This window comes from Candidatus Hinthialibacter antarcticus (genome assembly GCA_030765645.1).
Taxonomy (GTDB): Bacteria; Hinthialibacterota; Hinthialibacteria; order Hinthialibacterales; family Hinthialibacteraceae; genus Hinthialibacter; species Hinthialibacter antarcticus.
Map to the genome: position 1 here is coordinate 57,672 of JAVCCE010000073.1, position 57,241 is coordinate 114,912.

Annotated in this window: 44 protein-coding genes and 1 tRNA gene (1 of these 45 running past the window's edge); 35 read left to right on the top strand and 10 right to left on the bottom strand. The window is 51.8% G+C overall.

Translation table 11 applies throughout. The features are described from left to right. From smc to P9L94_18705, 14 genes are all read left to right on the top strand, one after another. Positions 1-2,259, top strand: the 3' portion of a protein-coding gene (gene smc / locus P9L94_18640; GenBank protein MDP8246108.1) for a chromosome segregation protein SMC. It extends 1,344 nt beyond the left edge of the window; the window shows 2,259 of its 3,603 coding nt (coding positions 1,345-3,603); its start codon lies off the left edge, out of view; the stop codon is at positions 2,257-2,259. A gap of 235 nt (positions 2,260-2,494) precedes the next feature. Further along, the gene (locus tag P9L94_18645) at positions 2,495-3,532 is read left to right on the top strand and encodes a rod shape-determining protein (GenBank protein ID MDP8246109.1); all 1,038 of its coding nucleotides are present in this window, start codon (positions 2,495-2,497) and stop codon (positions 3,530-3,532) included. 158 nt (positions 3,533-3,690) lie between these two features. Beyond that, positions 3,691-4,584: a rod shape-determining protein MreC gene (mreC, locus tag P9L94_18650; protein ID MDP8246110.1), complete on the top strand. Its 894-nt coding sequence runs from the start codon at positions 3,691-3,693 to the stop codon at positions 4,582-4,584. Beyond that, positions 4,584-5,093: a rod shape-determining protein MreD gene (mreD, locus tag P9L94_18655; protein ID MDP8246111.1), complete on the top strand. Its 510-nt coding sequence runs from the start codon at positions 4,584-4,586 to the stop codon at positions 5,091-5,093. The genes mreC and mreD overlap by 1 nt, the downstream gene beginning before the upstream one ends. Beyond that, positions 5,090-6,907, top strand: coding sequence for a penicillin-binding protein 2 (gene mrdA / locus P9L94_18660; GenBank protein MDP8246112.1), 1,818 nt, complete (start codon positions 5,090-5,092; stop codon positions 6,905-6,907). Before mreD ends, mrdA begins: the two co-directional genes overlap by 4 nt. A gap of 2 nt (positions 6,908-6,909) precedes the next feature. Next, positions 6,910-8,226: an FtsW/RodA/SpoVE family cell cycle protein gene (locus tag P9L94_18665; protein ID MDP8246113.1), complete on the top strand. Its 1,317-nt coding sequence runs from the start codon at positions 6,910-6,912 to the stop codon at positions 8,224-8,226. Between the two features lie 174 nt (positions 8,227-8,400). After that, the gene (gene ppk2 / locus P9L94_18670) at positions 8,401-9,318 is read left to right on the top strand and encodes a polyphosphate kinase 2 (GenBank protein MDP8246114.1); all 918 of its coding nucleotides are present in this window, start codon (positions 8,401-8,403) and stop codon (positions 9,316-9,318) included. A 220-nt stretch (positions 9,319-9,538) separates the two neighbouring features. Further along, positions 9,539-11,902, top strand: a complete 2,364-nt coding sequence (gene purL / locus P9L94_18675) for a phosphoribosylformylglycinamidine synthase subunit PurL (GenBank protein MDP8246115.1) — start codon at positions 9,539-9,541, stop codon at positions 11,900-11,902. 19 nt (positions 11,903-11,921) lie between these two features. Next, a complete protein-coding gene (purQ, locus tag P9L94_18680) occupies positions 11,922-12,764 on the top strand; it encodes a phosphoribosylformylglycinamidine synthase I (protein ID MDP8246116.1) in 843 nt (280 codons plus the stop codon). A 111-nt stretch (positions 12,765-12,875) separates the two neighbouring features. Next, positions 12,876-13,895 carry an HD domain-containing protein gene (locus P9L94_18685; GenBank protein MDP8246117.1) on the top strand — a complete coding sequence of 340 codons (1,020 nt, stop codon included), beginning with the start codon at positions 12,876-12,878 and terminating at the stop codon, positions 13,893-13,895. Between the two features lie 77 nt (positions 13,896-13,972). Next, entirely contained in the window at positions 13,973-14,929 is a 957-nt protein-coding gene (locus P9L94_18690) for a hypothetical protein (GenBank protein ID MDP8246118.1), read from the top strand. A 323-nt stretch (positions 14,930-15,252) separates the two neighbouring features. After that, entirely contained in the window at positions 15,253-15,978 is a 726-nt protein-coding gene (locus P9L94_18695) for a glycerophosphodiester phosphodiesterase family protein (protein ID MDP8246119.1), read from the top strand. 106 nt (positions 15,979-16,084) lie between these two features. Continuing rightward, positions 16,085-17,230 (top strand): trypsin-like peptidase domain-containing protein, encoded by a 1,146-nt coding sequence (locus P9L94_18700; GenBank protein MDP8246120.1) that lies wholly within the window; start codon positions 16,085-16,087, stop codon positions 17,228-17,230. A 6-nt stretch (positions 17,231-17,236) separates the two neighbouring features. After that, positions 17,237-20,500 (top strand): hypothetical protein, encoded by a 3,264-nt coding sequence (locus P9L94_18705; GenBank protein MDP8246121.1) that lies wholly within the window; start codon positions 17,237-17,239, stop codon positions 20,498-20,500. On the opposite strand, the gene P9L94_18710 is transcribed toward P9L94_18705, so the two are convergent. Next, a complete protein-coding gene (locus P9L94_18710; protein ID MDP8246122.1) occupies positions 20,497-21,030 on the bottom strand; it encodes an LOG family protein in 534 nt (177 codons plus the stop codon). The genes P9L94_18705 and P9L94_18710 overlap by 4 nt on opposite strands. Positions 21,031-21,334: 304 nt before the next feature. Here P9L94_18710 and def point away from each other — a divergent pair, with 304 nt between their 5' ends. Genes def through P9L94_18730 form a run of 4 tightly spaced genes read left to right on the top strand, consistent with a single transcriptional unit; the run spans position 21,335 to position 25,846 of the window. Continuing rightward, the gene (gene def, locus P9L94_18715) at positions 21,335-21,835 is read left to right on the top strand and encodes a peptide deformylase (protein ID MDP8246123.1); all 501 of its coding nucleotides are present in this window, start codon (positions 21,335-21,337) and stop codon (positions 21,833-21,835) included. 11 nt (positions 21,836-21,846) lie between these two features. After that, positions 21,847-22,779 (top strand): methionyl-tRNA formyltransferase, encoded by a 933-nt coding sequence (fmt, locus tag P9L94_18720; GenBank protein MDP8246124.1) that lies wholly within the window; start codon positions 21,847-21,849, stop codon positions 22,777-22,779. Between the two features lie 3 nt (positions 22,780-22,782). Further along, entirely contained in the window at positions 22,783-24,336 is a 1,554-nt protein-coding gene (locus P9L94_18725; GenBank protein ID MDP8246125.1) for a hypothetical protein, read from the top strand. A 46-nt stretch (positions 24,337-24,382) separates the two neighbouring features. Next, a complete protein-coding gene (locus P9L94_18730; GenBank protein MDP8246126.1) occupies positions 24,383-25,846 on the top strand; it encodes an SGNH/GDSL hydrolase family protein in 1,464 nt (487 codons plus the stop codon). On the opposite strand, the gene P9L94_18735 is transcribed toward P9L94_18730, so the two are convergent. Then, positions 25,825-26,853, bottom strand: coding sequence for an SDR family NAD(P)-dependent oxidoreductase (locus P9L94_18735; GenBank protein MDP8246127.1), 1,029 nt, complete (start codon positions 26,851-26,853; stop codon positions 25,825-25,827). The two genes, P9L94_18730 and P9L94_18735, sit on opposite strands and share 22 nt — an antisense overlap. 308 nt (positions 26,854-27,161) lie before the next feature. On the opposite strand from P9L94_18735, the gene P9L94_18740 reads away from it, so the two are divergent. From P9L94_18740 to P9L94_18780, 9 genes are all read left to right on the top strand, one after another. Then, positions 27,162-27,244: transfer RNA gene (locus P9L94_18740), tRNA-Tyr, on the top strand. A gap of 36 nt (positions 27,245-27,280) precedes the next feature. Then, a complete protein-coding gene (locus P9L94_18745; protein MDP8246128.1) occupies positions 27,281-28,423 on the top strand; it encodes a tyrosine--tRNA ligase in 1,143 nt (380 codons plus the stop codon). Between the two features lie 23 nt (positions 28,424-28,446). Continuing rightward, positions 28,447-29,073, top strand: coding sequence for an imidazole glycerol phosphate synthase subunit HisH (gene hisH / locus P9L94_18750; protein MDP8246129.1), 627 nt, complete (start codon positions 28,447-28,449; stop codon positions 29,071-29,073). A gap of 12 nt (positions 29,074-29,085) precedes the next feature. Beyond that, positions 29,086-29,862, top strand: a complete 777-nt coding sequence (gene hisF / locus P9L94_18755) for an imidazole glycerol phosphate synthase subunit HisF (protein MDP8246130.1) — start codon at positions 29,086-29,088, stop codon at positions 29,860-29,862. Positions 29,863-29,886: 24 nt separating this feature from the next. Further along, positions 29,887-31,263, top strand: a complete 1,377-nt coding sequence (locus P9L94_18760; protein MDP8246131.1) for a hypothetical protein — start codon at positions 29,887-29,889, stop codon at positions 31,261-31,263. A 29-nt stretch (positions 31,264-31,292) separates the two neighbouring features. Beyond that, positions 31,293-32,306 carry a hypothetical protein gene (locus P9L94_18765; protein ID MDP8246132.1) on the top strand — a complete coding sequence of 338 codons (1,014 nt, stop codon included), beginning with the start codon at positions 31,293-31,295 and terminating at the stop codon, positions 32,304-32,306. A 74-nt stretch (positions 32,307-32,380) separates the two neighbouring features. Next, positions 32,381-32,587, top strand: a complete 207-nt coding sequence (locus P9L94_18770; protein ID MDP8246133.1) for a hypothetical protein — start codon at positions 32,381-32,383, stop codon at positions 32,585-32,587. A 123-nt stretch (positions 32,588-32,710) separates the two neighbouring features. Next, entirely contained in the window at positions 32,711-35,038 is a 2,328-nt protein-coding gene (locus tag P9L94_18775; protein ID MDP8246134.1) for a glycoside hydrolase family 127 protein, read from the top strand. Between the two features lie 145 nt (positions 35,039-35,183). Next, positions 35,184-36,356 (top strand): hypothetical protein, encoded by a 1,173-nt coding sequence (locus P9L94_18780; GenBank protein MDP8246135.1) that lies wholly within the window; start codon positions 35,184-35,186, stop codon positions 36,354-36,356. A 77-nt stretch (positions 36,357-36,433) separates the two neighbouring features. Here the strand turns inward: P9L94_18780 and metG are convergent, their stop codons facing one another. Together metG and P9L94_18790 are read right to left on the bottom strand one after the other, a co-directional pair. Further along, positions 36,434-37,942, bottom strand: coding sequence for a methionine--tRNA ligase (metG, locus tag P9L94_18785; protein ID MDP8246136.1), 1,509 nt, complete (start codon positions 37,940-37,942; stop codon positions 36,434-36,436). 138 nt (positions 37,943-38,080) lie between these two features. Continuing rightward, the gene (locus tag P9L94_18790; GenBank protein MDP8246137.1) at positions 38,081-40,903 is read right to left on the bottom strand and encodes a hypothetical protein; all 2,823 of its coding nucleotides are present in this window, start codon (positions 40,901-40,903) and stop codon (positions 38,081-38,083) included. Between the two features lie 106 nt (positions 40,904-41,009). Between P9L94_18790 and gatB the strand changes: the two genes are divergently transcribed. Further along, complete coding sequence (gatB, locus tag P9L94_18795) at positions 41,010-42,449, top strand: Asp-tRNA(Asn)/Glu-tRNA(Gln) amidotransferase subunit GatB (protein MDP8246138.1); 1,440 nt, start codon at positions 41,010-41,012, stop codon at positions 42,447-42,449. Between the two features lie 434 nt (positions 42,450-42,883). Here gatB and P9L94_18800 read toward each other — a convergent pair whose 3' ends face one another. Then, complete coding sequence (locus P9L94_18800; protein MDP8246139.1) at positions 42,884-43,558, bottom strand: hypothetical protein; 675 nt, start codon at positions 43,556-43,558, stop codon at positions 42,884-42,886. Between the two features lie 313 nt (positions 43,559-43,871). Between P9L94_18800 and P9L94_18805 the strand changes: the two genes are divergently transcribed. The 5 genes from P9L94_18805 (at position 43,872) to P9L94_18825 (ending at position 48,283) form a co-directional block, all read left to right on the top strand. Continuing rightward, positions 43,872-44,507: a hypothetical protein gene (locus tag P9L94_18805; protein MDP8246140.1), complete on the top strand. Its 636-nt coding sequence runs from the start codon at positions 43,872-43,874 to the stop codon at positions 44,505-44,507. Positions 44,508-44,534: 27 nt separating this feature from the next. Beyond that, positions 44,535-46,406, top strand: coding sequence for a succinate dehydrogenase flavoprotein subunit (sdhA, locus tag P9L94_18810; protein ID MDP8246141.1), 1,872 nt, complete (start codon positions 44,535-44,537; stop codon positions 46,404-46,406). Positions 46,407-46,483: 77 nt separating this feature from the next. Then, positions 46,484-47,230 (top strand): succinate dehydrogenase iron-sulfur subunit, encoded by a 747-nt coding sequence (gene sdhB / locus P9L94_18815; protein MDP8246142.1) that lies wholly within the window; start codon positions 46,484-46,486, stop codon positions 47,228-47,230. Between the two features lie 104 nt (positions 47,231-47,334). Continuing rightward, positions 47,335-47,904, top strand: a complete 570-nt coding sequence (locus P9L94_18820) for a Uma2 family endonuclease (protein MDP8246143.1) — start codon at positions 47,335-47,337, stop codon at positions 47,902-47,904. 13 nt (positions 47,905-47,917) lie between these two features. Beyond that, positions 47,918-48,283, top strand: a complete 366-nt coding sequence (locus P9L94_18825) for a hypothetical protein (GenBank protein MDP8246144.1) — start codon at positions 47,918-47,920, stop codon at positions 48,281-48,283. 37 nt (positions 48,284-48,320) lie between these two features. On the opposite strand, the gene P9L94_18830 is transcribed toward P9L94_18825, so the two are convergent. After that, positions 48,321-49,949: a sigma-70 family RNA polymerase sigma factor gene (locus P9L94_18830; protein ID MDP8246145.1), complete on the bottom strand. Its 1,629-nt coding sequence runs from the start codon at positions 49,947-49,949 to the stop codon at positions 48,321-48,323. A gap of 94 nt (positions 49,950-50,043) precedes the next feature. Continuing rightward, positions 50,044-50,547 (bottom strand): Rrf2 family transcriptional regulator, encoded by a 504-nt coding sequence (locus P9L94_18835; protein MDP8246146.1) that lies wholly within the window; start codon positions 50,545-50,547, stop codon positions 50,044-50,046. A 399-nt stretch (positions 50,548-50,946) separates the two neighbouring features. Between P9L94_18835 and P9L94_18840 the strand changes: the two genes are divergently transcribed. Both P9L94_18840 and P9L94_18845 read left to right on the top strand, forming a co-directional pair. After that, positions 50,947-51,720, top strand: coding sequence for a hypothetical protein (locus P9L94_18840; protein ID MDP8246147.1), 774 nt, complete (start codon positions 50,947-50,949; stop codon positions 51,718-51,720). A gap of 42 nt (positions 51,721-51,762) precedes the next feature. Continuing rightward, complete coding sequence (locus P9L94_18845; protein ID MDP8246148.1) at positions 51,763-53,226, top strand: ATP-binding protein; 1,464 nt, start codon at positions 51,763-51,765, stop codon at positions 53,224-53,226. Positions 53,227-53,360: 134 nt separating this feature from the next. On the opposite strand, the gene P9L94_18850 is transcribed toward P9L94_18845, so the two are convergent. The 3 genes from P9L94_18850 to P9L94_18860 form a co-directional block, all read right to left on the bottom strand. Continuing rightward, on the bottom strand, positions 53,361-53,555 hold the full coding sequence (locus P9L94_18850) for a hypothetical protein (protein ID MDP8246149.1): 195 nt from the start codon (positions 53,553-53,555) through the stop codon (positions 53,361-53,363). A gap of 74 nt (positions 53,556-53,629) precedes the next feature. Then, entirely contained in the window at positions 53,630-56,185 is a 2,556-nt protein-coding gene (locus tag P9L94_18855) for a flagellin (protein MDP8246150.1), read from the bottom strand. Positions 56,186-57,049: 864 nt separating this feature from the next. Further along, a partial coding sequence (locus tag P9L94_18860; GenBank protein ID MDP8246151.1) for a hypothetical protein occupies positions 57,050-57,241 on the bottom strand: 192 nt, incomplete at its 5' end.

Here is a 57,241-nt window from a genome sequence, read left to right on the forward strand (position 1 = left end):
GCCAAGCGAACCGAATTGGAAGAACGCTTTGAAGAAAAGCGCGTCCAGGCCGATCAACTGGCGCAAGAAGAAACCGAAGCGCGCAACGAATTGCGTGAATGTGAACGCAGTTGGCAACGCGCCCACTCGCGCTGCGAATCGCTGCAACAGCTGCAAGCGAAACTTGCGGGCTACGACGAAGGCGTACGCTTTATCCTTCAGGGCGAAGAGCAAACCAACTTGCTGGGCGCCTTGGCGGAACGCATGAACGTCGAAGGCGGCTACAACCGCGCCGTCGAAGCGGCGTTGTCGCATAAACTGCAAGCCATCATTACCGAAACCGATGCGGACGCCGCCCAGTCGATTGCGCGGCTGCGCGACAAAAAGAAAGGCCGCGCGGCCTTTCTCTCGAAACAAGCCTTATCAGAACCGCTGCCGGAACTCACATTGAACGGCGCGTTGGCGTCGTTGAAAAACGCTGCGTCCGTCGTGACCTGTCCCGATGAGTGGCGGCCCATCGTCGACCGTTTGCTGTCGCGCGTGTTGTTGGTCGATTCGCTGGACCAGGCGCTTGCATTGCGGACGCAACTGCCGGACGGGGTTCGGCTGGTTTCCAAAGACGGCGACTTGGTTGAACGCGACGGTTCGCTGACCGGCGGTTTTACCGCAGGCTCGCAGATTCTCCAACGGACCGCAGAAATCACCCAGTTGGAAAAAGAAGTCAAAACGCTCGGTCAACAACGCAGCGAACTCGAAGAGAAAGTTCAGCGCTTACATCAAGCCATCGAAACCAGCCGCAGCGAGCGGGATGAAGCCAAGCAACAATTGCATGACCTGAAAAACCAACTGCGGGTCGCGACCGAAGAATTGCAGCGCATCGAACAGCGCTTGCAGCGATTGGCGCAGTCGGACAAAGCGCTTGCATCAGAACGGGAACGCATCGAACAAGGCGCGAATGAAGGCGCCGTGCAGGCCGAAGAACGCAGCAAGCGCCTGCAAGAACGCCAAAGCCAAAAAGATGAACTCGAACTCGAACTTTCACGTTGGACGGAACAACAACAACATGCGCAGGCGCAACTCAAAGCGTTGCAAAACGGGATTTCTGAAAAACGAATGACCTTGCTGGAAATGCGCAAAGACCGCGAGCGCTGGTTGGCCGACGTGGAGACGTTCACGCGGCATCTGGGCGAACTCAAGCGCGGCGTCGAAGAGAAAAAACGCTTAGCGATGCAACAAGATGAGCGTCAAAAAGAAACCGCCGCCGCCATCGAAGAAACGCAAAAAGCCATTGTGCAACAGCGTGAAGACCAGTCTAACGTCTGGAAAGAAGTCAGCGAAAGCGACGAGATTTCACAAGGCATTCGTACCGAAGTGAAAGCCATCGAACAAGAAGAATCCACCCATCAGGAGCAGTACGAACTCTTGCGCAGCGAACGCGAAGAGCAATCGCAAACGCGCATGAAAATGCAAGTCGAACGCGACTATTGGCGCAAGCGGTTGGATGAAGAATTTTCAACGCTGGATAACAAAGACGAATGCGAGCGTGACGAACGCGATGACGATGCGTTAAATGAGAAGGTCGAATTTTACCGCCGCCGCTTGTCGCAACTGGGCGTGGTGAATGAATTGGCGATTGAAGAATACGAAGACGTTCGCGACCGTTGCGACTTTTTGGAAAGCCAGAAAAACGATCTGGAAAAATCCAAAGCCGATTTGCTCGCCACCGCGAAAGAATTGCACGGCGCGTCCGTCGACCAATTCTTAGAGACTTTCGAGCAAGTCAAAGTCAACTTCAACCGGACGTTTCGTCGCATGTTTAACGGCGGGCGGGCGGAGTTGGTGCTGCAAGACGGCGACCCTATGGAAGCCGGCATTGATATTGAAGTGCAGCCGCCGGGCAAGAAATTGCAAACGCTGTCGTTGTTGTCCGGTGGTGAGAAGGCGCTGGTCGCTACGGCGCTGTTGTTTGCGATCTATGAAATCCGGCCCTCGCCGTTCTGTTTCCTGGACGAAATTGACGCGCCGCTGGATGACACAAATGTCGGACGCTTTACCAGTATGTTGCGCGGGTTTTTGGACCATTCGCAATTTATCATGATTACGCACAACAAAAAATCAATGGAAATTTGCGACGCGATTTACGGCGTCACCATGGCGGAAGAAGGGGTTACGTCGATTTATTCGATGAAATTTCAGAAGGCCAACGTACAAACTCTGCCGAATGCGGGGGAGTTACCCGCCGTTTCAGCGGCGGAAACCCCTGAAAAGGCTGCGGTTTGATTCGTTTACAATCGCAAAAAAATCGCAAATGGAAAAAAATCAAAAAAAATTGCAGAGGCGTCTCACTTTTCAGTCACACGCTCTATAATGCGGACAAACGCAACTCGGCTAGATCGCCGGACTTCCACCAAGCAAACGGCGGGCGTTCGCAGGCGGCTAGCCGCGTCGCCGTTATGGAGCGTCGCGATTTTATTTCCCGCTGCATGAACGGTGAACCGCAAGGAGAACGCACGAAATGCTATTTTCTCGCGTAAAAGGTCTTTTTTCACGGGATCTCGGAATTGATCTCGGTACGGCCAACACGCTGGTATATGTTAAGGGTGAGGGCATTGTTTTGTGTGAGCCCTCCGTAGTGGCGATTGTTAAAGGCACCAACCAGGTTCTGGCAGTCGGCAGTGAAGCAAAGAACATGTTGGGCCGTACGCCGGGCAACATTGTTGCCATTCGTCCCATGAAAGACGGCGTCATCGCTGACTTTGAAGTGACGGAAGCGATGTTGCGTTACTTTATCAACAAAGTGCATAATCGTACGCGCATGGTCAACCCGCGCATTATGATTTGCGTGCCGTCGGGAATCACCAGCGTTGAACGCCGCGCCGTCAAAGATTCCGCCATCAGCGCGGGCGCCCGCGAAGTGATGTTGATCGAAGAACCGATGGCCGCCGCGATTGGCGCCGGGCTGCCGGTCGCCGAAGCGTCAGGAAACATGATCGTCGACATCGGCGGCGGGACGACCGAAGTCGCAGTCATTTCGCTTTCGGGTTTAGTGGTTTCACGCTCAATTCGCGTTGCTGGCGATGAGCTGGATGAAGCGATTATTTCTCATATCAAAAAAACCTATAACCTGATGATCGGTGAGCGCACTTCCGAAATGATTAAAATCGGAATCGGTTCCGCGAAATTGGTCGGCGACGATCAAGGCATCGACATCAAAGGCCGCGATTTGATTAACGGCCTGCCCAAGACGGTGAAGATCACCGCAGAGGAAATTCGCGAGTGTTTGCAGGAGCCCATCAGTTCGATTGTCGAAGCAGTCAAAGCAGCGTTAGAAGATACGCCGCCGGAACTCGCCGCCGATATTATGGAACGAGGCATCATGTTGGCGGGCGGAGGTTCGCTGTTACGCGGGCTTGACCAACTGCTGGCGGATGAAACCGGGCTGCCGGTGCATGTCGCCGAAGACCCGCTGACCTGCGTCGCGATGGGTACCGGTAAAGCATTGGACGAAATGGACCGTCTGCGGTCTGTCATTCAAACCACTGAGAATATTTAGTTGATTGTACGCAACGCTGCATTGAAAGAAGTCGATCCGGTTGAAGGAACAGCGAACTTGCCCGTGGGCCGGTTCGCAAGATTTCAGCATACACTACAACACGTGCGCTGTAGGCGACGGGCGGGCGCCGCAGCAAAACCGTAAGGGGTCGTCTACGAATGCTGTTTCGACCAGAAAAACAAAATCCCTATCGCCCTAAAAAGACGAATTGGATCAGTCCGCGCCTCATCGCGGGGACGTTGGTGCTTATTGCGGTTGTGTTGATGCTGCTTTACGCGCCATTGCCCAATCGCACGTCGTCGTCACCCTTCGCGCGCGTGCTGCTTGCGCCGCTTTCTCTCTTACAATCCGCCCGGGGTTTTGCGTTCAATACGGCGCGCCGAATTAGCGACCGCTTTATCTCATTAGAAGAAGTCGAGACGTTACGGGGCGACATTCAGGGCCTGCAAGCGGAAAATACCAAACTGCGTTTTCAGTTGCAGCGGCATGAAGCGTACGTTGATGCGTTGCGGCTGCCCCGTGAAGTCGAATATCAAACGCTTCCCGTGATTGTGTTGTTTCGGGATTTTCGTTTGACGCACGATATCATCATCAATCGCGGCGGCAACGACGGCCTGGCGGTGAACATGCCGGTTTGGACCGGCGAAGGCCTGGTGGGGCGGGTTCGAATGGTGACGAAGAATTTCGCCAAGGTGCTGGTGTTGACCGACCCCGGCAGTTCGATTGGCGTCTATGTTGAAGGTTCGCCGTATGAAGGCGTGTTGCGCGGCAGCAACGGCTCAACACAACTGGTTCTCGAAGATTTGCACATGACCACCCAAGGGGAAGAAATGCACTCGCCGACCCCGGGACAAGAGGTTCGCACCTCCGGCACCGGGTTGGTGTTTCCACGCGGCTTGCTCGCTGGCTATGTTTCGAGCGTGACGTCTGATACCGGCATCGCAGTTGACGCGGCGCTGAATATCAATACCGTCCAATCGGCGCTGGTATTTACGAATACGTCGTACCGCGATGAAGTGTTGTCATTGTTAGACAGCATCGGAGATCAATAGTGGCATCCGCATTGATCGTGGTTTTGGGATTTGGCTTGAATTACGGCCTCCGGGCCTTATTGAGTCTTGACCCGTGGACGCCCGATATCTTGCTGATGGCAGTCGCGTATCTGGCGTTAACCCGCCCGCGGGGCGAAGCATACGTCATGGCGTTTGCCGCCGGGCTGCTTTGGGACCTCGCGCTCTTAGACCACATTGGTTCTCATTCTCTTTTGTATATCGCCGCTGTCGCCGCCGCCGTGAAAATGAAATCAATTCTCTGGGCGCAATACGCCGTGTCCCGTCTTGTGATGGGGTATGTATTGACGGTGTTTGTCCGCTTTGGAGAAGTGATCTTCTGGTTGTCATTTTTGGGCAATGAAATTCCCTTTTCTTATTCGGAGTATTACATTCTCTGGGGGCCGCTTGTGACAGGGGTTTTATTCGCTATCGTCCCATGGCGCGCGACGCCGATTCAACTCTCAGGGCGCACCCCGCAAATGCTGTTTTCGGAGAAGACCTCCTCATGAAGCGCAAAAAATCGCCGCTTCATTCCAAGCCCAATCTGGTCGACCGCCGCTTACAGATTTTTCTGTTGGTCGCCATAGGGGCTTTCTGCATCTTAGTCTTTCGGCTGTGGACCATTCAGATTTATCAAAACGAAAAATACGTCAAATTATCCGAACGCAACTTTTACCGTGAAGTTCCCGTTTTAAGCGAACGGGGACGCATTCTTGACCGCAATGGTTGGGTGTTGGCTTCGGACGAAAATTTCTGGGACGTATGGATACCGATTGCCAAGCGCTCCGGCGGCAAAAACGTGGTTACGCCGAACGTGAAGCGCTCCCTGGAATTGTTGTCGGATATTTTAGATGAATCCTATGCGGTGTTGGAATCAAAATACACCAACGGCAAGCGCAATTATCACTATAAACAAAACCGCGTACGGGTGGCGTCGCGTATTTCATGGCAGTATTACGTTTCGATTCGCGAGCGCACGATTGAGTTTCCCAGCAAGGCGATGGTGTTTACGCAGCCGGTGCCGACGCGGCGTTATTGGTTTGAAGAAAGCGCGTCGCATATTCTGGGGTATACCGGAGAGATCAACAAACGCGAACTCGAATCGCGTGAGCGGCAGGGGTATAAATCAGGCGACCGCATAGGCCGCACTGGCATCGAACGCCAATACGAATTGCTCTTGCGCGGCATCGACGGCGTGAACAAGGTCATCGTCGATAAATATGAAATTCAACAGGGGCAGGCGAAGCCGAAAGAACTCGCAAAGCCGGGCAGCGATGTTGTGCTCAATCTCGACAAAGATTTGCAGCAAGCGGCGGAGATGATCTTGGGCGTATCAGAGGGCATCATCATCGCGTCTGATCCGCGCAACGGCGCCATTTTGGCGATGGCGAATTACCCGAGGTTTAATCCACACCGGCCCGGCGATTACATGAATGACAAAGACCAGCCGTTGTTTCATAAAGCAGTTGCCGGATCGTTCGAGCCCGGCTCTGTTTTTAAGGTATTTGAGACGCTCGCGTTGCTTGAAGCCGATGGGTATTATTTAAACCCGAACGACACCGTTTATTGCCCCGGTGTCTTTACATATCCAGGAGGCGCTTCGAGATGTCATAAACGCGAAGGGCATGGACACCTGAATATGTACGGCGCTGTCGCCAAGTCATGCAACGTATATTTTTATACGAAAATTACGCAGTTAGGTTTTGAGAGGCTTTACCCCTGGATGGCCGAGTTCGGGTTGAATCGTCTCACCAATATTGATCTTCCCAATGAGAGAATTGAGCCATTTCCAACGCCTAAATATTTTGGCGACATGGTGAATATTTCGATTGGGCAAGGCGACCTATTGCTGACGCCGATTCAAGTGGCGACTGCATTGAATGCCATCGCCAACCGCGGCACGGTGTATCAACCGCAATTGGCGCAGAAAATTCTCGCGCCCGACGAGCGGGTGATGCAAGTCTTCGAACCCAAAGTCGCGCACCAGATCGACGCCTCAACCGAAACCTGGGATATCATCCATCAATCCATGTGGGACGTCGTCAACGCGGGCGGCACCGGCCGCCGCATCATCAAAGACGACGATAATTTTGAAATTGCCGCCAAGACGGGCACCGCGCAAACCTCGATCGGCGATTTGACCCACGCCTGGTTTGTTTGTTTCGCTCCATACGACAACCCCGAAATTACGATTACCGTCATTACCGAGCTCGCAGGGCACGGCGGCGAACAGGCCGCGCCCCTAGCCCGCCAGTTGTTAGACGTTTACTTCGGGCGCTTAAACGTCGAAGACTTGATGAGCGAACCGCTCGTGAGGTTGTAGGCATGTTTAAGATCGCCTCACTGACGGAAATCGACTATTTGACGCTGCTGTTGGCTTGCTCGGTATTGGGTCTGGGCCTGGCGTCGATTACGGGCGCAACCTATACCGGAACTGGCAACCAGTGGTTTTCGCAAATGAAATGGGTGTTGCTCGGCTTTCCATTATTAGTCGGCGTTTTATTTATCGACTACAGACAGATGGTTCGTTACGCGCCTATTTTTTATATTCTGGGCATTGTTGGCTTGATGTTGTGTTTTGCCCCGATGATTGGTCACAAAAGTCACGGCGCCAGTTCGTGGCTCAAAGTCGGCCCTCTATCCATGCAGCCGTCCGAGGTCGTCAAATTGACTACGCTGCTTATGTTGGCGCGGTGGTTGGGCGCCCGCAAAGGCCAATGGGAGGGTTTGTTAGATGTATTAAAACCACTCACAATCGGCGTACTGCCGTCGCTGGTGATTTTGGCGCAGCCTGACCTGGGGACGGCGATTGTGTTCGGCCCCATGACGCTGGTGTTGATGTTCGTCGCGGGGCTTCCCATTACTCATTTATGTTTGGTGCTCTCGCCCGTGTTTTGTTTGCTGGGCGCGTTTCATTCGGTTGAAGTCATTTTGTTATGGGTGGCCGGGCTTACGGCGCTATTGCTCGCTTCCATCTGGAACCGCGTTCCCTGGACGTTATGGCTGCCGTTTTTGGCGCTGGCGGGCGCGGCTTACGGCGGCGTGTTCGTCTATGGAGAAACCATTTGGAACAAACTGCCATCTCACCATCAAGCGCGCATCGAGAATTATCTGAACCCGGAAGCCAACATGCGCGACACGGGCTACAACATTATGCAATCAAAAATCGCGCTCGGTTCCGGTGGCTTTAAAGGCAAGGGGATGTTCAACAGCACCCAGGCGGAATATGAATTCTTGCCCGAATACGAGCATGATTTCGCTTTTTCTATTTTGGGTGAACAGATGGGGTTCATTGGCGGCGCCGTCTTGTTGGGGCTGTTTTTATTATTGATTACGCGCGGGGTCGATACCGCGATGGAGTCTCGTTCGCTCGAAGGCGCGTTGATTGCCGCCGGGGTGATTTCGATCTTCTTCGCCCATATTTTCATTAACGTCGGTATGGTGACGGGCGTTTTGCCGGTGACTGGACTGCCGCTGACGTTTGTCTCGTACGGCGGTACATTCATGCTGACCAATATGGTTGGGGTCGGCTTATTATTAAATATTCGGATGCAAGCGCGGCGCGTAGAAGACCCCGAAGCGCGCTTTACCGGACGCCCTCCAATGGCCCTGCCTACCAAAGTTGATGACGACCAGTTTTAACATTTCATTTTGTATTTACCCGTCCGTGAAAATGAGTAAAATTCAAAGTTCACAAATTCCAATTGTAAGGTATGATAAATAGATTGGTTATGAGCGCATCCCACATTGTGCTTTGTTGTGTTATGGGCAGGGTTGAATAGATTTATTGCAAACAACCTTGATTCGGAGAGGATAATGATGGCAAATTCACAAGCCTCAAAAGTAAATCTCGTTCAACCCAAAAAATGGTTCAAAGAGCAGGGAATTGATCCCAAAACGCTGAAGAGGCATTCCGATATCCTTGAACTTTGCTACAAGCGCGGCACATACCCTTATAACAAAAAAATGAAAACGGATGAGTACGAACACCTCAAAAAAGAGTTACAGGTCGAACTGCTCAAAATGCAACGCTGGGTGCGGGAGACTGGACAAAAACTTATCCTCCTGTTTGAAGGTCGTGATGCGGCCGGTAAGGGAGGAACGATAAAGCGTTTCACCGAACACTTGAATCCACGCAGCGCTCGCGTCGTCGCGCTGGAAAAACCCACGGAGCGCGAACGTGGCCAATGGTTTTTTCAACGCTATATCGAGCATTTCCCTACGGCGGGCGAGATCGTGATGTATGACCGTTCGTGGTATAACCGCGCCGGGGTCGAGCGCGTGATGGGGTTCTGTACAGATGGTGAATACCTTGAGTTTATGCGGCAATGCCCTCCGCTTGAGCGGATGTTGGTCAATAGCGGCATCACTCTCGTGAAATATTGGTTTTCCGTCAGTCGGGAAGAGCAATACCGCCGCTTTCAATCCCGCAAAGAAGACCTGCTAAAGCAATGGAAACTAAGCCCCGTCGATTTGGAATCTCTCGATAAATGGGATGAATATACAGAGGCAAAAGAGGCGATGTTTTTTCATACCGATACGGCGGATGCGCCCTGGACGGTGGTGAAATCGGATGACAAAAAAAGAGCGCGCATTAATTGTATGCGGCATCTTTTGAACAAGTTGAATTATGCCGGCAAAGACCCAAAAGTTGCTGTTCCAAACGACCCGCTCATCGTCGGCGATACGTCGAGTATTTATGATTCAGTTGAGCACAGAACGAAAGAAAAATAGCGAGTTGCGCCAAAGGGGCCTCGTTAGGGCGTCCTTTCGTTTTGGCGGGCAATCGGTCAAGAAAATTTCGACAGAGCATCTGAATGACGCCGGGTTTTGATCGCCCGGCGTTTTTTGTGTTTTCTTAGGAATTACGGTTTTTTCTTCTCTATACGTTTCCACTTGGGCGCTTCTCTATTAAAATGATGGAACCCTTTTTTCTGGAAATGATGAACCCACAATGACGTCTTTTATAAACGAAGCCGACTATAACGACCCAAAAAAACTGATCGCTATTCTCAAGCAAAACGCAATTGCGTTGACGCCGGACGAAGCCGTCTCGATCAAAGACCGCATTGGCCGCCTGCCGTCGCGCGCGGAACTGTTCGTTTTCAACATCGAATGGAGCGAACACTGTTCGTACAAAAGCAGCAAGCGCTTGCTGAAAGAATATCTCCCTATTGATGGCCGCTATGTGATTCAAGGCCCCGAAGAAGACGCGGGCATCGTGGAACTGTGCGTCCATAACGGCGAAAAATGGGGCATCGTCTTTGCGCACGAAAGCCATAATCACCCCTCGCAGGTGTTGCCCTTTGAAGGCGCTGCGACCGGCGTCGGCGGCATTGTGCGCGACGTGGACTGTATGGGCGCATCGGTGATCGGCGTGGCGGATTCGTTACGCTTCGGTGATCCCAATGGGAAATTCGGCGAGCGCAGCCAGGCGATTGCCGAGGGCGTCGTTGAAGGCATTTATAGTTATGGCAATGCGCTGGGCGTGCCCAATTTAGGCGGCGATACGGTCTATCACGAGAAATATGACGACAACTGTCTGGTGAACGTGATCGCCATTGGCCTCCTGCGCGAAAGCGAGATCATCCACAGCCGCGTTCCACCTGAAGGCGAAGGCTACGATCTCATATTGATCGGCAAGCCGACGGACCGTTCGGGCTTTGGCGGCGCGGCGTTCGCGTCCGGCGTGTTAGACCAAGATAATGAAGAAGAAAACAAAGGCGCGGTGCAGGTTCCCGACCCGTTTTTGAAAAATGTGTTGCTGCATTACAAAGCGACCCATGCGGTGAAAGAACTGCTCAGGCAAAAAGGCGTCAAAGCGGGCATGAAAGACCTGGGCGCGGGCGGCATCGCGTGTTGCGCGTCGGAAATCGGCGCCAGCGGCGGCTTCGGCGTTGATATTCAATTAGAGAATGTCCATATTTCCGAGCCTGATCTGCCTGCGGAAATTATTCTCTGCGCGGAAACGCAAGAGCGCTACATTTGGGCGGTCCCGCCGGAGATCACCCCGGACGTGTTGCGCATCTATAACGAAGAGTGGGAACTACCCACCATCTGCGCGGGCGCGGGCGCGCGCGTCATCGGCAAGGTCATCAAAGAACAACAAATGCGGGTCACTCATCACGGCGAAGTGGTGGTTGATCTTCCCATTGAGTTTGTGGTGGAAGGCATTCAGTACAAACGCGAATCAAAGCAACCAACGCAGACCTTTGAAGAACCCACGTTGGCGCTTCCTGACGATTGGAACGGCCTACTGTTTGATTTGTTGAAGCAGCCGAATATTTGCTCGAAAGATTTCATCTATCGCCATTACGATACCGAGGTGCAGGGGCGCGGGTATATTCGCCCAGGCGAGGCGGACGCGGCGGTATTTGTCCCGCTGGATGACGCGCCGGTTGGCGCAGCGTTGGCGGTTGACGGCAACCCGTTTTACGGCGAGCTATCGCCCTATTGGGGCGCGGCGACGGCGGTCGCTGAATGTATGCGCAATATCGCCGCCGTGGGCGCGACGCCTCGCGCAATGACTGACAACTTGAATTACGGCAACCCCGAAAAGCCCGAAGATTTCTGGGCATTGGAAGAAGGCGTTAAAGGTTTGGCGGACGCGGCGAGAAATTTATATGACCCCAACCGCGAGCCGGAAGCGGTTCCGTTTGTGTCGGGCAACGTCTCGTTATACAACCATTCCACCACCGGGCTTTCGATTCCGCCCTCGCCGATTGTGGCGTGCATTGGCGTGATTGAACACGCGGGCAAAGCGTTGACGCTTGATTTGAAACAAGCGGGCAACCTCTTGGTTCTGGTCGGCGAGCGCTACGACGAATTGGGCGGCTCAGCGTATTACCAAACGCGTAAAGCCGGGCTGGGCGCCAACGTCCCTCAAGTGCGCTTCGAGCAGGAGCGTGGAATCATCTATGGAACCATCGCTGCGATTGACCAGGAACTGGCGGCGTCCGCGCATGACATTTCGAACGGCGGTTTGGCGTTGAGCGCGGTCGAGATGATGTTGGCTTGTCATCAGTCCGCTAATTTTGGCGTCGAATTAAAACTAAGCAGCCTGGGTTCCGACTTGCGGGATGATACGCTGCTGTTTTCCGAATCAGGCGGCATGGTTCTCGAAGTCGATCCCGCGAAGTTAGACGCCGTGAAAGCGTTATACAAAGACTATGGACATACGCCGGTTGTAATCGGCAAGGTGACCGACCAAGCGAAATTTGTTGTTCTTGATAAACAAGAGAAAATCATCATTGATGCGCCGCGCGCTGATTTACAAATTGCATGGCGCGGCGACTACAGCCTGACCCTAGCTACATAAGAGATTGAAGGATGAAGGCATGACGGATACGCCTATTATTGCGGTGCTGCAGTTTCCCGGCAGCAATTGTGAATCAGAAACAGCCCGCGCATTGCGTTGGGTGGGCTTACAGGCTGAAGTGTTTCGCTGGAACCGGCCTGCGGCGCAACTCGCCCATTTTGACGGCTACATTGTTCCTGGCGGGTTTTCGTATGAAGACCGCGTTCGCGCGGGCGTGATCGCCGCCAAAGAGCCGCTTCTCGATCAGCTCGCAACCGAAGCCGAACAGGGAAAGCCCATTCTCGGCATCTGCAACGGCGCCCAAATTTTATTAGAAACCGGGCTGGTTCCCGGGTTGCATCCAGGCAAAGTTGAGATGGCGCTGGCCCGAAATTATATGACCCATCAGGGCCATGTCGTCCGGCGCGGCCACCATTGCAGTTGGGTGAACCTGCGCTGTGAAGTCGCAGCGGAGCGTACGCCATTCACTGGCGGATTAAACGCAGGCGTGGTTTCGCCGATGACGGTTTCACACGGCGAGGGGCGCTTTACGACGAACAATACCGAGTTATTGCAAGAGCTCGAACGCAATAACCAGATCGTTTGGCGCTACTGCAATGATGCCACCGAGACGCCCGAAGGACTTCCTACAAACCCGAACGGATCATTGTCGAATATCGCGGGGTTGTGCAATCCTAAGGGCAATGTGACCGCCTTGATGCCGCACCCGGAGCGGTCCTTCTTTTTACGCCAGACGCCGCCGATCTGGGCGGGCGCATGGGGCGACAAGCGCCGCGCCGCTGCTGGCAAAGCAGAACAGTGGGATGAACCCGGCCCTGGCTATAGCGTGTTTTCTTCGTTGAAGCAATATTTTAGTCAATAAGACAAGTATGAAATAGACACTTACACTATTTTTGTCGATCCGATACAATCTACAAGTATGCAGTAGTGGAATTGAATAGTCTCAATGTATGTTTGAAAGTGAGATGTATTGGTGATTGACTCGCCTTCAACGCCTCTTCCTGACGCAACAAAAGAAGAGGAGTTTTTTCCGCTTGACGCAAATGAACTGCTGGGCAAAGAAGCGTCAAGATTTCCCATCTATATTTATAATGAAGAACGAAAGCGGTTTGTCCTGTTTAAATTGGCGGATGAATCGATCCCCCATGAACGGTTAAGCGCATTAACGAAAGACGGCAAGCGCCCGGTCTTTGTTCCACGCAGCCACGGGACCGAACTCAGCATGATGTTGTCCGACAATTTGGCGGGCATCGTCAATGACGCTTCACTGCCAAGCGAAATCAAGACTTCGCGCATTCACTCGTTGTCTGTCGCGGTCATGCAGAATTTGTTTGAAGCGAACGCCGACTCTGAGGTTTTTATCGGGGCTTCGAAGAACGTCAGCAATTCTGTCGCCGATTTAATGTTAAATGAACCTGACGCGGTTTCTCAACTCACGACGTTAAGGAACTATGACTACTATACATTCAGCCACAGCCTCAATGTCTGCGTTTTGGCCTTGGGGTTGTATCAGTTTATGAACCCCAACGAGTCGGCGAACAGCATTCGCGATCTCTCGCGCGGGATGTTATTGCATGACATTGGCAAATGCGACGTGCCGACGGATTTAACCAATAAAAAAGGCTCATTATCGGACGATGAATGGGACGTAATGAAAAGCCACACCGTCAAAGGCTATGAACGATTGGCGATTGACATTGATTTGAGCGGAGACTCCCGCACGGTGTCGTTGTTGCACCACGAAGCCTGCGATGGCTCGGGATACCCGCATGGCAAGCCAATGCAGAACATTCCCTTTACGTCGCGTTTGTGCAAAGTCGTTGACGTGTATGATGCGCTGACGTCGCGGCGGTCATATAAGCCTTCTCTCAAACCGTTTGAAGCCTTACAAATGATGGCGACGGAAATGAAACAGCAAGTCGATCAGGAAATTTTGAAACAATTTATTTTATTTTTAGACCAGGTCAGCAAAAGCAATGTTCGCACTGGTTGATTTGTTGGAGCCTCGCTTTTTTCTTTTCACGAAATTATATTTACCTCGATCCTCAGAGGTAAAAGCGGGCCAACGCAATGCCGAACGATAACCAAAAAGAGCTCGCCGGGCAGTTTCAAAAAGAAATGACGCGGCAAAAAGCGCAAGAACTTGGCGTATCGCCCGATACGCTGACGACCCGTGTGAAAAATGGAAAACGAATTTGGATCCAAAAAGCGCAACTTCACGCAGAACTTGAGAAACAGCGCCAAGTGGGTTCCAAACAAATCATCCGCTCGATTCGTGGCGGTAATAACAGTTTGTATAGTTGTATTATTTTTGAAGCCAAACGAGTGATGAAACTGGTCAATGAGGAAGAGTCTTTAAACGCGCTTGACCGTCGGGATTATGTTGTCGCGGTCGAAAAAATTCATTCCAGCGCCGTCACTTGGGCGGAAGAAATCTCGAGTTATGAAGACCAGATCGACCAAGCGAAAAAAAATGACCCAGTTTTTGGACAGGGCGAACGAGTCATGCATGAAATGCTCTCGGCGCAAAAAGACGGAAATCCCGAGCGCGTGATTGAATTAAAGAACGCGTATTCCGATCTGCTGAAAAAATATGAACGCCGTCGAAAATCGATCCTTCCATATATCGAGTCGGCGCGGACCTGCCGATTGTCGCTGCAAAAAGAATATTGGAAAATACTACAAACGGGATGGAAAGTGCGTGAAGAATCCATTCAACAAATTTTTAAACAATTCAACAATGCCGCTCGTGAGGCGCAAACGCAAGAACTGAAAATGGATTTCAAGTCAGCGCGCGAAATTTCTCAATCGCTGAACGATATTGCCAGCGGGTTGAGAAATCGTAACCCCGGCAGCGCCAGCGACTCTGCCGCATGGGACCCGGTGCTCAATGAACTGAAAGCGCTGGTTGATCGCCAGATGGATTTATGGATTCAGATTCAATTTCTGGCAAACCAAATTCAATCAATTGAAAGTAAAACCCGTACGGGAATGGCGTTTCAAAACCAAAAAAAAGACAAGAAATAGGGTTCATCCGGTAAGTGAGTACTTGCATAAATGGATAGCCATGATTTTGATTACGAAAACGTATCCCGGCGGATCAATAATTGACAAACCAATTCAGGCATGGGTGCAACTCTGGGAGCGCCTGTGCATAAGGGCCTGAAAGCCCGCACTGAAGCGAGCAGAATTGTACCCATGCCTGACGCAGTGAAATCTCAATTCAATGTATTAAAAAGTATCCAATTTACGGAAGAACCAGAAATAGCCAAATGGAGGTAGTCAAAATGAAGCGGATTATGCAACGTTGGATTTTCAGTGGGTGCGTATTGATGATAGGGTTGAGCGCTATGGCAGAGACGAACATCATTGCTCACCGGGGAAACAGCAGCGTTGCGCCGGAGAACACGCTGGCTTCTGTACGGGCTGCCGTGAATTTGACGCCGCAACCTGCCTACATCGAAATCGACTTGCATCGCTCTAGCGACGGCGTGTTGGTTGTATCGCACGATGAAGACACGCTGCGGACGACGGGCGTCGCGGGTATGATTCGCGAGCAAAAATTCTCCGTGCTGCGGAAACTGGATGCGGGATACTCCAAACAGTTCGGCGACAAGTTCAAAGGCGAACGCTTGCCCCGCTTGGAAGAAGTGCTCGATTTGGTCAAAGATACGCCGATTGGCATTATGATTGAATCAAAGCAGCTGTTGCTCGAAGACGATGTGGTTGCGCTCTTAAATAAACGCGGTGAAATCGAAAAGCACGTTTTCGCGAGTTTTGATGAACTCTCGGTGTTTCGCGCAAAAGAATTGGCGCCAAAACTTCGCACCTTGTTTCTGGCGGGTGAACTTTCGCAGGGTTCATTATTGCGCGGCAAAGACGTGAAGGCCGATATCATGGGCGTGAGTAGCAAGACCAGCGAAACAATGATTCGTCAGGCCCGGCAAAAAGGGTTTCAGGTCTGGGTGTGGACGGTGGATGATGAAAAAGACATGAAGAATTTTTTCCAGGTTCCTGTAGACGGCCTCATCAGCAATCGCCCCGAGCAAGCGCTGAAATTGCTGAATTCTCAATAAAACACACTCTTTCCAGGTTGATGAGAGAGAATCCACTTAAAAAACCGTTGGAAGCGTTTCAAAATGGCCTCGGCGGACGTTAATATCACGTCGAGGGAGTCATGCCATGAAATCTGCGCCTGTTTTATTGATGCGTTTTATCGCATTTTTATTATTGTTGTCTCTTCTTATCACGCTCCTCAATATGTTGGGAGTTCCAAACCCGTTTTATAACCCATTTTCGCGTCCAGCGGCGCTTCCACGGGGAGTGACGCCGCCTACTGGCGCTTTGGGCGGCGACGAACAAAACACCATCGAAGTATTCAGCCAGATATCCCCGTCGGTGTGTTATATTACTAATACCGAACTGCGGCGCGGCGGGTTTTTGAATCTGGATGTGTTCGAGGTTCCGTCGGGTTCCGGCTCGGGATTTATCTGGGACCACGATGGCCACATTGTAACCAATTTTCATGTTGTCTATCGCGCGAGTACAATCACGGTGGTGTTGAACGACCAGTCATCGTGGCGCGCAAAAATTATTGGGAGCGATCCCGATTTTGATTTGGCGGTATTAAAAATTGGTGCGCCCAAAGACCAGTTGCCGCCTGTCTTAATCGGTGAATCTTCGTCCCTGCGCGTGGGACAAAAAGTCTTGGCGATTGGCAACCCGTTTGGGTTGGATTCTACTTTGACGGTAGGGATCGTCAGCGCGTTGGGGCGTTCGATCCGCGCGATGAGCGGCCGGACGATTTCTGACGTGATTCAGACGGACGCGGCGATTAATCCAGGAAATTCCGGTGGGCCTTTGTTGGATTCGTTTGGACGATTGATTGGCGTCAATACGGCGATTATCAGCCCCAGCGGTTCTAGCGCGGGCATTGGTTTCGCGGTGCCGGTTGATACGGTCAACCGGGTGGTCCCTCAGCTAATTTCAAAAGGTGAAGTGGATAAACCCTGGATGGGCATTGATATCATGCCGACGTCGATTTTATCGCGGCTAGGCCTGAAGGATTTGAAGGGCGTAATGGTTCGCCGCGTAATCGAAGACAGCCCTGCTGAAGCCGCCGGTTTAAGAGGCGCACGGCAAGACGACGCCGGTAAACTATTATTAGGCGATGTGATTATCGCGATCAATACGGTGGATGTTTTAAACCAAGATGATTTATTCCGTGCGTTGGATTCAACCGCTCCCGGCGACGAGATTACGATGCGGTTTGTGCGGGACGGGAACATATATGAACAGACATTGCGTTTAGGCGTTCGGCGGGATTAAGCCAATATGCCCGAAGATAAAAAAATACACCGGCCCGCGCGGCGTTGGGCGCGACGGCTGGTTCGTTGCGTCGTCTGGACGGCAATACTCGGAGTCGTGTTGCTGGCGGGAGGGTTGTGGCTTTTGCAGCAGCCATTTTGCCGCGAATGGATCCAGCAGCGCCTCAACGAGCAGGTTGATGGAAACATTACGTTTGAATCCGTCGGCCTGTCTTGGAACGGCGCCCTCAAACTCAACGGTATTGAATATTCGCTCGACGCCAATGGCGCCACCTACCAACTGTCCGCTCAATCGTTGCAGTTAGATGATGTATTGTTTGGACGAGCGTATTTATCTCTTCGAAATGTAGGAACTCGATTCGGCGACGCGCAAGTTTGGTCGGCTTCGAGGGGCGTGGTTGCGTGGCCGGAGCCGATCAGCGGAGAGCCGTTTGCGATTACGTTTCATCAAGCGAGTTTAGACCTTCCCGCCGTCATTCATTCATTCAGCAGCGACGTTTCTGCATCCACGTCGTCGTCTACTTCAATTGCATCGCCGACGATGCGAGTTGAAATCTTGAATTCAAGCGTCCGCCTGCCCTGGAAAACACCGGCCTATGAATGGAGCGCGTCATTTGATTTGGCGGAAAACGTCAAGCGCGTTTCCGGCTTATTGCATGTGTCGCCTCCTGGAAGAACCACGTCAAATCGCGTGAGCGTCTCTGTCGATGCGGCGCCGCTAACGGCGAAAGTAAATGCGATTCATCTTCAGTCAGAATCGTTCCCTTTTTCATTGTTTGAACCAGTGATTGTCGAGGGCGTGATCGGCGGCGATATGCGCTTTGAACCGCTTGCGGCAGGCGGCTACCGCGCGTTCGGCCAGGTCGTCGCTGATAAAGCGTTTGTCGAGGCGCCGAGCGCTGCATCATTCTTGACGGACAATGCGAGCGCGACGCTCCAAGCGCAATTGAGCGCGACCTATGCGCTCCGTTCAATGGAGACCAAGTTGCAACATGCGCCGATCACGATCGACCTCGCTTCATCGGATGTTTTGTTGATGCCGACCGGGCAGGCGACGCTGTCCGTCACTCGAGCGAATACAAAAAATCCCACAGTGAACTTGAATTGGGTTTCTAAGGAGATTGGTGAACTCTCGTCTCTCAGCCATGAATGGCCGCCTGCCGCGACGGGCCAATATGCGCTCCAGTTTTCGCTACCGTCAAAGTCGGTTGATATGGTCCGCGGTTATCTTCCCGGGTGGATCAATGAATGGGTACCGGATGTGAAGGGAACGATTTCATTGAGCGGGAAGGGGATTCTCGATCAGCAAACCGTCGCGAACCTGGATATTCAAGCGGAACTGTTGCAAGCGCAGTATGAAGTTGCTGGCGTCAACATTGAAGCGGAGCGCTTGAGCGGGCCGGTGAAGATGGACGCGGCGAAGGCGACCGCCAAAATCGGGGGGAAGGGTAGTATACGCTATCCGTTATCCGCAACGCAAATCATCGAATTGCCTGTTGCTCCAAAAGTGATGGATTTTCAGTATGATCGAAAGAGCGGTGACTGGACGTTTCGCGTTCCGGCGTTTGACGCGCCGCCGCTGCACGATTTAACAATAGAAGCGAAAACCGACGGCCAATGGACGGCCTCGGCGCGCATGGATGTAACGGAGGCATTGCTAGCGCTGCTCCCCATGTTGGCGCCGGATGCGACCCGCGCACTCGAAGGCATGGGCGGTTTGGTGTTGCTCGCCAGCGGCGACGCGACCCGCGCATCGGTGCGCGCGACCAGCCCTGATCTTGCGCTCTTCTCGTTTGATGGAGAGCCTGCTTTGGGCGTCCAGTTGAGAGATGTGGATTTGCGTTACCAGTGGGAAAGTAATGATAGCGGCGGCGCTTCTCATGTTGTCCTAAGGGCGGCGACTCCGTATTTTTCGTTTTCGGGTAACGATATCGAATGGCCGGGGCAAAGTATTACGCTTGAATGGGGCAAGCCGTCCGCCTCTTGGGATGAATGGGAGGTGAGTTTCTTTCCGCCCGGCGGTGGGATTGCGCGCTTTGATCATTTGGCGGACGGGACTTGCCGCGCGATTGCTGAAACGCTCAATTTAGAAGCGTTTGTTGTCCCGCTTTTCAATCGCCTCTTCATGGAAGAATCAGGCGATGAAACGCCGTTGATCTCCGCCAAAGGCTCCATCAATGGAGATTGGCGCTTTGAATCGCTCAGCCCGCTGGTGATGTCGGGATTGCTTTCACTCCGTGAAGCGGAGCTCGATTTGAATATGCACCCCGCTTTTCATATTGAAGGCGCTTCGATTTCTGCGCCGATTGTTTACCCCATCGACTATGACCGGCTGCCGGACCATGAGATTCATTTTGAAGCGGCGAAAGTTGCAATCAACGAGGCTTCATTTCAACAAGTTGCCGCAGTCATTCCAATCATGCCGTCAAAAATTTCCGTGCTGGATTCAGTCATGATGCCTATGTACGGAGGTCGTACTGCATTGAATGATCTACAAATATTTGATTGGCAGACGAACACGCCGCTTATTTCAGGCGGCATCCAGTTTGATGATTTACGATTGGAGCAAGCAAGTAAAGCGTTTCCGTTTTTGCCCAGCCAAGGCCGACTGAATGGGCGCCTCAATTCGATCCGGCTGTCGGGTGAAGTGCTCGAAGCGACCGGCGTCTTAGAGGCGAAAGTCTTTGGCGGAACCATGACAATGAATGACTTTTCGCTGGGCCGAACTTCGATACGTACGCCGCTGTGGAAGATGGACGTTGAATTCAAAAAACTCGATTTAGCAAAAATCACCCAATATTTTGATTATGGGAAAATGACGGGACAGATATCGGGGTCATTCGCTGATTTTGAATTGATGCTGCCCGAACAAGCAGGGCAATGGCCGTATCCCCGGCGTTTTGATATCTCGATACGGGATGACATGAGAGGGATGGGGATGGTGTCGAAAGACACATTGCAAAAAATTATAAATTTGGGCGAGTCGTCCGGGTTGAAAAAATTAGTGGCGGACCGGGATATGTATCTATTTTCAAAATTGGGATTACACGCAAAATTAGACGGGAACGACCTGAGGTTATACGGGACATTAAGAGATAATTTATTTCTGGAAACCAATGAGGTTAATGTTGCGGTCCGACGTCTGTTTAATCCAAGCGAATGGTTTGCGATTCCAGTGAATATTAACCTCGCGAAGCCGGAGGACGTTATTCCCTTTGATCGGCTCTGGCAACGGCTGATGTCGCAAATTGAAGGTGAACCCGCGCCTTAACAGCCAAAGCGGGCGCGAAGACGTTTGACGGCGTCGTCGACATCCGGCGAAAATTCGATGTATTTCATTTGGCGTTCATCAATTTCGGTGTGTTCTTGCAGCGCCAACACTGCCCGCCGCATGGATTCGCCTACCACGATGATGGATTTGTCCCACCCCATGTATACGAGGTTCCAGGCGAGAAACAACTCCGCGAATGTACCGATGGCGCCGTCGAGAATGACATAGGCGTCGGAGATGTTCATCAACGTGACGATGCGTTCATTCAAATCTTTCGTTGAAATTTCTTCGGTGAGATGGGTGTTTGGCGAACGGTCTTTGAACATTTCGCAGGTGACGCCAATGACCTCGCCGCCCGCGTTACGCGCGCCCCGGCTGCACGCTGCCATCACGCCCATGTAGCCGCCGTTGCTGACGCGAAAGCCCACCGACGCGAGTTGATAGCCTATGCGCTCGGCTTGCGCACAGATGTCGCTGTCTTGTAAAACGGCTGAACTTCCATAAACGGCGATGGTTTTAGGAGATGTCATTTTACAGCCTCACGTTTGGTTTGATCGAATGACTGCGCCTCGTCTGAAAGCGCATGATAAACGGCTACGCGCTTTCATGCTTGCTTGAAGCTTACCACGAAGGTACGATATTTATAGTGATTGTCAGAATAACGCGCGGAATGAGTTACCGAAACCGGTATCTATCGCTGAGCCCTACGGGCGCGCTTAACGTACACCATTTTGACAAACGCTATAAAATCACATCCAATCACAGGTTGTGATTTTAATTACAACGCAGTCGATTTCTCCAGCGGCAATATTATATCATGGAGTAGGCCGGACCATGGCGATTCGAAATATTTGCATATATGGAAACGAAGTTCTTCGAAAGAAAACGAAGTTTATTAAAACCTTTGATCAACGCCTGCAAAAACTCGTCGAAGAGATGTTTGAGACAATGTATCTTTCAAATGGAATCGGCTTGGCTGCGCCGCAGGTCGGGTTGCTGAAAAAGCTGTTGGTTGTCGACACGCTGGAACCCGGCGGAAAAATCGCGTTGGCGAACCCCAAAATATTGTGGGAAAGCGAAGAAACCTGGGAGATGAATGAAGGGTGTTTGTCGATTCCCGGTTTAGAAGGCGAAGTCGAACGCTCCGAGAAAATTCGCGTCAAAGCCAACGATCCATTCACGGGCGACGAAATTGAATTTGAAGCGGAAGGCCTGTTTGCCCGCGTGATCTTGCATGAAAACGATCACTTAAACGGCGTGTTGTTCGTCGATCACCTGACTCCCGCTGAACGGGCCGCTCTGGAGCGCAAGCTGCAAGAACTGGCCGCAGCGTAATCGGCGAAACTATGCGCGCTGTTTTTTTTGGAACTCCCAATTTTGCTCTGCCGACATTGCGCGCGATGCACGAATGCGCCTCGATAGACATTGTCGGCGTATTGACCCAACCAGACCGTCCCGCCGGGCGAGGAAAAAAACTGCGCCCGTCTCCCGTCAAAGAACTCGCGCTTGAATTTGGCTGCGACGTTCTTTCGCCGGAAAAACTCAAAGACCCCGAAGTGATGCCCTGGCTGGAAAAACGCAACCCCGATGTGATTGTGGTTGTCGCCTACGGCGGCTTTGTCTCAAAGCCCGTGCGCGAGTTGACGCGTTTTGGCTGCGTGAATTTGCACCCGTCGCTCTTGCCGAAATACCGGGGCGCGGCGCCCATGCAATGGGCGCTGATGAACGGCGACGCCGTGACCGGCAATTCGACCATGTATCTGTCCGCCGGATGGGACGACGGCGATGTGATTTATCAAGAAGAAGAACCCATTCGCCCCGATGACGACTACGGAACTTTGTCGGAGCGCTTGTCCGAATCGGGTGCGCAGTTGATTGTGAAAACCCTCATTGATGTTGAAGCGGGAACGGCGCCGCGTGCGTCGCAGCCCGAAGAAGGCGTCATCATGGCGCCGATGATCGGTAATGAAGACGCGCAAGTCAAATGGGACCGTCCGGCCCAGGAAATTTATAATCACATTCGCGGGCTATCACCCATTCCAAGCGCCTTTACGATGTATGAAGGCGCCCGCTGGAAATTGTTTCGCTCTGAAGTGATTCCCGAAGCGCCGGGCGCGGCGCCGGGCACAATTGTCTCGACTGATTTCAATACCGTTCGGATTGCTGCTCAAGACGCGATCATCGAAATTCTTGAGTTGCAGCCGTCCGGCAAACGGCGTATGACTGCGGCTGATTTTTTGCGCGGGCATCCGCTTGATGCGGGCGGTCGCTGCGACTAAATCATGCCTCAACTCGCTCCCCTGCAAACAGATTTACTCATTCACGCCATTTGTTTTCTTGCGCAGGCGGGCGTGTTGCTCTCGACGGGAATTGCCCAACAAGGCACGACGCCTCCCTGGATGTTTCCGATTTATTTTATCCTCTCCGCGTTGACGCTGATGCGCATCCATGAGCGCGTTCCACAGTTTGGGACGCGCCTGGTTTATGTTCCCGCCGCGATGGCGGCGTTGATGATCGGGCTATGTTTGTTGATTGACATGCCGCGCGCGTTTTGGGGATTTATGATTCCGCGCCATCTGCCCATTGGCTTACGGGCGTTGTGGATGCAGCTGACGCTTCTCTTGTTGCACCCCGATGTATTCGCCAAGATGAGCGCCTGCTTTTCGCGATGGCATGAGTGGTTGCAAACGAATGGATACTACGGGTGCAAAATTTGGATTTTGGCCGTGATTGCGGTCTTCGTGTTGTGGTTAGCGCGTAGTCAAAATATCTCTCTGGATGGGTTCGATTGGTTGCGGTTTACCGTGCCGCCGAAGCACTGGGTGTTGTATTTGCGGGAACCCTTGGGCTTGTTGATTTTTCGCGCGGCTGCCTATTGGGGCATTAAACTGCCGCATTGGGACCCGTATTGCAGCATCACCCTGGTGACCATCCTCTGCGGCGTTGTCACGACTTTTTTGCTTGGGCGCGTTTCTGGTTGGGTTGCGCCCAAGCCGTTCGCTGCGCCGCTGGTATTGTTACTCGTCTCTTGTTGCGGTTATACCCAAGTGTTTGCGGGCAACATCGAAATCTATGCGGTGTTGCATGTGGGGCTGGCGCTGTTTTTATATGCCGCGATGAAATACGTCCGGGACGATTGGCCCGCCTGGGCGCCGGGCTTGGCGTTTGGAATTTTATTTTGCATCCATCTTTCCGCTGGTTGGTGGATCCCCGCATTTCTCTTGCTGCCTTTGCTGAAATATTACAAACGAGGCGCGGCGGAAAAACCGTTTTACGATGTGAGTTTGTTGTATACGTCAGCGTTGCTTTTCATCGGCGTATTTTGGATGTTTCTATTGCAGCATGGATACAACGGAAACGTAGAGCGTATGGTTGCGCATTTCTTTAGCGATCAGGTGATGTACGTTGGTACCGACGCCGCCATGTTTCGCCCAATACAGGATTATCTCACACCAGACTATTACTTAACCATGGCGAATGAGTTTTTCTATCTTGCGCCTGCAGCGGTCGTTTTATTGCCTGTCATCTTTTTGGGATTTCGGCGTTGGGGAACGGTTGATCCGGTATTGGCGTGGATTGGCTGCTTAGCGTTTTTCTATTTTGCCTACAGCATTACCTGGCGGCCTGACCGCTTGTTTCCAATTGATTGGGATTTGTTTTCCGGGCTGACGGTCCCGGCGGTTTTATTGTTTGGCGGATTTGTCGCAAGGATGAAGGTTTCTAAAGACGCCGCGTTGTATCTGCTCTATCAAGCGACGGCGTTTTCGTTTTTATACTTACTGCTGCAACTGACAAGAAACCATTTCAAAGTCACAGCCTGGCCGATGTATTTGTGAAATGAGTCGAATTGTCCTGAGAATAAAAAAAAGTATGGATCGCTCAATGTCGCGCCGCAACCTTTCTCCTTTTATCATTGCATTGCTTCTATTGGCGGGGCTTCTTGCCGCGATGTTGTGCGTCAAAAGTGACGTTGCATGGCATGCGTTGCGTAACTATGCGCTGATTGCCGGGCGATATTCGGTACCCTATGGTTTGTTTTTTCTGGCGATTGCATCGTTGAGCGTGATCATCTGTTTGGCGTTTGCGCATCCTGCATCAAAATCGGGCCGGGTGTGGAAATTGGTTTCCGTTTATTTTGGCATCGCGCTCTATTGCCTATTCGCGACCTTGGCCGCGTTTGAATTTATCCTACAGCGCAACCCGATGTGGGTGGTGACGCCGCAAACCAGCATGGACCCAATGCAGATCGTGTTGTTTTCACTCGACCAATGGCGCGCAGACGACGAAGCCGGGGTGCTGGGGCGTCCCGGGGTTTCGGCGAAACTGCAAGGCCCCTTTGCGCTGTATTCGCTCTATGATCCGTCCGCATGGAAAGACGAAGCGCGACCGCAGATTGTGTTCAAGACCGACGCGCAGGGCTTTCGCAATGATGGTGAAATCGAATCGCCTGATATGGTTGTGATTGGCGATTCGTTTACGCACGGCGCCTTTGTGGATCGCGATGAAATATGGTCTTCGCAACTCGCCGAACGATTGAATAAGACGGAGCAAAACTTCGGCCTGTCGGCTTTTTCACCGCAACAATCGAACAATATTTTGCAGCGTTTTGGTTTGCCTCAGTCGCCAAAGATCGTGGTCTATCAACTTTTTTTTGGAAATGATTTTGATGATGCCGCGCAATTTCACCGATGGAAACAATCGGGCAAGGCATACCTGCCATTTCTACGTGAGCAATTAGGCGAGATGCCCCAATTGGCGATGACCTGGCAATGGTTTCGCGACCGGTTTCTTCATCAAGAAAAACAAACGCAATCAGGCTGGCGCCCCATCGAATGCCGGGTTGGGAGCAACACGTATGCGATGGGTTTTGGGCCGCCGGGCGGCGTTCTCTATCAAGAAAAAGAACAGATTCTGGCGTACCCCGGTTTTGCGATGACGATTGAAACCATTGAAGCGATGGCGCGTGAATGCCGCGACGCGGGCGCTCATTTTTTGGTGTGTGCGGTTCCAGCCAAAGCCAGCGTGTATATGGATTGCATTGTTGACCGGGAGAACCAGGAGCGCTTTTTGAGACAACAGGGATTGAGCAACCAAATTGCGTTTGAGGATGCGCGTAGTTTGATTGACAATTTACCGGCTTTGTTTGAAGAAGAAATGAAGCAGAGGGGAATTGACTTCGTTGACTTGACGCTGCCGCTGCGCGGAGATGCAGTAGAAAAAAGCGCGTTGTTGTATTATCCCTTCGATACCCATTGGAACCCGGGCGGGCACGCCGCTGCTGCGCAAATTCTGACAGAGGAAATTCGCCAGTTAGGGTGGATCAATCAAGACTCAAATAGAGATTGATTGTCCATGACCCATTTGGCGATGCGCTCCACGCCTTCTTCGGCGCTGACCGCCGGCGCCCAATTGAGCCGTTTTTTGGCGTTCGCAATGTTCATGATGCAGACTTTCTGGTCGCCGGGCCGCCAGTCTGAGAACGTGACGGGAATCTCTTTGCCCAAGGCGCGTTGTAACATCGGGCCGAATTCGGTCCAGATGCTAATGCTGAACTGGCGCCCGCCGCCAATGTTGAGAACCTCGCCCTTGAGCGCGTCAATGTTATGGACGGCTTTGATGTAGGCGTCAACAAGGTCGTCCACCCACAACACGTCGCGCACCTGCTTGCCGTCGCCGTAGATGGTGATGGGGCGCCCCTGCGAAGCCGCGATGGTAAACCATGCGACCCATCCCTGGTCTTCGACGCCGAATTGGCGGGTCCCAAAAATCGCCGACTGACGGAACACCACCGAACGCAAACCATAAATGCGCGAATAGTCGCGAATGTATTGGTCGGCGCAGCCTTTTGAGCATCCATAAGGCGAGTGGAAGTCTAACGGGCAGGTTTCGTCGATCCCCTCGGGAAAGTTCGCGTATTCATAGCGCGTATCGGTTTCCTGAATGCCGATGTGTTCCATACCGCCGTACACTTTGTTGGTTGAGGCGTATAAAAATACCGGGTCGAAGCGGGAATGGCGGACTGCTTCGAGCAGGTTAAAGGTTCCCAGGGCGTTAATTTCAAAATCCAACTGCGGGTCTGTGACCGAGGTGGTCACGGCGACTTGCGCCGCGAGGTGAACAACGACATCGACGGATTTCGCCTCTTGAAATACCGCGTCAATTTCTTCGCGCTTGCGAATGTCACACGGGCGAAAATGGATCGCCGGATGATTTTGTTGAAGCCATGCGAGGTTTAGTTTTGAGCCATCGCGGGAAAGGTTATCCACAATGGTGACGGTTTCGCCGTCGGTTGCCAAACGGTCCGCCAAGTTTGATCCGATGAATCCCGCGCCGCCAAAAATCAAATAATTCATATTGAGTTGTTTTAAGTCCTCAGATGAGAATAAGTTAGAGTAATCGTTTGTCTAAAATCAATTATTAAAGACAGCGCCAATTCTAGCGAGATTTTAAACCGCTAGAAGCAAACGCTAGCATTATGTCGGCGGTTGCCAAACGATTCAAGTTGCAGCGTTCGGTGAAAATTTCTCTAACTCTACGAGTCGCGCCTTGACAATCTTCTAACGCAAAGCAGAATGTTAAGCCGGAACGAGATTACATAGCAAAGCGCAAAGCGTGATGCGGCTCGGTACGAAAATCATAACACCATATTGGCTGAATCGATCCAGGGGTGCCCGAGTGGCTAAAGGGAGCAGGCTGTAAACCTGCCGTCGTAAGGCTTCGTAGGTTCGAATCCTACCCCCTGGACGTTTTCATTCTCAGCCCACGGCTTATACTTCTTCCATGAATGTCGACCAACGTCTTTCTCTAATCACTCACAACCTTCAAGAAACCCTGACAGAAGACCGTCTGCGCGATTATTTGCAAAAAGACATTGCGTTGAAGCACTACATCGGTTTTGAAATCTCCGGCGAAATTCACCTGGGCACTGGCATTCAGTGCATGGCGAAGGTTGCCGATTTTCAACGCGCCGGGGTGGAATGTACGCTGTTTCTCGCGGACTGGCATAGTTGGATCAATGACAAACTCGGCGGCGACATCGACCTGATCCGCTCGTTTGCCTATGACTATTTCGCCGAGGGCCTCAAATGCTGCCTGAAAGTGTGCGGCGGCGACCCGGATAAAGTCAACATCGTCTTAGGCTCCGATCTCTATCGCAACACGCCCGACTATTGGACGGCGTTTATTGACGTTTGCAAGAACACCACCCTGAAGCGCATTATGCGTTCGATCACCATTTTGGGGCGCGCGGAAGGCGACGCGGTCGATTTCGCCAAACTGGCGTATCCACCGATGCAAGTCGCTGATATTTTTGCCCTGGGCGCCCATATCGCCCACGCAGGCCAAGACCAACGCAAGGCGCACGTGATTGCGCTGGACGTGGCCAACCAACTCAAGACGCTGCCGATGTTAGACAACGAAGGCAATCGCATCGCGCCGATCGCGGTCCATCACCATCTGTTGATGGGGCTGGGCAAACCGCCGATGTGGCCGATTGATCCTGAACGCAAACAGGACGTGTGGGCGGCGTTGAAGATGAGCAAATCCAAACCCGATACCGCTGTCTTTATTACCGATGAGCCGGACGACATTCGCCGCAAGATCAAGAAGGCGTTTTGCCCCGAAGGCGAGACGGAATTTAACCCCGTCTTGAATTGGGCGCAGCATATTATTTATGCGCTGGGACGCGGCCCGGTAGAAATTAAGCGCAAAGAAGAATGGGGCGGCAACGTCTCGTATGAGACGTATGAAGACCTCTGCGCCGCGATTGCCGACAAGCAACTGCACCCAATGGACTTAAAAGCGTCAGTGGCGGAAAGCATCATTGAGTTGCTGGCGCCTGTACGCGAATATTTTGCCCAACCTAAGCCCAAAGCAGCGTTGGAAAAGTTACGCGACGTAATGAAAAAAGTCAAACTGCGTTAATTCGGCCTACAGAGGATCAACACGTGATTGCGATTATTGACTACGAAGGCGGCAACCTCACCAGCGTGAAACGCGCGGTCAATTTTCTGGGTTTCGATGCAGAAATCACCCAGGATTTCAACGTGATTGACAAGTCAGACCGGATCATATTTCCCGGCGTCGGCGCGGCGGGCGCTTCGATGGATGTGCTGCGAAAAACCGGGTTGGATAAAATTGTCAAAGACCAAGTCGTCAATCAAAAGAAGCCTTTCCTTGCGATTTGCATCGGTATCCAAATTTTATTTGATTATAGCGAAGAAGATAAAACCGAATGCCTGGGAATTTTAAAAGGCATTGTTCGACGCTTTCCTGAAACGAAAGACGCTGAAGCGCTCAAGATTCCTCAAATTGGCTGGAACCAAGTGCATCAGACGCGCTCCCATCCAATTTTTGAAACCGTTCCCAACCCAGCGGATTTATATTTTGTGAATTCGTTTTATTGCCAACCGGTTGAGCCGGACGTCGTGATTGGCGAGACCGAGTACGGCGTACGGTTTTCCTCGGCGGTCGCGCGGGAAAACATCGTCGCGACCCAGTTTCACCTCGAAAAAAGCGGGCCGGTCGGTTTGCGTATGTTGAAGAATTTTTGCCGCAATGAAGACTGGTCGTAAGGACGCAATCGTATGTTAACCAAGCGCATCATCCCTTGTTTAGACGTCCGTGACGGCAAAGTCACCAAAGGGATCGAATTTAAAAATAATATTGATCTGGGCGATCCCGTCGAGATGGCGAAGAAGTATTATGAAGACGGCGCCGACGAGATCGTCTTTTATGACATCACTGCCAGCAATGAAGCCCGCAACATTATGATCGAAGTGGTGAGCCGTACGGCGGAAGAGATTTTTATTCCGTATTCGGTCGGCGGTGGGTTGCGTACGATGGAAGACATGCGCAACGTCTTGATGGCTGGCGCGGAAAAAATCAGTTTGAATTCTTCCGCCGTGCTGAATCCTGAGATTCTTACGCAGGGCGCTCATGCGTTCGGCAGCCAGTGCATCGTTTTGAGCATGGACGTAAAGCAGGTTGATAAAAGCGACGCCATTCCGTCCGGCTACGAAATTTTTATCAACGGCGGACGCAAGCCAATGGGCATCGACGCGATTGAGTGGTGTAAGCGCGGCGAAGAAATGGGCGCGGGTGAATTAGTAGTCAACAGTATTGACGCCGACGGCACCAAACAGGGCTATGAAATCGAACTGACGCGCGCTTGCGCCGAAGCGGTCGGCATCCCTGTCATCGCCAGCGGCGGCGGCGGTACGCCTGAGCATCTCTATAAAGTCTTCACCGAAGGCAAGGCGGATGCGGCGATCATTGCGTCGATGATTCACTACGGGGCGTATACCATCGGCGAAGTCAAGCAATTTCTCGAGAAGCGCGGCGTTGTGATCCGAAAAACATAAACCAGCGGGAGGCTCATATCAATCATGAATGGGCCGTCGTTATCGACTCAGTGCCGCCAGGCGTTGCTTGAATCTCTCCAATCGAAGTTTGGTCGTGTTTCAGAACTTCGCAATCAAATTCACGCTAAAAATTCTCAAACCCTACATCAAATTTCAGAATGGCTCGATCAAGAGGCGGGCGCCTTGTTGCGTCCGATTCTCAGAGACCAAGAAGTTGATGGGCAGTTTTTTGAGCGCATCAAACAAACCGTGATCGAAGAACTCTATAGCGAACGGTTGCACCCAACCTTGCGTATTTCTCATATTCCTATCGCGCCTCCTGTTTGCGACACAGTGCATTGTTTATTGTTTGAGCAACTCCCCAATGCGTATAACGAACTGTTTCCCTTAATGCTGGATTCTTATATCTCTGATCTCGAACGCTATGGTGAAGCGCGCCGCCTGGTGATCGCTGCGCATGTCGATTGGCTCGATGGTGATAACTGCATCGCTCGCGGGGCATTTTATTCAATTGAACAAGATGAGTTAATCGAAGCGCCGCTTGAATGCGTGTTGCGTTTTGACAGCGTTCATTACTTGTGTATTTCACCGAAAGGGCATGAGGCGGCGTCTCGGCGATTGAGGACGTTGAATCTTAAAGAAGTAAATCCATTTCCCGTTTCTTCGATCATGGATGATAAGTATGAATGCTGTTTGAAATGGCTGGGGCGCGGCGTTTTAACGCCCCGCGCGGCGTTGATCAAACGGGGACAGCATTCCAGCGATGATATCCAGCAGGCGCTGCGCTATCTTTGGGACGGTCTTCCTCCCGAAAATGCTTTGCTGGTGGCTCAGCCCAACCGGGGGACGGAAGGTCGCGGCGTGAAGGCGTTTCGACTGCCAGACAATCAGGGCGAATTATTTGAACATGTTCAGCTCATTATAAAAAAAGATGATGTTTTATTGCGCTGTGGAATTGAAGGCGCTTATCTTGTCCACAAAGAAACCTATGAGAAGGCATTGTTTGATATACGCGTTAATGTGATATACGGAGTTGCTGAAAGCGGGTATATTCAAGTTGCCGAAAAAAACGCCGTGATTGCCTCTCCAACTCAAGGCGGGCATATTGTAGAATGGAAGTCGCTGGGCCAGTATTTCGTCGAAGGCGTTGGCGGAAACGCGGCGATTGGTTCTGATTTGCTTAAAAATATTCAATTCGCCGCCGTGCAGGCTGCCCGCGCGTTTGGCGATCAGATAACGGCAGGCGTTGACCTTCGCCTCAGTCTAGCGGAGGATCAAATTTTCGAGGCGTGGGTATTGGACGTGAATCCACGCCCGGCCGGGTTGGGGCGCTCGTGTTTTTGGAACAGCGAGCCTGGGGTGACCAACCAATTGTGGTTTCAGTTGCCGTCAATCGAGTAAGGGATCGAATAGAATGCGGGAGGGAAGCAATGCCGGACATGATTGAAACCTATGCTTATGCGCGCGCCGGACTCATCGGGAACCCGTCCGACGGTTATTTTGGAAAAACGATATCAATTTCCGTTCGGAATTTTCGCGCTCGAGTTTTGTGTTACCCGTCGGCGAACCTCGAAATTCGAGAGAGTTCGATAGACGCGCCGGTATGGTCGTCGATTGACGACTTGCGCGAAGGCGTCAAACTCTACGGCTATTACGGCGGCATTCGCCTGATCCGTTCGATCATTAAATGTTTCGCTGAATATTGTGCTGAAAACAATATCAAACTCCCGTTGCGCAATTTTACGATTGAGTATGAATCCAATATTCCCGCGCGAGTGGGCCTGGCGGGTTCGAGCGCCATTATTACCGCCACGCTGCGCGCCATGATGTGTTTTTTTCATGTGGATATCCCAAAAGAAATTCAACCAAACATCATCTTACGCGCCGAACGCGATGAACTGGGCATCGGCGCCGGATTGCAAGACCGGGTGATTCAGGTTTATGAAAAGATGGTGTATATGGACTTTGACCGGGCGCGGATGGAAGCGACCGGAAGCGGTATTTATGAGCCGCTAGACCCCGCGTCGTTACCGCCTCTCTTTATCGCGTATGACACCCGTTTGGGCGAAGGCTCTGAGGTGTTTCATAACAATATCCGCGAGCGGTTTGACCGGGGCGACCCTGAAATTATTGACGCGATGAAGAAATTCGCCCAATTCGCTGAAGACGCCAAAGACGCATTGAAAAACGGCGAAAAAGATAAACTGGGCGAATTGATGGACCAGAACTTCGACTTGCGCTCTTCGCTGTACCGCTTGCGTGAAAGTGATACGAATCTGGTGAAGTACGCCCGGCTGGTGGGCGCTTCGGCGAAATTCGCCGGCTCGGGCGGCGCGGTGATTGGCGTCTATGATGACAAGGCGATGTTAGACCGGCTGCGCGAAGTCTATGAAAAAATCGGGGCGGAAGTCATTGTTCCGCAAATTGCAGCGCCGTCCGCCTGAGATTCAATGTAAAACTGGTTACAATAGAGCGCGTCAGCCCGTTGGTTAATGAAATGAAAACATGAGGAATTGAGATGCGTTTTTTATTGTTGATGATATTGGCCGCGACGCTTAGTCTGGGCGGATGCGCGACGGGTTCCCATTCGTCATATCAGGCGGACTTGGTTCCCGGCCTAGACCCTGAGATTCCGTCGGACTGGTCTACCTTTGATATAGAACCGGGTTTATTGACCGCAAAACGCTGGTCGGAGCCTATCAACGATATGGCTGATTTTTGGTAGATTTTGTTCTTTTTAGGTAAGTGATTTTTTCTGCTTTTTTCCCGCCGTCATTTTTGCTCCATCACATTCTAGCAATGGGTGCGTGTGCTCATTGTGCATCTTGTATTTCAGGAGAGCCGACCGATGAAACGCCAAACCCGCTTCGTGTGTATGATTGCGATTCTTACGGTTTCTGCGCTGATTGCTGAATCCGCTGAATTTCGTGTTCAAAAGAATTTTACGATACGCGCTCAGCCTTTCTCTGTTGAAAACGTACAGCTATTAGACGGCCCGTTTCTTCACGCCCGTGATTTAGACGCAGCGTATCTGCTGCGCCTGGAACCAGATCGCTTGTTAGCGGGTTTTCGTGAGAATGCGGGCCTGCCCGCCAGGGCGAAGAAATACGGCGGCTGGGAGTCGATGGGCGTGGCAGGGCACACGCTGGGCCATTTCTTGACCGCTGCGTCGCGACTTTACGCTGCGGGCGACGAGCGCTTTTTAGAACGCATCAATTACATTGTCGATGAACTGAACGCGTGTCAGTCAGAGTCGGGTTTTCTGGCGGCGTTCCCTGAGGGGAAACAGGTGTTTGAAGAAGTCGCCAAGGGGGACGTTCGCTCGGCGGGTTTTGATCTGAATGGTTCGTGGGTGCCGTGGTATACCTTTCATAAACAATTCGCGGGGCTGATTGACGCCTACCGCTATTGCGACAATCAGACAGCGTTAGAGGTTGCAAAAAAAATGGGCGATTGGTCGATTGATGTGACCTCCGGCCTGAACGATGAGCAATTTCAGAAAATGCTGGCTTGCGAACACGGCGGCATGAACGAGTCGATGCTTGAATTATACGCCGTCACAGGCGACGAGCGCTATTTGGAATTATCCAAGCGCTTTCATCATCAGGCGGTGCTTGGTCCGCTAGCGGGAGGCGAGGCTAAGTTGCCGGGGCTACATTCCAATACGCAAATTCCCAAGATCATCGGCGTTGCCCATCGCTATGAATATACCTTAGATCAATCCGACCGCGATATTGCGGAATTTTTCTGGGACCGCGTGGTCCATCATCACACCTACGCCAACGGCGGCAACAGCAACCACGAACACTTCGGCCCCGCCGACCAGTTAGCGCATCGCCTGAGCGCAAGTTCGTCTGAATCCTGCAACACATACAACATGCTCAAACTCACCCGCCATCTGTTTAGTTGGACGGCGGACGCGGGGTATGCCGATTATTACGAACAGGCGCTGTATAACCACATTCTCGCGGCGCAGAACCCGGACGACGGTATGATGTGTTATTTTATCCCCATGCAGGTCGGCGGCGCCAAGACTTACTCGACGCCGTTTGAGTCGTTTTGGTGCTGCGTCGGGTCGGGAATTGAAAATCCTGCGCGATATACCGAAGGGATCTATTTTCATGGCAAAGATGAATTGTTCGTGAATTTGTTTATTCCATCGGTGTTGAATTGGGAAGAGCAGGGCGTCGAGTTACGTCAGGAAACCACCTTCCCTGAGGCTGAACAAACCACATTCAAAATCACGAAGACGAATGAAAAACCGTGGACGTTGCGCGTTCGCGTTCCCCGCTGGTGTGAGTCGGGCTACAAGGTTGAAGTGAACGGCAGGCCGACTTCGTATGAGAGTTCGCTCGAAGGTTACGCCTCGATTACGCGAACCTGGAAAGTGGGCGATGAGGTCGTTGTGACCATTCCGATGTCGCTTCATACCTTGCCCACGCCGGATGTTGATACTCGAGTCGCGCTGTTCTATGGCCCGCTTTTGCTGGCGGGCGATCTCGGGCCGGACTCCGGGCCTGAGCCTGGATTGACGCCGGTCATCGCTGCGCAAGGGCGCTCAATCAATGAGTGGGTCAAAAAAGTTTCTGGCAAGACGCTGACGTTTCAAACCAACGGCGCCGGGCGCCCTGACGATTTGACGCTGGTTCCGTTCTACAAAATGCACCATCGCCGCTATGGCGTGTATTGGGACCTGTTTACTGATGATGAATGGCAGGCGCACGAAGCCGACTATCGCGCTGAACAAGACCGCTTACGCGAGTTAGAAGCGCGTACGGTGGACGTGATGCGCATTGGCGAAATGCAGCCGGAGCGCAACCACAATCTCCAGAGCGAACATTCCAGCGCGGGCGAAGCCTTCGGGCGCAAGTGGCGCCATGCCGATAACGGCGGTTGGTTCTCGTTTGAATTTAAAACGGCGAACGAACCTTGCGAATTGGTGTGCACCTATTGGGGCGACGACGCAGGCAACCGCACGTTTGATATTCTGATTGATGGAACCAAAATCGCCGAGCAGACGTTGGCGCGAAATAAGCCGGACGAGTTTTTCGACGTAGCGTATCCGGTTCCTGATGAATTACGCAAAGAAAAAGAAAAAATCACCGTGAAGTTCCAAGCGCATCCTGGCAATTTTGCAGGCGGCTTGTTCGGCTGCCGTCTGGTGAAGACGAAATAGGAAATGTGAACTTTCCCCGCATTGCTGAATCGTCAGTTCAGGGCGGGGCGAAGCGACGGAACCACGATTGAGATCATGGTAATTTTTACCAATGGTTGCTATCTTGTTTTGAAAATAAAATAGATTAATTTAACAGGATGAATCAATGCGATATCCCATTCAGTCAATCATACTCTTGCTACTCGTTTTTATATTTTCTTTGACCGCGCCCGACCAAGCACAATGCGCATCAGACGCAAACGATAACGTCCGGGAATTCCTTGGGATTCCCAAAGAGGGAAAACTAAGTGCGGCGTCGAAGCGCGCAATCGAAAGAAATTATGCGCAAGGCCCCGAATGGTATTGTGAATTCACCACTCACGACTTAAAAGGCGACTTTGCCTATGAAGAAGGCGTCACCCGACGCGACCCCAGCGCCGTGATTGTAGTCGACGGCGTCTATTATGTGTATTACACAAAATCAACGGGCGAGACAGCGGGTTTTGGCACAGGCGATCCTGAGAACAAAGTGTTTCCCTGGGACAAAAGCGAAGTCTGGTATGCGTCTTCAAAAGACGGGTGGGACTGGACGGAACAAGGCCAGGCTGTAGGGCTTGGCCCCAAAGGCGCCTATGACGACCGCTCGGTGTTTACTCCAGAAATCATGGTTTATGAGGGTCGCTATTATCTGGTCTACCAAACCGTCAAAGCGCCCTATGCAAACCGCGTCAAAAACCAAATTGGAATGGCAATCGCCGGGTCTCCCGCCGGGCCGTTTAAACGTCTCGACGCTCCGATTCTTTCTCCTGCGGATAACGGCGAATGGCTTGGCGAAGAAGACACGCGCTTCAACGTAAAGACGCAAGGCGACTTCGACAGCCACAAGGTCCACGACCCGACGCTTCTTCATTACAACAACCAGTTCTACCTCTATTACAAGGGAGAGCGAATGGGTGAACGAAAAACATTTGGCGGGCGTGAAATTAAATGGGGCGTTGCGATTGCTGAGAAACCTGAAGGCCCTTACATCAAATCAGAGTACAACCCGATCACCAATAGCGGACATGAACTGTGCATCTGGCCTTATAAAGAAGGAGTCGCCGCTTTAATCATTACCGACGGGCCGGAACGAAATACCATCCAGTGGGCGCCGGACGGCATTAACTTTGAAATCATGTCGCACATTAAATTCGGCCCCCCGGCGGCGGGGCTGGTGCGTTCATTCGATACAGATAAAAGCCCGCTGGAAGGCCTGAAATGGGGGCTGTGCCATCAGTATGTATCATACAATTGGCAGTATATCCGGCGGTTTGAAATCCGCTTGCCCGTCAGTCCATAATTGAGAACATAAAAAAGGGCATAGCGCCTGCCATGCCCTTATAATATTTTGCGTGCGTAATTCAGATTGATAACGGGTTATTCTTTTTCCAAACGGGGGAAGAGCACCGCGCCGGGGACGACGGTCTTGCCCGCGACGGAACCGCCGTCTAAATCCGAAAGCGCGGGCGTTCCCTCAATCGGGCAGCTCAGGCTGGCGAGCATTTCCGCCGACTTCTCCGGCATGAACGGAAACACCATCAGCGCCACATAGCGCAGCGACTCGGCAAGGTTATAGAGAACCGCGTCGAGTTTTGCGGCCTTGGTTTCGTCTTTGGCGAGCGTCCAGGGCTCGTTCTCGACGACGTACTTATTGCCTTCAGAAATGACCTTCCAGATTGCGGCAAGCCCCTGATGCAGCATGAAGCCGTCCATCGCCGCGCAGTATTCCCCGCGGGCCGACTTCGCCAAAGCAAACAAGCCCTCATCGTCGGCGTCGGCGCTGGGAACAACGCAGTCGCGGTATTTTTTAATCATCGACAACACCCGCGAAAACAGGTTGCCCAGGTCATTCGCCAAGTCGGCGTTGTAACGGTTAAACAGCGATTCTTCTGAATAGTCGCCGTCTTTGCCGAAGGCGATTTCGCGCAGCAAAAAATAGCGCATCGGGTCGCGTCCGTAACCGTCGACCAGTTCCATCGGATCAACCACGTTGCCGATTGACTTCGACATCTTTTCGCCTTTGTGAAAAATGAAGCCGTGTACGAAAACCTGCTTGGGGACTTCGACCCCGGCTGACATTAACATCGCGGGCCAGAAGACCGAGTGGAAGCGGTTGATGTCTTTGCCGATGATGTGTGCGTCGGCGGGCCAGAATTTATCAAAGTCGCTGCCGCCGTTGGGGTAGCCGATCCCGGTCAGGTAATTGGTCAGCGCGTCGAACCAGACGTAGGCGACGTGCTTTTCGTCCCATGGCAGCGGTACGCCCCAAGTGGTGGTGGCGCGTGAGATGCTGATGTCTTGCAGGCCGCGGTCGAGCAGCGCCAGCATTTCGTTTCGGTAAATGTCGGGCTGGACGAACTGCGGGTTCGCCTGGAAAAACTCTTTGAGTTTTTCGGTATAGGCGCTGAGTTTAAAGAAATAGTTCTCTTCTTCGATCCACTCAATGTTCTGTCGTTTGTCCGGCTCGGGGAGGTCGCTCTCGGCGACGTAGGCTTCGGCGGTCAAATCATACCAGCCCGCATAGGAGCCTTTATAGATATCGCCGTTGTCATACGAGCGCTGCAGCATCTCTTTGACGGCTGCGTGGTGGCGCGGTTCGCTGGTACGAATAAATCCGTCCAGTTGCGTCCCTAATTTATTGTGGACGTTCTGGAACACGTCCGACATCTGGTCGCAATATTCGCGCGGCGGCAGCCCCTGCGCAGCGGCGGCTTTTTCGACTTTGGCGCTGTGTTCGTCGACGCCGGAGAGAAAGAACACGTCCATGCCCTGCATGCGTTTGTAGCGCGCAATCGCGTCTGACGCGATGAATTCGTAGGCGTGTCCGATGTGGGGTTTGGCGTTGACGTATGAGATCGCCGTGGTGATGTAAAAAGCCTGGCTCATTCGATTCTCCAACTGTTATCGTTGTATCTGGTGGGTTAAGAACCCACCCTACTCGCTGAGTGGATAATAAATTCTCATTAAACACATTCTCTTTATCTTACCCACCCCGCCGTGAACAGACAACGAACGCGCGCGGCATTATTGCAGGACAAACTCACGGGATGAGCCGTCCGCATAATCCAACACGCATTTCATGCGCAACGGCATGGGAATCGGCCCTTCGTAAATGTTATGCACAAACAACAGCAGGCGTTGGTTTCGTGACGGCGGCAGTTTCAATGCGCCGTCATCTTGTTCGCAACGCTGCCCCAGCATATCCAACACGCCAATGGTCATCTGGTGGGGATGTTTGGTTGAAAAGCGCATGTCCGGTTTCTCAGCGCCGGTTTCATCCAGCCCGATTAGATTTAGAGATTTGATCGCGGGTTGTCCGGGTTCCTGGGTGAATTTCAGCATGAAAATCATATCCGTCTTGCCGTCGGGATGATCGCCCAGCGTCCCAACGTGATCGACGTAATTTCCCATGAAGCGCAGCGATTGCGCAAACGGCTGAGCGCCGGGTTGAAGCATCAATCCAATCGGCGCCAGCGCAGCGATAAACAAGACGCCTGACGCAGTATGATGAATAACATTTGCGAATTTGTGAGATAGGGCGGGTATTGAAACCAGCGTCCGGTACAGCGGCGCGACTAACAACAGCAACGCCGTCAACACAAAACAAACGCCGCTGAACGCCAGCGCCGCCGTATCAAACCATTGCGCTTGATATCGCAACTCAAACACGCCGTCACTCGCGGGGAACCCGATGAACTTCCAGGCTTCTTCCGGCTCGCCCCAACGCGCAGGCAACAGTAAATCAATCGGCCCGCTGTTGAGCGTCCCCTGCCATTTGCGGTAGCCCGAGATTCCCAGCCGGAAAAATGAGGTTTCGTTGGTCTCATCAAAACGAAAGCGTAAGGCTCCGTCTTCATCCGGCAAACGCTCAACGGTCCCCGAACCGCTTAAAATCCACGGATGCGCGATGCCCGGCGTACGTTTGTAGACCTTCAGTTTTTCGTTTTCATACCAGGGCTGCATATTTGGTTTCTGATTGATCGCCGGGTCGGGCGCGTCTTTGTCTTCGATAAAGTAATTCACGCCTGCCAGATCAAGAGTCCATTCGTCGGCATACAGAGGCCGCGTACCAAGGACGTTCGCAGGGAGATAGCCTGTCACAAACAAACTGATTGGCGATTTCGCCGCGATGGACGGCATACGCCAGGCGATGTGCGTCAATGCGCGCCCTGGTGGAAATGGACCATCCAGCAACGCGCCCGGCTGATAGGGCGCCTGTTCAGCAAGATGTGTTTTGAATTCCTCAAATGGCTGCCAGAAGCCGTCGCCGGGGATCGAATAGATGCGTTTCAACGAGGGGCGCACTTCCCAAAAGAGGGTCGCTTGCGCCAGATTGCCCGTGAACAAACACGCTGGCATCAGCACCAGAAACAGCCCGACGACAACGCCCGCATCGGTGAACGCTTTTGTTGCATAGTTCTTCCAACCCGTTTGGTGCATCGAAGGCCAAATCCACTCGCTTAAGCCGCGCCATAAACGTTGGATGTGCGCGGATACGATCAATTGCTTCCATAAAGCGGCAACCATGCAAGCCATTAGCAATAAGCAGCCGATTTTTGCGACAGCGAACAAGCGTTCGGTTTGCATGTGAATGAAAAAATCACTGTAAGCATGGAATGAAAATAAATAGCGAGCCGGCTCGGTTCCCAAAAATAAATTCAACAAGATGAAAACCGAGAAGCAAACGATCCACAATTTACGCGATGCGAATCCCCAAGCCAGCGCGGCCAATCCAAACAGCGACAAGTACGGCGCCGCCTCGCGAAAGAACGCCGCTTCGAGCATCAGGCGCCCCGGTTCGGGCATGAAGCGCCCCCAATAACCGTAGGAGAAAATCCAATCGCGGCTCAGCGCAAACGGCAGCCACCAGAACGCCGCCATGCCGTATCCCAGGCAGAAGAACGCCATGCGTTGCAGTGGATTCGCGATACGAGATGGGTCGCGCCAGCCTCGCCCCGCCCAGAGGGCCCAGACAAAAACGATCAGCCACAGTCCGTTGAGAAACACATAAAAGGGATGCAACAGAATGCTGGCAGTGATGCAAATGATGAACTCAAACGCCTGCCATCGCGACTTAGGAAAACGCGGACTGACAAACAACGCGAACGCGTTTACGCACAGCCCCAGCCCGAGTTGCATCGCCCACAAGCCGCCGTCGAGTGCGCTGGGCCAGCTGAAATACCAGTCGCCGCGATCTAAAAACAACAGCGCCAACAGCGCCGCGCCCGCAAGACGACCAAAGTGCATTCGGGCCGCTTTGTACATCAGCAATGCAAAACCGAGATATCCTAAAAAAACAGTGGTTGAATAAACTCGCTCCAATGAAGCCAAACCAAGCGTGAGTATATGCAGCCCGATCACCAGCAGGTTGCCGCCGGGCGGGTAGAGGTCATTGAGTGGGAACCCCATGCCCAGCGCCGAACTCCAACCGCGCAGGCTGCCGTGGTTCCACAGGTTTTGTTCGGTGAGCGCCGCCAGGGTGTAATGAAGCAGGTTGTCGCCCGACGTGCGGATGCCGTCCCATAGCGGGTCGATATCCACCGCAATCATTAAGATGATATAGGACGCGACAATAACGCATTCCAACGCGCAAAACATTCGCTGTTGGGTTTTCGCGCCCGCCTTCGTCATCACGGCAATGGCGGCGATCAAGAGCAGTAGCAACGACGCCGTCGAACGAAACATGACCAAGCCCGCCGCGCCGAACAATGGGTTCGCCGTGGGTTGATTGAGCGCATAGGTCAGTCCGCCCCAAGCGAGCGCAAGCAAACACAACACCGCTCCGAAACGAAACGAGGGCCAGCGGCGCGGCGACGGCGCAAAATTTTGAGGCTGCAGTTCATTCATGGTTTATGAGCGCATTGCGTCAATCGGCGCTCCTACCTTCGGCGTCTTAGTCCGTATTGCTACAATCGGGCTATTCTAAACGAAATTTTTCCTAGAGGAACGCGTCATGAAGTATGAGCCCGTAATCGGCTTTGAAACTCACGTCGAACTTGAAAGCAAAGCGAAAGTATTTAGCGCCGCCCGGCAAGCATTCGGCGGCGAGCCCAATGAATACGTCAACCCCGTCTGTCTGGGCCTTCCAGGGACGTTGCCTGTGCTCAATAAAACGTCGATGGAACTCTCGCTCAAAGTTGCGCTGGCGATGGGCTGTACGATTCCTGAGATTACCGTGTTCGACCGCAAACACTATTACTACCCCGACTTGCCGAAGAACTACCAAATCTCGCAAGAATACGAGCCGCTGGCGCGTGACGGTCAAATCAATATCACCATGCCGGACGGCGTGGAGAAAACCATCCGCATCCACAACATTCACCTCGAAGAAGATGCAGGAAAACTCATCCACGAAAAACGCGGCGGGCGCTGGGTGTCGTTGGTCGACTTGAACCGCGCCGGTTCCAGTCTGCTCGAAATTGTCAGCCAACCCGATATCCGCAGCCGCGAAGAATCCGAAGTGTTTATGGAAACCATGCGCAGCCTGCTGCGCTATCTCGAAGTCAGCGATTGCAAGATGCAGGAAGGTTCGCTGCGTTTTGAATTGAACATCTCGCTGCGTCCCGAAGGGAGGGAAGAGTTCGGTACAAAGGTTGAGATCAAAAACGTCGGTTCGATCAAATCCGTTCTGCGGGCGTTTGATTATGAAGTCGAACGTCAGACCGAAATTCTCGAAGACGGCGGGCGCGTCATTCAAGAAACCCGCCTGTGGGATGACGACCGCAACGAAACCCGCTCCATGCGCGTTAAAGAAGGCGCGAAAGACTACCGCTATTTTCCTGAGCCTGACCTACCGCCGGTTGCGTTAGACCGGGCGTATCTCGACGAATTGCAAACACATCTGCCCGAGCTGCGCGACGCCAAGCGCAAGCGCTTTTTGGTGGATTATAGCCTGCCCGAATATGACGCGGGCGTACTCGCCGCCGACAAGAACGTCGCCAATTATTTTGAAGAATGCTGCAAAGCCCACAACGCCCCCAAGGCGTTCAGCAACTGGATCATGACCTACCTGCTGGCGGAGTTGAAAGACGAAGACAGCGACATCAATGACCTCGCCGTAAAACCAGAACATCTAGCGGAACTCGTCAAACTAATTGAAGACGGAAAGATCAACCAGAACATCGCCAAAAAAGTGTTCCGCGACATGCTCGAAACCGGCAAGACGCCGGGCGCCATCGTCAAAGAAAAAGGCCTCGAAGTCGTCAGTGACAGCGGCGCCCTCGAAGGCTTCATCGAAGAAGTCATCGCGGAGAACCCCGGCCCGGCGGGCGAGTATAAAGAGGGCAAAGACAAAGCGCTCAATTTCCTGCTGGGGCAGGTCATGCGCAAAAGCAAGGGACAAGCCGCCCCCGAACAAGTGCGTGAAATATTTGACAAGAAGTTACGCAGTTAATGGCCTCGCCATTTTTTGTGTTGCACCTTGTAGCGCCGCGAGCCTTAATCCATCACTGAATCTATCGCTGAACCCCTGCCTGCGGCAGGCAGGTTGCCGTAGGCATAGGCAGGTTCGTTCCATTCCGCCTTGGCTCGCCACCCAGGCACTACTTTTCCTGCATGCTTGAAATCTGCTTTTGATAATCCATAATCTCTGTAGGGTGGGATGAATGGGAATGAATCCCACCATTGGGTTTTGTTTCGTTTTTTATGTCTATCTCGATATCATTTTATTGGTGGGTTTCGCTGTGCTCAACGCCACCCTACTTGAAATGTGGATCATTTAGCGGTGGGCTGCTTCGCCTGCCGCAGGCAGGTTTCGCGAGGCCGCCACAAAAAAAGCCCCATGCCTATATCAAGCATGGGGCTTTCGTATTCTAAAGAACTTATCGCTTAGCTGGCGTTGTCGGGAACGACGCCTTCGTCAGCCATGGCTTGTAAGAATTCGTCAGGCTTTTCGTTGAATGCGTCGACGCACGCCGCGCAACACATATAGACTTTCTTGCCTTTAGCGGTTGCTGAAACTTCCTTTGAAATCGCGTGACCTGAAATCGGGCATAAGGTTTGGTCGAGAGTAAGAATGACCGGGGCCGCTTTGCTTTCATTCAATTTGGTTTTGACGGTTTTGATATCTTCGGCAACGGCTTTCTTGCAACCTGCGCAGCACAGGGTGACCAACATATTGTCTTTGATGCCATACATGCCTTCTACAACGGCTTTGCCAGACATGGGGCAATTTTTCTGCACATGATAGCCTTCAGCCAGCGCCGGGTTTTGGCCTTTGGCGCGAAGGGCCTTAATGGCGGACAGCGGGTCTTTTTTGACGCCAGCCGCGCAATCGTCACAGCAAGTGCGGATGTTATAACCCATGAATACATAACCGCTTGTTTCGTTGACCGCGTTGCCGCTCAATGGGCAAACGGTCTGGGTTTCCAGTTTTTCTATTTTCGCCAATGCGGCTTTGATTGAAGCGCTATTATCCGACACCGCTTTTTCTGAGGCGTACGACGGAGCAAACATCACGGCGCAGAGGCCGACTGCCAATACCAACATCAATGCTTTTTTCATTTCAACTTCTCCCTTTATTTGTTTGATTCCCCGCTTTGTGTACTGTACCAAAGATCGTGAGCCAATACAAATTTTATCTATTAAGTAAACTATTATCTTTCTATAGTGCGCTCAAAGCAAGTATTTTTTATCTTTTATCTTTCCGCTGAAAAAAAACTCTTAGAAAACTGACTAATTTAGCCGGATTAACACTTTAGCCGGACTTGAAGGCAAGATACAATGCAAAAACGAATCAAAGTTGACTACGTCACGCAATTTCGCCGCCTTGCTAAAATAAGAGCGGCTAACTGATAGAGGTGTTTGAGGAACAGATATGTCTGAACCCAATCCCGCCCCGTTTTTTCTTAGACGATTCCAATCCTTACTCGGCATCATTCCCGTCGGCGCGTTCTTTGTTGAGCACGGCTTGACCAACGGCCTTGCCTTTTTTCAGGGAATGGAGCATTGGGACGAAGCCGTCGTCTTCATCAACAGTTTGCCGCTGCTTCTGTTCATGGAGATTTTTTTGATCGGCGTACCGATTTTGCTTCACGCGCTGCTTGGTTTCTATATCTGGATTTTCTGTGAACCGAATGTGCAACACTACGGCTACTGGCGCAACTGGCTCTACACCCTGCAGCGATGGACGGGCATCATCGCCATCGTGTTCATCGGCTACCACGTCTACAAGTTGCGTATCGAATGGAAATTCACCACCGATATGCACATTATTGAATCCGGCTATGTAGCGGAATATTTTCAAAAAGAACTCTGGCATGTGATCTTTTACTTTATCGGGATCAGTGCAACCGCGTTTCACTTTGCGAACGGCTTGTGGAACTTCGGCATTAAGTGGGGGCTGACGGTGGGCGAACGCGCTCAAACCGTTTCGGCCTATGTTTGCGCCGCGATTGGCGTGGGCATTTTCTCGTTCTTTATGGCTTCGCTATACGCCTTTTCAACCGCGTAATCTACAAACAAAGGGAGCGTTGCGATCATGGCTCAGTCGCGTTTCATCGTTGTCGGCGGCGGACTCGCTGGTTTGATGACGGTTATTAAATTGGCGGAAGCCGGACACAAGGTCGATCTATTTTCGATTGTCCCCGTGAAACGGTCGCACTCCGTCTGCGCCCAGGGCGGCATCAACGGCGCCGTTAACACCAAGGGCGAAGGCGATTCGCCGGACATTCATTTCTACGATACCGTCAAAGGCGGCGACTTCATCGCCCATCAGGCGTTCTGTAAGGATATGTGCTACAACGCGCCTGCGGTGATTTACCTGATGGACCGCATGGGCGTGACCTTCAACCGCACCGCCGAAGGCATGTTAGATTTTCGCCGATTTGGCGGGACGCTGCATCACCGCACCGCATTCAGCGGCGCGACGACGGGCCAACAATTGTTATACGCCCTCGATGAACAAGTGCGGCGGTATGAAGTCGAAGGCTTAGTCAAAAAATACGAAGGCTTTGAATACCTCGGCATGGTCAAAGATTCAGACGGCTCATGCTGCGGCATCGTCGCCGTTGATATGAACACGCTAGAGATCAAATCGTTCAAAGGCGATGCGGTCTCGCTAGCGACCGGCGGCCCCGGCATGGTGTTTGGGCGTTCGACCAACTCGACCATTAACACTGGCAGCGCGGTCTCATCCGCCTATCAAGAAGGCGTGAAATACGCCAACGGCGAATTTGTCCAGATTCACCCCACGGCGATTCCCGGCACCGACAAACTGCGGCTGATGTCAGAATCCGCGCGCGGCGAAGGCGGTCGGGTGTGGGTTCCCAAGAAAAAAGACGATACCCGCAGCGCCAGTGAGATTCCCGATAGCGAACGCTGGTATTTTCTCGAAGAAAAATATCCGCGCTTCGGCAATTTAGTTCCGCGTGACATTGCTGCGCAGGAAATCTATAACATCTGCGTCAACGAAGGCTACGGCGTTGGCGGCGGCAATATGGTCTTTCTCGACCTGACCCATATCCCCCGTGAAGAGCTCGACCGCAAATTATTCGGCATCATGGAAATCTACGAGAAGTTTGTCGGCGACGATCCGCGCGATCTTCCGATGAAGATTTTCCCGGCGGTGCATTACAGCATGGGCGGCTTGTGGGTCGATTACGAGCGCACCGATGACGGCATGTTAGACCGCAAAAGCCCACGGGTTCACATGACCAACGTCCCTGGTTTGTACGCGATGGGCGAATGTGAATATCAGTACCACGGCGCCAACCGCCTGGGGGCGAACGCGCTGTTGTCTTGCATCTTCTCCGGCATGGTCGGCGGACCGGCTATGGTAGAATACAGCAAGAACCTTAACGGCTCGGCGGACGATAAGCCCAGTTCGATTTATGCGGAGGCCGAACAGAAATGGCGCGACCGTTTCGCTTCTATTTTGAAAATGGAAGGCGAAGAGAATCCGTTTAAGTTGCACCAGGAAATGGGCGAGACGATGATTCGCCGCTGTACCATTGTTCGTGAAAACAAAGACCTCGAAGAAAATGTTCAGTACCTAAACGATTGCAGCGACCGTTGGAAGCAGTGCAGCGTTTTGGATTCCGGTCAGACGCGCAACCAGTCGGCGTTGTTCGTAAACCAATTGTGGAACATGATCGAACTCGCCAAGGTGGTCAACAAGGGCGCGTTGTTGCGTGATGAGTGCCGAGGCAGCCACCTGAAACCTGAATTTAAACTTGAGCAGCCCAAAGACCAAAATTCGCCTGAATATCAAGAATACATGACCAAGTGGAACAAGCAGAATGACGAATGGTTGAAGACGACCATTGCAGAACATTCACCAGATGGGCCGCAGATTTCGTACGAAGCGATAGATACAAGCATCATCAAGCCTGTGCCCCGGCGTTACGACTGATTTTCGCCGAAAGTTATTAGACGCAGCTGCGCCAGCGCGGCTACACTTATTGAGAGAGAACTATCGGAGGTTGTTACATGTCGTCGACAGTTGAAGTCCATGTCAAGCGGCAAGACGGGGCAGGCAAGGAACCGTACTGGCAAAAGTTCCATGTCCCGTATCAATACGGCATGAACGTCATTACCATTTTGCAGGAAATCCAGCGCAACCCGACCGATGCGGACGGGCGCAAAACCACGCCGGTTTCGTGGGACTGCAGCTGCCTCGAAGAGGTGTGCGGCGCATGTACAATGGTAATCAACGGTCATGTTCGGCAATCATGCAGCGCACTTGTTGATAAATTAGAACAACCCATTATTTTAGAGCCGATGCGCAAATTTCCTGTTGTGCGCGACTTGGTGGTTGATCGCGCCCGCATGTTTGAAGCCATGAAGCGCGTCAAAGCCTGGGTGACGGTAGATGGTACTTACAACCTTGGCCCGGCGGAAAAACAACCGCCCAAACAACAACAAGAGCTCTACGAATTTTCCCGTTGCATGACGTGCGGTTGCTGCGTGGATGCGTGCCCGCAATACACCAGCGAAAACACGTTTGTTGGGCCTGCCGCCATCGGACAAACGTTTTTGTTCAACCGTAACAAGGCCGGTAAATTTGAAGAAGAAGACCGTCTCAACACGTTGATGGAAGAAGGCGGCATTCATGAATGCGGCAACGCGCAAAATTGCGTCCGGGTTTGTCCGAAAGATATTCCGCTAACGCGTTCGATTGCGGCGTTGAATAAGGACACATTAAAGCAAGCGCTGAAAAATATGTTTTTGAAATAGAACTAATTTTTCTTTCAATTCTGAATACAACAGAAAAAAACGGCTTGCCAAAGGGCAGGCCGTTTCTGCTATAATGAGAAATAACTTTTGTGTAGGAAAAGCCGATGACAGAGCACGCCGTCAAAGAAGAACTGAAATATACCTACCAGGATTACTGCCTGTTTCCTGAAGATAAGCGCTATGAAATCATCAATGGAGACGCATACATGGTACCTGCGCCCCTGACCCGCCACCAGAAGATTATTGGAAAACTTTATGTGCTAATGGTTGATTATCTTAAGAAATCACCCATTGGAGAAGCGTGGATCGCTCCTGTTGATGTTGTGTTGTCAGAACACGACATTGTTCAGCCCGACCTTTTATTTATTACAAACGAACGAAAATCAATTGTTACCGAAGCCAATGTTCAAGGCGCGCCAGATTGGGTTTGTGAAATACTATCTCCTTCATCCATTGAAAGAGACCGCGATCTGAAATTAAAACTCTACTCGCGACATGGCGTGAAAGAATATTGGATTATCGACCCCGAAGCCCGGAGTATCGAAGTCTATTGCTTTGAAGATAATGTATTGACTCTTAAACAGACTTCACTTTCCGGCTCAGCAGTTAGCTATTTGTTGCCCTTGTTTGAGGCGAGGGTTGATGAAGTGTTTGCAAAAATCGCTTCATCATGATGGACCACGTACAATGACGAATGGCTGCCCGTTTGAACCATCAAAAATCCAACAACTGATCCGCCTGTGGGCCATACGCCTGGGTCTCTTGTTCTTTCTCCTATTCTGGCCGGCGATGTGGTTCATGCGCGTTGCGGGGATTGCTGGCTGGCTGGATGCAGAAACATCAGGCGGCGCGTTGGCGCGGTTTTGTTATTCCATCGTCCATTTTCCACTCACGCTTCCGCCTTATTCATTGACGCCGATGGCGGGCGCGGTGAAGTATCTATTTTTGGGGTTTTTGCTTGGGCTTGTAATTGATTGGGTGCGTTCAAAATGTCAAACGGCGCCTGAAGGTCGTGATGAAGTGAGCGATATAAAAGAAAACGGGGCCGAATAATCAGCCCCGTTTTTGTTTTGTCTATGCAGATTTGATGTTATCCCGCCAAGCCGTCGAGAAAACCTTTCAACCGTTGTGCGCGTAAGGGGTGGCGCAACTTACGGATCGCTTTGGTTTCAATCTGGCGGACGCGTTCGCGGGTGATGCCGAAGCGGTTGCCCACTTCTTCCAACTTGCGGGGTTGCCCGTCATCTAGACCATAGCGAAGACGAAGTACCGCTTCTTCACGCTCGGTGAGTGTTTCCAGCGCTTGTTCAATCTCGCCTTCAAGCGAGGCATGGCTGGCTTCATCAACCGGAGAACTGATCGACCCGTCTTCAATGAAGTCGCCGAGAAAACTATCTTCGCTTTCATTAATCGGCGTTTCTAACGAGACGGCGCGTTGAACGACGCGGGCGAGTTTCATGTATTTCTTTACCGGGATGTCGACGCGGTTTGAAATTTCTTCCGGCGTGGCTTCGCGGCCCAACTCTTGTTGTAATTCTTCCGACGCCTTAATGATGCGGTGCCATGTGCCCTGCAGCCCGACCGGGATGCGGATGTCGTGGGCCTGGCTGGCGCAGGCGCGGGAAATCGCCTGGCGAATCCACCAAGTGGCGTAGGTGCTGAACTTAAAGCCGAGCAGGTGGTCGAATTTCTCCGCCGCGCGCATCAGGCCGATGTTGCCCTCTTGGATCAAGTCGAGCAGGTGGACGCCGCGATGGCGAAAGCCTTTGGCGACCGAAACCACCAAACGTAAGTTGGCGCGCACCAAATCCATCTTGGCGCGTTGTGCTTCTTTTTCGCCCTTGCGGATAATCTTGACCGCGCGGAACAAACGATAAGGATCGTCGTTTGCGTCAAAAAGCGATTGCAAAATGTCTTTCGAGTCCGTCAGTTTTTTGATCTCTTTGTGCACGTCTTCTTTTTTTAAATGAGAAACCATGCACAACTGGCGGATCGATTTGTCGGTGTGTTTATCTTTTGACGCCAAACGGTCCGACTGTTTCGGCGTGAGTTTAAACAGGTTTTCGATACGCTCGCACTCTTTGATGGCGCGGTCGGCGCGAAAGGCGCGGCGCTTGAGGTCGTCGGCGGATTCCTGAACGGTTTCGGGAGCGAAGGCGATTTTATAGAGGTCTTCGCCCGCTTTCTCAAAGAGTTCTCTCGATTCGTCAGGATTTTTGGTCATGATTTCGATGGCTTTAAGCGTCTTCGTGTGTACGCGGTCCAGTTTACGCTTTAAGCCGCCGATGAAGCGATTGACTTCGCGCTCGGTTTTGGCGTTTTCCGGCACGGAGTTCATTACAACGTCGAGGCGGCGCTTGCCTTTTTTGATGCCTTCAACGATTGCTTGCAGAAATTCGACAGCCTGTACGCTACGGACAACGCCGATGCAGATTTTTTTGCGGCCATCTTGCATGCGTTGAGAAATTTCTTGTTCGTCTTCTTTTGTGAGAAGAGGGATACTGCCGATTTCACGAAGATAGAGACGCAAACTGTTATGGGCGGCTCGCCGGGAATTGCGAAGCGCCTTGCTATCCAATTCACCTTCAACCGGACGGGCGATAGACGGGAGAAAAAGTTGTTCTTCTTCCTCGTCAACTTCTAGGGTGAAATTGATTGATTCGTCATCTAAGAAATCTTCGTCTTTGTACAGGCTGGTGCTCGCTAGACTAAACGTCATTGCAGCCTTCTCCTTCTTGAAACATGGATTCAGAAAATTCGTTCTCGTTCGCTTCGTTTCCCTCAACCAAACTAACGAATGGAACTGAAATTGATTACGCTACGACTGAGTTGGCGGCAGGCCTGCAAGATGGCTGGAGCACGTTGAGTCCATCGTCTTTTGGCGCCAGCCATTTCGAGCTACCATGCGACCCGCTTGAGTCATTCGCAATATCTGCGATGGTCATTCGCCGCAATACATCTAACATGCTCTGTTGCGCTTCATGAAACAGGTTCACGAGTGAGCAACCGTCTTGCATCTCGCAACCGCGTTCTTCCCAAAGGCAGGTATATTGCGCGGCGTCGGTGTCTATCGCCATTACGATGTCGGCGATGGTGATTTCTCCGGGAGGACGTTTAAAGACGAAACCGCCTTTTTTGCCTCGGATCGACTTTAGAATTCCTGACTTGGTTAGCCAGTGCATCACACGCGCTAAATAGGTTTCCGACGCATGAACGCTTTTGGCTAAGTCTTTTATTTGTATGGGTTGCTGATTGTCGTTGCGCGCCATATACCATAGGGCGTGCAGAGCCATATCAACACTTTGTGTAAACCTCATCGAACTATTCCTAATTTAAGATGACAATGGTTGTCTGGTTTTTAGACGCCATCCTAGATGAAAATACGCTTGGAGACAACTTGATGGCTGGCAAAGATGAGGGAATAATCCGTATGTGGCCTCAATTTCTTGTTGAATTGATGCAACCATATAAAAATATATCAGATATTCGCTAATGTGTAACCCTTTATCTTAGATTTTTTACATAATTTATTTAGTGGATGTTTTGTGATTATAAGTTTAATTCTTTGAACAAGTTAAGTTTTTTTTGATTCGGTGAATTCAACAGAGTCGATGAAAAAAAAGTTCGATTGAATCGTAAAATCTGTGCATAGGCAAAAAATGGACGAAAAGTCATACAAATTTGATCGCATGCAATTATTCCTGACTCGGCTGTCTGTGAGCATATATATATTTGTCGGTGTTGCCGCTGTTTCTGCGCAAGAACTCGATCAGTGGTTGTTGTTACGGTGGCCGCTTCGTGAGGCGACAAGCATCGGAGAAGAAATCGCTACCGCTGATTTTGAAAACGCTTGGCACGAAAACCGCATCTATCGCCATGTTCAAAAACCTCTGCATATCATTGAGCCATCCAGCGATTCGTTAGCCGAATATCTTGACCAACTACGAGATTTTCAGCCCCAATGCGTCGAGGCGGATTGGGAATTTGCCCAAGCCCATCTCAATTCGGCGGATGTTATGTATGTTCCGGTGCTCCGATTTCGCCGACCGTTTCAGATACAAGCCGAATTGATCCGGGAACTGTCCGGTTCTCCCGCAACAAATTTACTCGGCGTCGTTTCTCCTGATTTTTCGATAGGCGGCGGCATCCAAATTGCCCGGATGCAAGAACAAGGCGGCCCTGACATCCAATGGCATTCGTTCGCGTCGCCGCGAGAAACGTTACGACAACTTTTTGTTGGCGCGATCCACGCTGCAGCAGTCCCGGAGGGGTATTATGATCTGCTACTTCGGGAGATGGGGCGGACGGACCTGACCGACCGGTTTGAGCGAGAACGGTTCCCGGCTGAAACGCTTCGCGTGTATTGGCTTCGTGAAGATGTATATCGAGACCTGTTTTTGAGAACAATTATCACGGAGACGTGGTTGAGAGACCGCTTTGCGAGTCGGCTCGAACGCTTTGCGAATGATTCAGTCCGCGCCTCCGATTAAATCGGTTACAATATTTTATCTCTATTATTGATTGCGACGCCCATGATGATGGAAACAAACCTAGCATCCACCCAATCGCACAACCCCATTTTGATCATTGATATCGAAGGGCGAATTGTCGATGGCAACCCCGCGACCCGCTCGTTTGTGGGAACCGAACAAACAACCATTCAGTCATTGACCACGAACGCCGATTCGTTATTTGCGGCGATTCAAGAATCAAGCCAATCCAAACAGCCGGTTTCGGCGCATGTGAAATTTCATGAACAAGAATATGAAACCTTTGTTCGGATCGTTCCCCTGTCATTCGGAGCGCAGCCAGGCGTCGAACACTTTCTGCTTGAAATAGAGTCGGAACACGGTGACTTGCAACGCCTCGAAGAAGCCGCCCGCAGCAACGACCAGCGCGTATTAAAGCTGAGTGAGCAACTGGCGTTTGTGACCCGCGAACTCTTAGATAAAACCACCCAACTCGCCGAACAAAAAAGCAAAACCGAAGCCATTATTAATGGTATGGATGAAGGCCTGTTGGGATGCGACGAAACCGGCGCCATCGTGCAATTCAATGATGTTGCGGGGCGCTTGTTGCAACTGAGCCGGGCGTCGGTCTTGCGTAAGTTGCTACATGAAGTTTGCCCGGTGGTGTCAACGGCGGTGGGGTATTCTCCTGATGAGCCGTCATCGGTTAAAAAACGCAACATCAATTTGACCATCGCCGGGAGGGACGTTCGTATATTCTCTTCGCCGATTGTGGAAGATGAGCGCTTCGTCGGGTTTGTCTTGATCCTACTCGATCGTACCAAACAAGCGGAACTCGACCGCTTGAAAGCCGACTTGATTTCAATCGTTTCTCACGAGATGCGCTCGCCGCTGACTTCGATCAAAGGGTATATTGATTTGATCCTTGGCGGCGATTTGGGCGACGCGCCGGATCCATTAAAAAATTATCTGACCATTGTTTCACAAAACGCCAACCGCTTAGCGTCGCTCATTGACGACATGCTTGATCTGTCCCGGCTTGAATCCGGCAAACTCAGCATGACGTTCGGCAAAGTGGATGTGAACTTTTTATGCGAATATGTGTTTTTGTCGCATAAGCCCCAAGCCGATCAGAAGAAGATCGCTCTCGTTCGCGAAACCGATGAGAATTTATTTATTTCCGGCGATAATGACCGCTTGCAACAGGCGCTGACGAATTTGGTCTCGAATGCGATCAAGTACACGCCGGACGGCGGCGCCGTGGAGATTCGCGCCTCCCGTGAAGGAGAGGGCGTTGTGGTTCGGGTCGTCGATAACGGATTTGGAATTAGCCAGGCCGACCAGCAACGGCTGTTTCAAAAGTTCTTCCGCGTGAAGAATGCGCAAACGCGCCATATCGGCGGGACGGGGCTTGGCCTATGTATCACCCGGACGATTATTGAAGCGCATCACGGACATATCTCGCTTGACTCAGATGAAGGGAAGGGTTCGACCTTCTCCATGCACTTTCCCGCGTATCATGCTTAGAGCGTTTGTCAAAATTACTTAATCGTTTGCTGCGTATGGCATGAGTACATCATAGCGTTCCACCTATACATACAAAAACGCGAGGCTTTCGCCCCGCGTGCGGGAGTGTTGAAACCAACCGCCATACTATACTCTCAGGCCGTCAGGTCGATTTTGTCGCTTCCCTTGGGAGCATTTTGAGCGCTCTGTTGGGGCTGCGGCGTAGAGGCTTCGGCCTTGGCGACCGGTTGAACCGCTCCTTCGGCGACTTTGACGCCGTTGGCGCGTGAGCCAATTGAGAAAACCAACTGTGATACGGCTTGTGTTCCGGAAACGCCATCCTGAGACATAATACTCTCCTTCCACTGCGATAAGACCGACGAGCGGAACGGTTAGGCTCCGCTCATCGGCCTCGCTCACCTCTCTAGCCGAGAAGTTGTAGGAATCCCTGACTTTGAAAATTCGCCTGCGCGAGGACGGATACGCCCGCCTGTAACAGGACCTGGTTCTGAGTGAATCGGGTTGTTTCCGCCGCGATATCTGCGTCGCGAATTCGTGATTCAGACGCCGTCAAGTTTTCGGATGCAACAGTCAAATTCGAGACGGTTGATTCGAGACGGTTGGTCGCCGCGCCGAGAATTGAACGCGTACGGTTTACTTGGTCGAGCGCTTCGTCAATGATGCGAATTGCTTCGTTGGCGCCAGTTAAGTTGGTGATGTCGATGTTAGACACCGTTCGTCCACTGTCGCGGCCAAAGCCCAAGTTGTCTGAGCGAAGATCGCCCAGAGAGAACTTGATGTTTTGGTCTGCGCCGGAACCGATCTGGAAATTCAAGCCTTTGTTGACGGTTGAGATCAAGACCGTAAAGCCCGGGTCGCTGCCCGTAAACGTACTGGTGACATCGATGACGTCATCGAAGTCGAAGGTAACAAATTTAGCCGCCTCGCCGCCTGTGGTTTGCGACAAGAAGACGACGTCTTGGTCGCCCGCCTGGAAGGTCACTTCCGGCCCGCCGTTGAGTTTACCTGCATATAAGTCGCGTTGGTTCTCAAAATTGTCGACGCCGGTTGTGAAACCACTGCCGACGCGAAGCGTAACTTGAGGCGACGGTACGCCCTCTGCGGTTGATTCTTCACCAAACAGAGTAACCACGTCGCCCGCTTGTGCGCGTATGGCTTCACCGCCATCAATACGGAACGTGGCGGATTCAGCAAATCCTTCTTTGATCAGATTGCCGTCATCTTGGATGGTGGAATTGCTTGTTCGGGCGCCGCCAGAGGAGAAATTGAAAGTCAATGTGAAGTTTGACTGTGAATCTGTCTGGCCTAAATCGTCAATTAACTGAACTTGACCTCCAGCCGTAAACGTAAAGAGCGCGTTTTCAAAGCGGGTTTGGATGCCGTCTGTTGCGCCCGTAGCCGTAGCGTCATAGTCGCGGGTCCTGAAATTCAGTTCCGAGACTAAACCTGAGATGCTTGAGAATGTGAAGTCATTCAAATCAGTGTCAAAGTCTCCCGCGCCAGGAACCGGGTTAAACGTAAACGTACTTTGGAAGGTATTGCCGTCCGAGGTTGTCCCTGTGAAGTCAACCGTGTCGCCTGTACGAAGCGTTGTACCGCCTGTAAACACGCCGCTGACAAAGGTTCCATTCAATAACATCGTGTTACTGTTACCCGATGTAGTTAATGAAGTCGTTTTGTCGAGAATCGCGCCATTGCCGTCACGGAAGATCAGGGAGTTTTCAACAATACGCTGTTGGGCGGATTGGACGTCTTCAACTTGGATGTCAAATTCACCGTCAGCAAACGTTGAACCCGTAATTGCGGTGACTAAGTTTCCGACTTGGCCTTGTCCTGCCAATGCGCTTTGGTTTCCAATTTCTTGTGCGCGAGCGACGCCGTTTGAGCTTGTTTTAATGTCACCATTCGCATTGACCAAACTGATGTTCAATGTCGCTTCACTAAAGGCCGTTTGGCTGCTTCGTAGTAAAATACGGCCTTGGTTAGAGCCGCTTGTTGCTGCGCTGGCGATTGTTCTAAATTCGCTTGGAACATTAGACGTACCGCCAAACAATGCTGCTTCAGCGTCAGCAATAGCTGTTCCAACTGCTGAAACAAACGCACCGAACGTGATGCTGGTCCCGACGTGGTTAACGCTTATCGCGCCGTTAAACGCGGTCACGCCATCAGAGAGCACACCAGTAAACGTAAAAATGTCGGTTCGGGCGAGCGAAACACCACTAAAGAACGAAACGTCTTGTAAGTTATCGCCCGTTGCGTTTAGTCCGGTTGCCGCCGTGCTTTGAAGTCCGACTGCGCCTTCAGTGAATAGAGCGAGACTGACAGCGACATCACTCTGATTGGTGATGCCTGTGTTCAAAATTTGCTGGGCGCCAGCTGCTTCGCCAGCGGTGATTTGCTTAAAGCCGTCTTTCATTTGGCGGATGTTTAAGAACGCGGTTCCGTTGCCCAGGTTGCTAGCGACGGGGGAAACGTCTAGGTTGGCGCCAACATTTTGGACGCCGTTCTTTAATTCAGAAGTAATCGAAAAATCGCCTTTAAGCAGAAAGTTGTTACTAAACAAGGTTGTATTGGCGATTCGAGTGATTTCGTCAATACTTTGAAAAACTTCGTCTTGCAGCGCAGAACGCGCGCCGAAGTCGTTGACGCCTGTGTTGGCTGCTTGCAGCGCCAATTCACGAATACGGCTCAGGCGGTTTGTGGTTTCGTCGAGTGCGCCTTCCGCCACGCTGATGACGTTGATGCCGTCTTGCGCGTTGGCAATGGCGACGTTCAAGCCTTGGCTTTGCGTCCGAAGACGGTTGGCGACTGTTAAGCCCGCTGCGTCATCGCCCGCTCTGTTGATTCGTAAACCGGAAGACAGACGTTCGATTGAACGTTGTAAGTTTAAGCCTGTTTGATTGACATTTCTCTGTGCTGATAGAGAAGTGACATTGGTTGCAATTCGATTGATTCCCATCGGTAGTGTCCTCCTTGAGACTCTGGCCCCGGCATCCAATGCCGGGTGCAAAACGCACGTGGCCTTAAACGCTCGGGCGATAGGAACCGATTAGCTGTTTCTCTCTGCGACCGCATGTAGAGAGAACCCGCTAAGCGCCTACGCGAGCGCCTTCGTTTATTGGTACTGCATGTCGATGGGTGAGTGTTGAAACTGGAGGAACGCGTACTGGCGTTTCTCATGCGTCCGAATTAAAGGTTTCCGAGGCCTTGTTCGAGCAGACGGACGAAGTCATTCAGCCCTCACCGACTTCTTGGCTAGATTCTGAGTTGAGCACCTCCTTTTGTTCTGTTTACAAGTTTCTATTTTTTATTTGCAATTTGTAGGGAAAAATTCCAACAAATTTGTTAATTATTTTGTTCATTCAGCCGATAATACTAACCAACATTAGATTGAATCGGAAATAACTTTTCGATATAATATCTAAGGGTTATCTCACTCTCGTTTTTCTTGTTGTTCGATGGTTTCCGAGGCCTTGTTCGAGTAGACGGACGAAGTGATTTAGCCCTTTTTTTTGCCTGTTTTTAGGGGTTTTTATCATTTTCTTCCGTCTCTTTCAGCCTTGATTCAATCTGTTTTTTGTAAGGGGGCGTCCCGTTTGCGTTTTCTTGGAGTTTCCCCTTGTCGCTTATAGTTGTCGGCGGGTTAATAGAAAACTTGAGAAAAAATTTAATCAATTTGAGAGTTTTATTGTTTGGAACTCTATCAAGGCTTGAGGATGAGAATTTTGGTTCTTCCGTAAATGGTGTACTAAATTGAAATTTCTAGAAACCATCTAATAGTCATGGGTACAACCCTGCTCGCTTCAGTGCCAATGTCATTGACTTAAGGGGTGGCAAGGGCAAGGCGTCGCGAAGCGACGGCAGCCCTTGAAATATTGCTTGAATGTATTGCTTTGTTTGTGCTGTTTTGATATCCCCCCCTGGCGCTTTCAGCGCCGTCCCCCTTAATAAGGGGGGCTAAAAGTCTTAAGTCAATTACATTGGCTTCAGTGCGGGCTTTCAGGCCCTTATGCAC

What these genes read in the sequence shown, in the direction of transcription:
- P9L94_18710 (MDP8246122.1), bottom strand. Translation starts at nt 21,030, where the DNA reads ATGACATCTCCTAAAACCATCGCCGTTTATGGAAGTTCAGCCGTTTTA.
- sdhA (MDP8246141.1), top strand. Translation starts at nt 44,535, where the DNA reads ATGGCTCAGTCGCGTTTCATCGTTGTCGGCGGCGGACTCGCTGGTTTG.
- P9L94_18690 (MDP8246118.1), top strand. Translation starts at nt 13,973, where the DNA reads ATGCCGAACGATAACCAAAAAGAGCTCGCCGGGCAGTTTCAAAAAGAA.
- sdhB (MDP8246142.1), top strand. Translation starts at nt 46,484, where the DNA reads ATGTCGTCGACAGTTGAAGTCCATGTCAAGCGGCAAGACGGGGCAGGC.
- ppk2 (MDP8246114.1), top strand. Translation starts at nt 8,401, where the DNA reads ATGATGGCAAATTCACAAGCCTCAAAAGTAAATCTCGTTCAACCCAAA.
- fmt (MDP8246124.1), top strand. Translation starts at nt 21,847, where the DNA reads ATGCGCGCTGTTTTTTTTGGAACTCCCAATTTTGCTCTGCCGACATTG.
- P9L94_18825 (MDP8246144.1), top strand. Translation starts at nt 47,918, where the DNA reads ATGACGAATGGCTGCCCGTTTGAACCATCAAAAATCCAACAACTGATC.
- P9L94_18845 (MDP8246148.1), top strand. Translation starts at nt 51,763, where the DNA reads ATGATGATGGAAACAAACCTAGCATCCACCCAATCGCACAACCCCATT.
- hisF (MDP8246130.1), top strand. Translation starts at nt 29,086, where the DNA reads ATGTTAACCAAGCGCATCATCCCTTGTTTAGACGTCCGTGACGGCAAA.
- P9L94_18725 (MDP8246125.1), top strand. Translation starts at nt 22,783, where the DNA reads ATGCCTCAACTCGCTCCCCTGCAAACAGATTTACTCATTCACGCCATT.
- P9L94_18665 (MDP8246113.1), top strand. Translation starts at nt 6,910, where the DNA reads ATGTTTAAGATCGCCTCACTGACGGAAATCGACTATTTGACGCTGCTG.
- P9L94_18730 (MDP8246126.1), top strand. Translation starts at nt 24,383, where the DNA reads ATGTCGCGCCGCAACCTTTCTCCTTTTATCATTGCATTGCTTCTATTG.
- P9L94_18820 (MDP8246143.1), top strand. Translation starts at nt 47,335, where the DNA reads ATGACAGAGCACGCCGTCAAAGAAGAACTGAAATATACCTACCAGGAT.
- P9L94_18735 (MDP8246127.1), bottom strand. Translation starts at nt 26,853, where the DNA reads ATGAATTATTTGATTTTTGGCGGCGCGGGATTCATCGGATCAAACTTG.
- P9L94_18805 (MDP8246140.1), top strand. Translation starts at nt 43,872, where the DNA reads ATGTCTGAACCCAATCCCGCCCCGTTTTTTCTTAGACGATTCCAATCC.
- metG (MDP8246136.1), bottom strand. Translation starts at nt 37,942, where the DNA reads ATGAGCCAGGCTTTTTACATCACCACGGCGATCTCATACGTCAACGCC.
- purL (MDP8246115.1), top strand. Translation starts at nt 9,539, where the DNA reads ATGACGTCTTTTATAAACGAAGCCGACTATAACGACCCAAAAAAACTG.
- P9L94_18775 (MDP8246134.1), top strand. Translation starts at nt 32,711, where the DNA reads ATGAAACGCCAAACCCGCTTCGTGTGTATGATTGCGATTCTTACGGTT.
- P9L94_18695 (MDP8246119.1), top strand. Translation starts at nt 15,253, where the DNA reads ATGGCAGAGACGAACATCATTGCTCACCGGGGAAACAGCAGCGTTGCG.
- P9L94_18835 (MDP8246146.1), bottom strand. Translation starts at nt 50,547, where the DNA reads ATGAGGTTTACACAAAGTGTTGATATGGCTCTGCACGCCCTATGGTAT.
- P9L94_18760 (MDP8246131.1), top strand. Translation starts at nt 29,887, where the DNA reads ATGAATGGGCCGTCGTTATCGACTCAGTGCCGCCAGGCGTTGCTTGAA.
- P9L94_18855 (MDP8246150.1), bottom strand. Translation starts at nt 56,185, where the DNA reads ATGGGAATCAATCGAATTGCAACCAATGTCACTTCTCTATCAGCACAG.
- gatB (MDP8246138.1), top strand. Translation starts at nt 41,010, where the DNA reads ATGAAGTATGAGCCCGTAATCGGCTTTGAAACTCACGTCGAACTTGAA.
- P9L94_18780 (MDP8246135.1), top strand. Translation starts at nt 35,184, where the DNA reads ATGCGATATCCCATTCAGTCAATCATACTCTTGCTACTCGTTTTTATA.
- def (MDP8246123.1), top strand. Translation starts at nt 21,335, where the DNA reads ATGGCGATTCGAAATATTTGCATATATGGAAACGAAGTTCTTCGAAAG.
- P9L94_18765 (MDP8246132.1), top strand. Translation starts at nt 31,293, where the DNA reads ATGCCGGACATGATTGAAACCTATGCTTATGCGCGCGCCGGACTCATC.
- P9L94_18705 (MDP8246121.1), top strand. Translation starts at nt 17,237, where the DNA reads ATGCCCGAAGATAAAAAAATACACCGGCCCGCGCGGCGTTGGGCGCGA.
- P9L94_18790 (MDP8246137.1), bottom strand. Translation starts at nt 40,903, where the DNA reads ATGAATGAACTGCAGCCTCAAAATTTTGCGCCGTCGCCGCGCCGCTGG.
- P9L94_18830 (MDP8246145.1), bottom strand. Translation starts at nt 49,949, where the DNA reads ATGACGTTTAGTCTAGCGAGCACCAGCCTGTACAAAGACGAAGATTTC.
- P9L94_18800 (MDP8246139.1), bottom strand. Translation starts at nt 43,558, where the DNA reads ATGAAAAAAGCATTGATGTTGGTATTGGCAGTCGGCCTCTGCGCCGTG.
- P9L94_18850 (MDP8246149.1), bottom strand. Translation starts at nt 53,555, where the DNA reads ATGTCTCAGGATGGCGTTTCCGGAACACAAGCCGTATCACAGTTGGTT.
- mreC (MDP8246110.1), top strand. Translation starts at nt 3,691, where the DNA reads ATGCTGTTTCGACCAGAAAAACAAAATCCCTATCGCCCTAAAAAGACG.
- mrdA (MDP8246112.1), top strand. Translation starts at nt 5,090, where the DNA reads ATGAAGCGCAAAAAATCGCCGCTTCATTCCAAGCCCAATCTGGTCGAC.
- P9L94_18645 (MDP8246109.1), top strand. Translation starts at nt 2,495, where the DNA reads ATGCTATTTTCTCGCGTAAAAGGTCTTTTTTCACGGGATCTCGGAATT.
- P9L94_18770 (MDP8246133.1), top strand. Translation starts at nt 32,381, where the DNA reads ATGCGTTTTTTATTGTTGATGATATTGGCCGCGACGCTTAGTCTGGGC.
- P9L94_18700 (MDP8246120.1), top strand. Translation starts at nt 16,085, where the DNA reads ATGAAATCTGCGCCTGTTTTATTGATGCGTTTTATCGCATTTTTATTA.
- purQ (MDP8246116.1), top strand. Translation starts at nt 11,922, where the DNA reads ATGACGGATACGCCTATTATTGCGGTGCTGCAGTTTCCCGGCAGCAAT.
- P9L94_18745 (MDP8246128.1), top strand. Translation starts at nt 27,281, where the DNA reads ATGAATGTCGACCAACGTCTTTCTCTAATCACTCACAACCTTCAAGAA.